The sequence below is a fragment of the Shinella sp. JR1-6 genome (genome assembly GCF_004284735.1).
In the GTDB taxonomy this organism is placed as follows: domain Bacteria; phylum Pseudomonadota; class Alphaproteobacteria; order Rhizobiales; family Rhizobiaceae; genus Shinella.
Genome location: NZ_SHMI01000016.1, coordinates 56,518 through 111,035, shown reverse-complemented (window position 1 = coordinate 111,035; position 54,518 = coordinate 56,518). Strand labels below are relative to the sequence as shown.

Annotated in this window: 57 protein-coding genes, 1 tRNA gene and 1 CRISPR repeat array (1 of these 59 running past the window's edge); of the genes, 31 read left to right on the top strand and 27 right to left on the bottom strand. The window is 65.3% G+C overall.

Features of this window, described 5'->3' with window-relative positions:
• Both EXZ48_RS23720 and EXZ48_RS23715 read left to right on the top strand, forming a co-directional pair.
• Nucleotides 1–1,933, top strand: partial view of a heavy metal translocating P-type ATPase gene (locus EXZ48_RS23720; RefSeq protein ID WP_130518751.1) — the 3' portion only. 356 nt of this gene lie to the left of the window's left edge; 1,933 of the gene's 2,289 nt are visible here — the last part of the coding sequence; the start codon falls outside the window, past its left edge; it ends in the stop codon at nt 1,931–1,933.
• Complete coding sequence (locus EXZ48_RS23715; RefSeq protein WP_130518749.1) at nt 1,930–2,499, top strand: SCO family protein; 570 nt, start codon at nt 1,930–1,932, stop codon at nt 2,497–2,499. Before EXZ48_RS23720 ends, EXZ48_RS23715 begins: the two co-directional genes overlap by 4 nt.
• 6 nt (nt 2,500–2,505) lie before the next feature.
• Here the strand turns inward: EXZ48_RS23715 and EXZ48_RS23710 are convergent, their stop codons facing one another.
• Nucleotides 2,506–2,922, bottom strand: a complete 417-nt coding sequence (locus tag EXZ48_RS23710) for a helix-turn-helix domain-containing protein (RefSeq protein WP_023513969.1) — start codon at nt 2,920–2,922, stop codon at nt 2,506–2,508.
• Nucleotides 2,923–3,291: 369 nt separating this feature from the next.
• Here EXZ48_RS23710 and EXZ48_RS23705 point away from each other — a divergent pair, with 369 nt between their 5' ends.
• From EXZ48_RS23705 to EXZ48_RS23695, 3 genes are all read left to right on the top strand, one after another.
• Nucleotides 3,292–4,335 carry a murein L,D-transpeptidase family protein gene (locus EXZ48_RS23705; RefSeq protein ID WP_130518748.1) on the top strand — a complete coding sequence of 348 codons (1,044 nt, stop codon included), beginning with the start codon at nt 3,292–3,294 and terminating at the stop codon, nt 4,333–4,335.
• Nucleotides 4,336–4,349: 14 nt separating this feature from the next.
• Nucleotides 4,350–5,054, top strand: a complete 705-nt coding sequence (locus EXZ48_RS23700; protein WP_023513967.1) for a L,D-transpeptidase — start codon at nt 4,350–4,352, stop codon at nt 5,052–5,054.
• A gap of 91 nt (nt 5,055–5,145) precedes the next feature.
• Nucleotides 5,146–6,345, top strand: a complete 1,200-nt coding sequence (locus tag EXZ48_RS23695; protein WP_130518746.1) for an amidohydrolase family protein — start codon at nt 5,146–5,148, stop codon at nt 6,343–6,345.
• Between the two features lie 116 nt (nt 6,346–6,461).
• Here the strand turns inward: EXZ48_RS23695 and EXZ48_RS23690 are convergent, their stop codons facing one another.
• From EXZ48_RS23690 to EXZ48_RS23680, 3 genes are all read right to left on the bottom strand, one after another.
• Nucleotides 6,462–9,023 (bottom strand): FAD-dependent oxidoreductase, encoded by a 2,562-nt coding sequence (locus tag EXZ48_RS23690; protein ID WP_130518744.1) that lies wholly within the window; start codon nt 9,021–9,023, stop codon nt 6,462–6,464.
• Nucleotides 9,024–9,209: 186 nt separating this feature from the next.
• On the bottom strand, nt 9,210–9,812 hold the full coding sequence (locus EXZ48_RS23685; RefSeq protein WP_130518742.1) for a glutathione S-transferase N-terminal domain-containing protein: 603 nt from the start codon (nt 9,810–9,812) through the stop codon (nt 9,210–9,212).
• A gap of 96 nt (nt 9,813–9,908) precedes the next feature.
• Nucleotides 9,909–10,913 (bottom strand): GlxA family transcriptional regulator, encoded by a 1,005-nt coding sequence (locus EXZ48_RS23680; RefSeq protein ID WP_023513963.1) that lies wholly within the window; start codon nt 10,911–10,913, stop codon nt 9,909–9,911.
• A gap of 106 nt (nt 10,914–11,019) precedes the next feature.
• Between EXZ48_RS23680 and EXZ48_RS23675 the strand changes: the two genes are divergently transcribed.
• Nucleotides 11,020–11,484, top strand: coding sequence for an SRPBCC domain-containing protein (locus tag EXZ48_RS23675; protein ID WP_130518739.1), 465 nt, complete (start codon nt 11,020–11,022; stop codon nt 11,482–11,484).
• A 2-nt stretch (nt 11,485–11,486) separates the two neighbouring features.
• Here EXZ48_RS23675 and EXZ48_RS23670 read toward each other — a convergent pair whose 3' ends face one another.
• Genes EXZ48_RS23670 through EXZ48_RS23660 form a run of 3 tightly spaced genes read right to left on the bottom strand, consistent with a single transcriptional unit; the run spans nt 11,487 to nt 12,714 of the window.
• Complete coding sequence (locus tag EXZ48_RS23670; RefSeq protein WP_130518737.1) at nt 11,487–11,906, bottom strand: GFA family protein; 420 nt, start codon at nt 11,904–11,906, stop codon at nt 11,487–11,489.
• Complete coding sequence (locus EXZ48_RS23665) at nt 11,903–12,376, bottom strand: SRPBCC domain-containing protein (protein ID WP_130518735.1); 474 nt, start codon at nt 12,374–12,376, stop codon at nt 11,903–11,905. Before EXZ48_RS23665 ends, EXZ48_RS23670 begins: the two co-directional genes overlap by 4 nt.
• A gap of 14 nt (nt 12,377–12,390) precedes the next feature.
• Nucleotides 12,391–12,714 carry a helix-turn-helix transcriptional regulator gene (locus tag EXZ48_RS23660; RefSeq protein WP_130518777.1) on the bottom strand — a complete coding sequence of 108 codons (324 nt, stop codon included), beginning with the start codon at nt 12,712–12,714 and terminating at the stop codon, nt 12,391–12,393.
• 151 nt (nt 12,715–12,865) lie between these two features.
• On the opposite strand from EXZ48_RS23660, the gene chrA reads away from it, so the two are divergent.
• Complete coding sequence (gene chrA / locus EXZ48_RS23655; RefSeq protein WP_130518734.1) at nt 12,866–14,266, top strand: chromate efflux transporter; 1,401 nt, start codon at nt 12,866–12,868, stop codon at nt 14,264–14,266.
• A 3-nt stretch (nt 14,267–14,269) separates the two neighbouring features.
• Here the strand turns inward: chrA and EXZ48_RS23650 are convergent, their stop codons facing one another.
• Nucleotides 14,270–14,839, bottom strand: a complete 570-nt coding sequence (locus tag EXZ48_RS23650; protein WP_130518732.1) for a helix-turn-helix domain-containing protein — start codon at nt 14,837–14,839, stop codon at nt 14,270–14,272.
• Nucleotides 14,840–15,238: 399 nt separating this feature from the next.
• Here EXZ48_RS23650 and EXZ48_RS23645 point away from each other — a divergent pair, with 399 nt between their 5' ends.
• A complete protein-coding gene (locus EXZ48_RS23645) occupies nt 15,239–15,385 on the top strand; it encodes a DUF1127 domain-containing protein (protein ID WP_024270607.1) in 147 nt (48 codons plus the stop codon).
• A gap of 668 nt (nt 15,386–16,053) precedes the next feature.
• Here EXZ48_RS23645 and EXZ48_RS23640 read toward each other — a convergent pair.
• Both EXZ48_RS23640 and EXZ48_RS23635 read right to left on the bottom strand, forming a co-directional pair.
• Entirely contained in the window at nt 16,054–16,242 is a 189-nt protein-coding gene (locus EXZ48_RS23640; protein WP_024270606.1) for a YegP family protein, read from the bottom strand.
• 105 nt (nt 16,243–16,347) lie between these two features.
• Nucleotides 16,348–16,421: transfer RNA gene (locus EXZ48_RS23635), tRNA-Gln, on the bottom strand.
• A 237-nt stretch (nt 16,422–16,658) separates the two neighbouring features.
• On the opposite strand from EXZ48_RS23635, the gene EXZ48_RS23630 reads away from it, so the two are divergent.
• Genes EXZ48_RS23630 through EXZ48_RS23620 form a run of 3 tightly spaced genes read left to right on the top strand, consistent with a single transcriptional unit; the run spans nt 16,659 to nt 19,293 of the window.
• Nucleotides 16,659–18,197, top strand: a complete 1,539-nt coding sequence (locus tag EXZ48_RS23630) for a Ppx/GppA phosphatase family protein (RefSeq protein WP_130518730.1) — start codon at nt 16,659–16,661, stop codon at nt 18,195–18,197.
• Complete coding sequence (locus EXZ48_RS23625) at nt 18,194–18,910, top strand: RlmE family RNA methyltransferase (protein ID WP_130518728.1); 717 nt, start codon at nt 18,194–18,196, stop codon at nt 18,908–18,910. The genes EXZ48_RS23630 and EXZ48_RS23625 overlap by 4 nt, the downstream gene beginning before the upstream one ends.
• Nucleotides 18,910–19,293, top strand: coding sequence for a VOC family protein (locus EXZ48_RS23620; protein ID WP_130518726.1), 384 nt, complete (start codon nt 18,910–18,912; stop codon nt 19,291–19,293). The genes EXZ48_RS23625 and EXZ48_RS23620 overlap by 1 nt, the downstream gene beginning before the upstream one ends.
• A 50-nt stretch (nt 19,294–19,343) precedes the next feature.
• Nucleotides 19,344–19,709: a CRISPR direct-repeat array (repeat unit 32 nt; unit sequence GTTTCAATCCACGCCTCCGCGAGGGAGGCGAC).
• Between the two features lie 200 nt (nt 19,710–19,909).
• On the opposite strand, the gene EXZ48_RS23615 is transcribed toward EXZ48_RS23620, so the two are convergent.
• Nucleotides 19,910–21,319, bottom strand: a complete 1,410-nt coding sequence (locus EXZ48_RS23615) for a DHA2 family efflux MFS transporter permease subunit (RefSeq protein ID WP_130518724.1) — start codon at nt 21,317–21,319, stop codon at nt 19,910–19,912.
• Nucleotides 21,320–21,629: 310 nt separating this feature from the next.
• Between EXZ48_RS23615 and EXZ48_RS23610 the strand changes: the two genes are divergently transcribed.
• Nucleotides 21,630–22,625, top strand: coding sequence for an MBL fold metallo-hydrolase (locus EXZ48_RS23610; RefSeq protein WP_023515291.1), 996 nt, complete (start codon nt 21,630–21,632; stop codon nt 22,623–22,625).
• Between the two features lie 70 nt (nt 22,626–22,695).
• On the opposite strand, the gene EXZ48_RS23605 is transcribed toward EXZ48_RS23610, so the two are convergent.
• Nucleotides 22,696–23,004, bottom strand: coding sequence for an ATPase inhibitor subunit zeta (locus tag EXZ48_RS23605; RefSeq protein ID WP_130518722.1), 309 nt, complete (start codon nt 23,002–23,004; stop codon nt 22,696–22,698).
• Nucleotides 23,005–23,284: 280 nt separating this feature from the next.
• On the opposite strand from EXZ48_RS23605, the gene guaB reads away from it, so the two are divergent.
• The 5 genes from guaB to EXZ48_RS23580 all read left to right on the top strand — a co-directional run bounded on the left by guaB (nt 23,285) and on the right by EXZ48_RS23580 (nt 27,339).
• Nucleotides 23,285–24,781, top strand: a complete 1,497-nt coding sequence (gene guaB / locus EXZ48_RS23600) for an IMP dehydrogenase (RefSeq protein ID WP_023517116.1) — start codon at nt 23,285–23,287, stop codon at nt 24,779–24,781.
• Nucleotides 24,782–24,927: 146 nt separating this feature from the next.
• Nucleotides 24,928–25,287, top strand: a complete 360-nt coding sequence (locus EXZ48_RS23595; protein WP_023517117.1) for a hypothetical protein — start codon at nt 24,928–24,930, stop codon at nt 25,285–25,287.
• 97 nt (nt 25,288–25,384) lie between these two features.
• Nucleotides 25,385–25,804 (top strand): MAPEG family protein, encoded by a 420-nt coding sequence (locus EXZ48_RS23590; protein WP_023517118.1) that lies wholly within the window; start codon nt 25,385–25,387, stop codon nt 25,802–25,804.
• Nucleotides 25,805–25,917: 113 nt separating this feature from the next.
• Entirely contained in the window at nt 25,918–26,793 is an 876-nt protein-coding gene (locus tag EXZ48_RS23585; RefSeq protein ID WP_130518720.1) for a dienelactone hydrolase family protein, read from the top strand.
• 189 nt (nt 26,794–26,982) lie between these two features.
• Nucleotides 26,983–27,339, top strand: coding sequence for a hypothetical protein (locus EXZ48_RS23580; protein ID WP_023516872.1), 357 nt, complete (start codon nt 26,983–26,985; stop codon nt 27,337–27,339).
• Between the two features lie 80 nt (nt 27,340–27,419).
• On the opposite strand, the gene EXZ48_RS23575 is transcribed toward EXZ48_RS23580, so the two are convergent.
• Nucleotides 27,420–27,992: a GNAT family N-acetyltransferase gene (locus tag EXZ48_RS23575; protein WP_207900475.1), complete on the bottom strand. Its 573-nt coding sequence runs from the start codon at nt 27,990–27,992 to the stop codon at nt 27,420–27,422.
• Nucleotides 27,989–28,942, bottom strand: coding sequence for a LysR substrate-binding domain-containing protein (locus EXZ48_RS23570; RefSeq protein ID WP_023516870.1), 954 nt, complete (start codon nt 28,940–28,942; stop codon nt 27,989–27,991). Before EXZ48_RS23570 ends, EXZ48_RS23575 begins: the two co-directional genes overlap by 4 nt.
• A 276-nt stretch (nt 28,943–29,218) precedes the next feature.
• Between EXZ48_RS23570 and EXZ48_RS23565 the strand changes: the two genes are divergently transcribed.
• Together EXZ48_RS23565 and EXZ48_RS23560 are read left to right on the top strand one after the other, a co-directional pair.
• Nucleotides 29,219–29,515, top strand: coding sequence for a DUF1127 domain-containing protein (locus EXZ48_RS23565; protein WP_023512630.1), 297 nt, complete (start codon nt 29,219–29,221; stop codon nt 29,513–29,515).
• A gap of 176 nt (nt 29,516–29,691) precedes the next feature.
• Nucleotides 29,692–30,177 (top strand): GNAT family N-acetyltransferase, encoded by a 486-nt coding sequence (locus EXZ48_RS23560; protein ID WP_050745829.1) that lies wholly within the window; start codon nt 29,692–29,694, stop codon nt 30,175–30,177.
• A gap of 54 nt (nt 30,178–30,231) precedes the next feature.
• On the opposite strand, the gene EXZ48_RS23555 is transcribed toward EXZ48_RS23560, so the two are convergent.
• The 6 genes from EXZ48_RS23555 to EXZ48_RS23530 form a co-directional block, all read right to left on the bottom strand.
• Nucleotides 30,232–31,077 carry a DUF937 domain-containing protein gene (locus EXZ48_RS23555; RefSeq protein ID WP_130518718.1) on the bottom strand — a complete coding sequence of 282 codons (846 nt, stop codon included), beginning with the start codon at nt 31,075–31,077 and terminating at the stop codon, nt 30,232–30,234.
• 83 nt (nt 31,078–31,160) lie between these two features.
• On the bottom strand, nt 31,161–32,534 hold the full coding sequence (locus EXZ48_RS23550) for a glutamate--cysteine ligase (RefSeq protein ID WP_050745831.1): 1,374 nt from the start codon (nt 32,532–32,534) through the stop codon (nt 31,161–31,163).
• Between the two features lie 176 nt (nt 32,535–32,710).
• Complete coding sequence (locus tag EXZ48_RS23545; RefSeq protein WP_023512634.1) at nt 32,711–33,448, bottom strand: 16S rRNA (uracil(1498)-N(3))-methyltransferase; 738 nt, start codon at nt 33,446–33,448, stop codon at nt 32,711–32,713.
• A 10-nt stretch (nt 33,449–33,458) separates the two neighbouring features.
• Nucleotides 33,459–34,964, bottom strand: coding sequence for an inorganic phosphate transporter (locus EXZ48_RS23540; protein WP_130518716.1), 1,506 nt, complete (start codon nt 34,962–34,964; stop codon nt 33,459–33,461).
• Nucleotides 34,965–35,204: 240 nt separating this feature from the next.
• A complete protein-coding gene (locus EXZ48_RS23535; RefSeq protein WP_130518775.1) occupies nt 35,205–35,708 on the bottom strand; it encodes an NUDIX hydrolase in 504 nt (167 codons plus the stop codon).
• Nucleotides 35,709–35,789: 81 nt separating this feature from the next.
• Nucleotides 35,790–36,584: a FadR/GntR family transcriptional regulator gene (locus EXZ48_RS23530; protein ID WP_130518714.1), complete on the bottom strand. Its 795-nt coding sequence runs from the start codon at nt 36,582–36,584 to the stop codon at nt 35,790–35,792.
• Nucleotides 36,585–36,727: 143 nt separating this feature from the next.
• Here EXZ48_RS23530 and EXZ48_RS23525 point away from each other — a divergent pair, with 143 nt between their 5' ends.
• Complete coding sequence (locus EXZ48_RS23525) at nt 36,728–38,005, top strand: DUF3422 family protein (RefSeq protein ID WP_130518712.1); 1,278 nt, start codon at nt 36,728–36,730, stop codon at nt 38,003–38,005.
• 48 nt (nt 38,006–38,053) lie between these two features.
• On the opposite strand, the gene EXZ48_RS23520 is transcribed toward EXZ48_RS23525, so the two are convergent.
• The 4 genes from EXZ48_RS23520 to EXZ48_RS23505 all read right to left on the bottom strand — a co-directional run bounded on the left by EXZ48_RS23520 (nt 38,054) and on the right by EXZ48_RS23505 (nt 41,450).
• The gene (locus EXZ48_RS23520; protein ID WP_050745835.1) at nt 38,054–39,286 is read right to left on the bottom strand and encodes an HlyD family secretion protein; all 1,233 of its coding nucleotides are present in this window, start codon (nt 39,284–39,286) and stop codon (nt 38,054–38,056) included.
• Complete coding sequence (locus tag EXZ48_RS23515; protein WP_130518710.1) at nt 39,279–39,785, bottom strand: hypothetical protein; 507 nt, start codon at nt 39,783–39,785, stop codon at nt 39,279–39,281. The genes EXZ48_RS23520 and EXZ48_RS23515 overlap by 8 nt, the downstream gene beginning before the upstream one ends.
• A 175-nt stretch (nt 39,786–39,960) precedes the next feature.
• Complete coding sequence (locus tag EXZ48_RS23510; RefSeq protein WP_130518708.1) at nt 39,961–40,473, bottom strand: hypothetical protein; 513 nt, start codon at nt 40,471–40,473, stop codon at nt 39,961–39,963.
• 80 nt (nt 40,474–40,553) lie between these two features.
• Complete coding sequence (locus EXZ48_RS23505) at nt 40,554–41,450, bottom strand: LysR family transcriptional regulator (protein WP_023515770.1); 897 nt, start codon at nt 41,448–41,450, stop codon at nt 40,554–40,556.
• A 314-nt stretch (nt 41,451–41,764) separates the two neighbouring features.
• On the opposite strand from EXZ48_RS23505, the gene EXZ48_RS23500 reads away from it, so the two are divergent.
• From EXZ48_RS23500 to EXZ48_RS23480, 5 genes are all read left to right on the top strand, one after another.
• Nucleotides 41,765–43,201 (top strand): FAD-linked oxidase C-terminal domain-containing protein, encoded by a 1,437-nt coding sequence (locus tag EXZ48_RS23500; protein WP_130518707.1) that lies wholly within the window; start codon nt 41,765–41,767, stop codon nt 43,199–43,201.
• Complete coding sequence (locus tag EXZ48_RS23495) at nt 43,198–44,412, top strand: FAD-binding protein (RefSeq protein ID WP_130518704.1); 1,215 nt, start codon at nt 43,198–43,200, stop codon at nt 44,410–44,412. The genes EXZ48_RS23500 and EXZ48_RS23495 overlap by 4 nt, the downstream gene beginning before the upstream one ends.
• A gap of 2 nt (nt 44,413–44,414) precedes the next feature.
• Nucleotides 44,415–44,834, top strand: a complete 420-nt coding sequence (locus EXZ48_RS23490) for a hypothetical protein (RefSeq protein ID WP_023515773.1) — start codon at nt 44,415–44,417, stop codon at nt 44,832–44,834.
• An 11-nt stretch (nt 44,835–44,845) separates the two neighbouring features.
• Nucleotides 44,846–46,144: a glycolate oxidase subunit GlcF gene (gene glcF / locus EXZ48_RS23485; RefSeq protein ID WP_130518703.1), complete on the top strand. Its 1,299-nt coding sequence runs from the start codon at nt 44,846–44,848 to the stop codon at nt 46,142–46,144.
• 75 nt (nt 46,145–46,219) lie between these two features.
• Nucleotides 46,220–46,663 carry a hypothetical protein gene (locus EXZ48_RS23480; RefSeq protein ID WP_023515775.1) on the top strand — a complete coding sequence of 148 codons (444 nt, stop codon included), beginning with the start codon at nt 46,220–46,222 and terminating at the stop codon, nt 46,661–46,663.
• A gap of 54 nt (nt 46,664–46,717) precedes the next feature.
• Here EXZ48_RS23480 and EXZ48_RS23475 read toward each other — a convergent pair whose 3' ends face one another.
• Together EXZ48_RS23475 and EXZ48_RS23470 are read right to left on the bottom strand one after the other, a co-directional pair.
• Nucleotides 46,718–47,425, bottom strand: coding sequence for a L,D-transpeptidase (locus EXZ48_RS23475; protein ID WP_130518701.1), 708 nt, complete (start codon nt 47,423–47,425; stop codon nt 46,718–46,720).
• 131 nt (nt 47,426–47,556) lie between these two features.
• Nucleotides 47,557–48,297 (bottom strand): L,D-transpeptidase, encoded by a 741-nt coding sequence (locus tag EXZ48_RS23470; protein ID WP_023515777.1) that lies wholly within the window; start codon nt 48,295–48,297, stop codon nt 47,557–47,559.
• A 218-nt stretch (nt 48,298–48,515) separates the two neighbouring features.
• On the opposite strand from EXZ48_RS23470, the gene EXZ48_RS23465 reads away from it, so the two are divergent.
• Both EXZ48_RS23465 and EXZ48_RS23460 read left to right on the top strand, forming a co-directional pair.
• Nucleotides 48,516–49,142 carry a DNA-3-methyladenine glycosylase I gene (locus EXZ48_RS23465; protein ID WP_024271043.1) on the top strand — a complete coding sequence of 209 codons (627 nt, stop codon included), beginning with the start codon at nt 48,516–48,518 and terminating at the stop codon, nt 49,140–49,142.
• A gap of 159 nt (nt 49,143–49,301) precedes the next feature.
• A complete protein-coding gene (locus EXZ48_RS23460; RefSeq protein ID WP_130518699.1) occupies nt 49,302–49,520 on the top strand; it encodes a hypothetical protein in 219 nt (72 codons plus the stop codon).
• Between the two features lie 157 nt (nt 49,521–49,677).
• On the opposite strand, the gene EXZ48_RS23455 is transcribed toward EXZ48_RS23460, so the two are convergent.
• Complete coding sequence (locus EXZ48_RS23455; RefSeq protein WP_023517095.1) at nt 49,678–50,109, bottom strand: hypothetical protein; 432 nt, start codon at nt 50,107–50,109, stop codon at nt 49,678–49,680.
• Between the two features lie 248 nt (nt 50,110–50,357).
• Between EXZ48_RS23455 and EXZ48_RS23450 the strand changes: the two genes are divergently transcribed.
• The 4 genes from EXZ48_RS23450 (at nt 50,358) to hisG (ending at nt 54,430) form a co-directional block, all read left to right on the top strand.
• On the top strand, nt 50,358–50,993 hold the full coding sequence (locus tag EXZ48_RS23450; protein WP_165909395.1) for a helix-turn-helix transcriptional regulator: 636 nt from the start codon (nt 50,358–50,360) through the stop codon (nt 50,991–50,993).
• Nucleotides 50,994–51,079: 86 nt separating this feature from the next.
• Nucleotides 51,080–52,603: a histidine--tRNA ligase gene (gene hisS / locus EXZ48_RS23445; protein ID WP_050743397.1), complete on the top strand. Its 1,524-nt coding sequence runs from the start codon at nt 51,080–51,082 to the stop codon at nt 52,601–52,603.
• A 1-nt stretch (nt 52,604) separates the two neighbouring features.
• Entirely contained in the window at nt 52,605–53,738 is a 1,134-nt protein-coding gene (locus EXZ48_RS23440; protein ID WP_023516047.1) for an ATP phosphoribosyltransferase regulatory subunit, read from the top strand.
• Entirely contained in the window at nt 53,735–54,430 is a 696-nt protein-coding gene (hisG, locus tag EXZ48_RS23435) for an ATP phosphoribosyltransferase (protein WP_023516046.1), read from the top strand. Before EXZ48_RS23440 ends, hisG begins: the two co-directional genes overlap by 4 nt.
• Nucleotides 54,431–54,518 lie beyond the last annotated feature (88 nt).

The window sequence follows — 54,518 nt, the reverse complement described above, 5'->3', positions numbered from 1 at the left end:
CGGCCATAATCACAAGCCGAAGGCGGCGGTTGTCGAGGGGCTGCATGGCCACGACCACGGTCCCTCCGAAGGGCCCTGGTGGAAGGGCAAGAAGGGACGGTTGACGATCTTTGCCGGCGCGGCGCTCGTCGTTGCCTACGGCATCGGCCATCTCTTTCCGGCCATCGAGACCTATGCCTTCGTCGTCGCCATGTTCATCGGCCTCGTGCCGATCGCCCGCCGGGCCATCATGGCCGCGCTGGCCGGCACACCGTTTTCCATCGAAATGCTGATGACCATCGCCGCCGTCGGCGCGGTCGTCATCAATGCGACCGAGGAAGCGGCGGCCGTGGTCTTCCTCTTCCTCGTCGGTGAACTGCTGGAGGGGGTTGCAGCCGGCAAGGCGCGCGACAGCATCCGCTCGCTCTCCGCTCTTGTTCCGAAGACCGCGCTTCTCGAGGAAGGTGGCCGGACGACGGAAGTGCCGGCCGAGGCGCTTGCCGTCGGCGCGGTCATTCTCGTGCGTCCCGGCGACCGCATTTCCGCCGACGGCACGATCATCGACGGCGAGAGTTCCATCGACGAGGCACCCGTGACCGGGGAAAGCACGCCGGTGCGCAAGGAGGTCGGCGACACCGTCTTTGCCGGCACGGTGAACGGCGATGCGGCCCTGCGCGTGCGCGTCACCGCGGCAGCGGCGGACAACACCATCGCCCGCGTCGTCAAGCTGGTCGAGGAGGCCCAGGAATCCAAGGCTCCGACCGAGCGCTTCATCGACCGCTTCTCCAAATACTACACGCCCGGGGTCGTCGTCGTCGCCGCGCTCGTCGCGGTCATCCCGCCGCTCTTCTTCGGCGGCGTCTGGAGCGAGTGGGTTTACAAGGGGCTTGCCGTTCTGCTCATCGGTTGCCCCTGCGCACTGGTCATCTCGACGCCGGCGGCCATCGCCGCCGCGCTTTCCGCCGGTGCCCGCCGCGGCCTCCTGATGAAGGGCGGCGCGGTGCTGGAAGGCCTCGGCAAGCTCACCGCCATCGCCTTCGACAAGACCGGCACGCTGACCGAGGGCAAGCCTGTTGTCACCGACATCGTCGCCTTCGCGGCCCCGGCCGACGAGGTGCTGCGCCTTGCCGCCGCACTGGAGGCCGGTTCCAGCCATCCGCTGGCGCTCGCCATTCTCGGCAAGGCGGCCGAGGGCGGCATCGTGCCGCCGGTCGCGAACGGCTCGCGGGCACTCGGCGGCAAGGGTGTCGCCGCCACCGTCGAGGGCAGGGAGGTCTTCCTCGGCTCGCCCAAGGCCGTCGCCGAGACGGTCGCGCTCTCCGACGAGGTGAAGGCCGCCACCGCCGCGCTCAACGACGACGGCAAGACCGTCTCCATGCTGGTGATCGACGGCGTGCTCGCCGGCGCCATCGCCATGCGCGACGAGCCGCGCCCGGATGCGGCTGCCGGCCTCAAGGCGCTGAAGGATGCCGGCATCAAGACGGTCATGCTGACCGGTGACAATGCCCGCACGGCGAGGGCCGTCGGCGCGAAGCTCGGCATCGAGGTCCGCGCCGAGCTGATGCCCGAGGACAAGCAGCGCATCGTCGGCGAGCTGCAGCGCGAAGGGTATGTCGTCGGCAAGATCGGCGACGGCATCAACGACGCCCCGGCACTCGCCGCCGCCAATATCGGCATCGCCATGGGTGGCGGCACCGACGTGGCGCTGGAGACGGCCGATGCCGCCATCCTGCACGGCCGCGTCGGCGACGTTGCTCTGATGACGGACCTGTCGCAGCGCACGATGCGCAACATCGTCCAGAACATCGTCATGTCGCTCGGCCTCAAGGGTGTCTTCCTCGTGACGACCGTCATCGGCATCACGGGCCTCTGGCCGGCGATCCTTGCCGATACCGGCGCCACCGTGCTCGTCACGCTGAATGCGCTGCGCCTCCTGCGGCCGATCAAGGGATGAGGCGCCGGACGCTTCTTGCCCTTGCCGCAGGTCTTGCCGCGATCGTCGCCGTGACGGTCGCGGCAAAGGCGCCTTCCGGCGAGACGGCAAAACGGCGTGCCTTCGAGCTTGAGACCGTCGACGGCAAACCGTTCCGCTCCGCCGCTCTGGCCGGAAAGCCCTATCTCGTCTTCTTCGGGTTCACCCATTGCCCGGATGTCTGCCCGACTGCGCTCTTCGAACTGTCGGGGCTGCTCAAGGACATCGGCCCGGCGGCGGATCGCATCACGCCGCTCTTCATTTCCATCGACCCCGAGCGGGACACGGCGGACCTCTTGAAGCTCTACATGACCTCCTTCGATCCGCGCATCATCGCGCTCCGGGGCGATGATGCGCAGACGAAAGCGGCGGCGGACGCCTTTTCGGCCTTCTACAGGAAGGTGCCGACCGCCTCGGACAGCTACACGATGGACCACACCGCCGGCCTCTTCCTCATCCGTGCGGACGGGCGGCTGCAGGGCATGCTGGATATGCACGAGCCGCGCGAAACGCAGCTCCAGAAGCTGAGGCTTCTTGCGGGCTCCTGAGCACGCTCAATCGTGTTCGTCGTGGCAAAGGTCGTGGTTGGCCAGTGCCCGGATGACGTAGCAGTCGCGGATCTGGTCGGAATGGCAATGGCTGGTGATGCGCTCCAGCTCGGCCTCCAGCTTGCGCAGCCGGGCGATCTTGCGCCGCACGGTGGAAAGCTGCTCGGCGGCGATGCGGTCGGCATCGTGGCAGGGTCGCTCAGGGTGCTGGCTGAGGTCGATCAGCTCGCGGATGGCGTCGATGGTGAGGCCGAGATCGCGGGCGTGGCGGATGAAGGCCAGGCGCTCGCGCTCCTCGCTGGAATAACGCCGCTGGTTGCCCTCCGAGCGTTCGGCATGGGAGAGCAGGCCCATCTGTTCGTAGTAGCGGATGGTCGGAACCTTGACGCCCGTGGCCTTGGAAAGATCGCCGATCGTCAGCATCGTCTCTGCCTCATCAAATATACCTGGGTGAGAGATGTGCCGGAAGCGCCGGCAAATCAAGTCTTCTTTGCCTTTCGCCCCGTCCGGTGCCCCCGGAAAGTATCTGCTAACGATTTGTTGTTCGCCGTGTGATCGCCGGGCGGCGAAATTCGGCAAAACGGGCCTTGATGCTCAAGTTGCTTGAGGTTTTATGCTCGCCGCGGCGGCTGGTGCTTCGGATTCGGGGCGTTTGCCGGGGCATGACGCCGCACTGAGGCCGGTCACGGTCACAAGATTAACGAAGTTCTAAGCAATCGCTTGGAATCTGAACCCCGAGATGCGCCGCTTTCGAGCCGGCGTGCCCGGACCTCTAACAACCGAAAACGAACCATGTTTGCGCTTCGCCACCGTCTCTTCCGTGAAACCGCCCGCCTGCGCCTGCCGCTTCTTGCACGGCTTGCCGCCGCCACTGTCGCCGGCAGCCTGCTTGCCGGCTGCATGGCCATGGATGTCGCCTCGCTGGCCGAGGCGCCGGAGCTTTCCAGCAAGGTGAAAGCCGAGATGTCGAAGAAGAAGATGCGGCCGGAAAGCCCCGTGCTGGTGCGCATCTTCAAGCAGGAAAGCGAACTGGAGGTCTGGAAGGTCGATACGAGCGGCCAGTATGCGCTGTTCAAGACCTATCCGATGTGCCGCTGGTCCGGCAAGCTCGGCCCGAAGACCAAGAGTGGCGACCGCCAGGCGCCTGAGGGCTTCTACCATGTCTCGGCCGGCATGCTGAACCCGAACTCGCAATATTACGTCTCCTTCAACCTCGGTTATCCGAACAGGCTGGAATCGGCGCTCGGCTACACCGGCGAGGCGCTGATGGTGCATGGCGCATGTTCGTCCTCGGGCTGCTACGCAATGACCGACCAGGGTGTCGGCGAGATCTACGCCATCGTGCAGCGGGCGCTGGAGGGCGGGCAGCAGCGCTTCCAGGTGCAGGCCTATCCCTTCCGCATGACGACGCAGAACATGGCCAAACATCGTGGCGACCCGAACATGCCCTTCTGGCGCACGCTGAAGGAAGGCTATGACGCCTTCGCCTTCACGCGCAAGCAGCCGAAGGTCTCCGTCTGCGGCGGCCGTTATGTCTTCAACAAGGAGTTCGCGGACGGCGAACCGAGCGATCCGCTGGCGCAGTGCCCGGCGACGCTGGGCGACGCGACGACCGATCTCGTTGCCAAGCTCGGCGCGGAACAGAAGAAGCTGGATGCGGCGCTTGCCAGCACGACGACGGTGTCGAGCTTTGCCTACATGGACGGTGGCATGCATCCAAGCTTCCGCACGCTCCTGAAGCAAGAAGGTGCGAAGGGCATGGCCGCCCGTATCTCGCGCACGAAATATCCGGTCAGCCGGCCCGATGCCGCGCTGGCCGATCCCTATGACGATTGACGTGAGGACATGTATTGACTGGTGAAAGCGTAAGCCGCCGATCCTTCCTGCTTGGCGGGGCAGGATTGGCAACCACCGTTCTGGCCGGCTGCACGACGCCGGTGCGCGAGCGGGTCGCCATCGAACCCGAACCGGTCGATACCAGCATCTACGCCGCCATGTACGGGCCGAAGCCCGACGAGCAGTTCCCGCTTCCGGCCATTCCCTACCAGAAGATCGACCGGCGCTTCTATCGCCAGATGGTGCCGAACCCGACCGGCGAGCGGCCTGGCGTCATCGTCGTCGATACGTCCAGCCACTTTCTCTACCTCACCTACGAGGACGGCCAGGCCATGCGCTATGGCGTCGGCCTCGGCCGCGCCGGCTTCGAATGGGCGGGCCGCGGCGTCATCCAGTACAAGCGGCAATGGCCGCGCTGGACCCCGCCGGATGAGATGGTCGCCCGCCAGCCGGAACTGCAGCCCTACAGCATCGCGAACGGCGGCATGGAGCCGGGCCTGAAGAACCCGCTCGGTGCCCGCGCGCTCTACATCTTCCAGAACAAGGAAGACACGCTCTACCGCATCCACGGGTCTCCGGAATGGTGGACGATCGGCAAGTCCGTTTCCTCCGGTTGCGTGCGCATGCTGAATCAGGATGTCATCGATCTCTACAACCGCGTGCAGAACGGCACGCCCATCCTGGTGCTCGGCACCGCCGCCGTCGCTGCGGCCTATTGACTGCATACGATTTTCGCGCCTTATTGCGTACAATACTTGATCTGCCCGGAATGGGGCAGGTCGGGTCGTATGCAGATGGAGACGCGAGGCCATGGCCGAGATCGAGACCCTTTTCACCCGTGCGAAACTGGCGGACGGTTCGCTGAACGATATCGGCGTTGCCGGCGGCCGCATCGTCGCCATCGCGCCAACGGGCGCGCTTGCGGACGCGGCCTTGCAGGTGGACATTGCCGGCGCGCTGCTGGTGCCGGCCTTTGTCGAGGGCCACATCCACCTCGATACCAGCTTCTACGGCGACAAATGGATCCCGCACAAACCCTGCACCAACGGTTTTGACGTCCACGAGCGCGTCGCTTTCCAGGCGGAGAACATGGCAAGCGCCGCGCCGATGGGCGAGCGTGCCCGCAAGCAGCTGGAACTCTGCGTTTCGAACGGCTCCCTCCAGATGCGCAGCCATGTCATGGTGGATGGCTCGGTCGGGCTGAAATCGCTGGAGACGATCCTTGGTATCCGCGAGGAGTACTGCGATGTCATCGACATCCAGCTCGTCGCCTTCCCGCAGAGCGGCATCCTGAAAAGCCCTGGCACGGCGGACCTGCTGGACGAGGCGGTCGCGCTCGGCGCAGACCTCGTCGGGGGCCTCGATCCGGCAAGTTTCGACCGCGATATCGACGGCCATCTCGATGTCGTCTTCGGTGTTGCGGAAAAGCGCGGCGTCGGGGTCGATATCCATCTGCACGATTTCGGCTCGCTCGGCGCCTTCACGGTGGAGGAAATCTGCGCGCGCACCGTGGCGCTCGGTTTGCAAGGCAAGGTGGCGATCAGTCATGCCTATGGCCTCGGTGACCTCGATGCCGACACCGCCCGCCGCATCGGGGCGAAAATCGCTGCCGCAGGCGTGTCGATCATGACCAACGCCCCCGGCGATCATGTCTTCCCGCCGGTCGCGCTGCTGCGCGCGGAAGGCGTCACCGTCTTCGCCGGTAACGACAATATCCGCGATTCCTGGTGGCCCTACGGTGACGGGGACATGCTGGCCCGGGCCATGATGATCGGCTACCGCTCCGGCTTCTACACGGACGAGGAACTGACGGCCGCCTTCGACGTGGTGACATCAGCCGGTGCGAAGGCCCTCGGTCTCGAAGGCTACGGCATCGCTATCGGCGCCAGGGCCGATTTCGTGACGCTCGCCGCCGAACATGTACCGGAGGCCGTCGTGGCGGTGCCGAAGGGACGGCGGGTGTTCAAGGCCGGGCGGGTTGTCGCGGAGAATGGGGCGTTGGTGCGGTAGAGCAGCAGGTTTTCGCGCTGGCGGGTGGCGGAGCGAACGTCGGCAAACCGACCAAGCAAAAAGGACGCGCCGCTTTCGCCGGCACGCCCTTTCCTTTTTGACGTCTCCAAAACCGATTACGTGCGCGGCTTCAGGTTTTCAGGGTCGTACAGCGGCTTGTAGCCGATGCCGACCACCTCGACCGGGTAGGTCTCGGCAAAATACTCGATGTTGAGCTTGCGACCTTCCTGGCAATAGGCGTGCGGCAGGTAGGCGAGCGCGATGTTCTTGCCGATGGTCGGGCCGAAGGCGATGGACGTCGTGTAGGAACGGCGGCCGAGGTCGTCGATGAGGACGTCGCCGGTCGCGGGGTCGATGACCGGCAGGTTGCCGAGCGGGTAGCGTTTTACGCCGTTCCTGTCGGTGTTCTCGGTCATGACGAGCGTGCAGAGCATGGCGGGCTGGTGGTCGCGCGCCTTGTATTCCAGATGCTTCGCCTTGCCGCGGAAATCCGCTTCCTTGACCTTCGGGCGGGCAAGGTCGGCCTCGATGAGGTTGTACTGGGTGAGAAGGTCGGCGTTCTGCAGACGCAGGCTCTTTTCCATGCGGCGCGAATTGGCATAGGTCTCGACGCCGAAGGCCATGACGCCGGCGGCGCGCAGGGCATCCCAGACGGCGAGGCCGTCCTCGTACTTCATGTGCAGTTCCCAGCCCTGCTCGCCGACATAGGAGATACGGAAGGCGGTGACGGACTTGCCCGCAATCTCGATCTGCTTGATCGCGGCAAACGGGAAATTCTCGATATCGAGGCCAGCCGGGTCCGCCACCACCTTCTTCAGGTTTTCGCGGGCGTTCGGGCCCCAGATGCCGATGGTGATGAACTTTTCCGACGTGTCCGTGATGGTGACGTCAAGGCCACGATCCTCGGCGACGCGCTTCATGTAGTGGAAGTCGCGCGGGCCGGCGTCGGCGCCGTTGACGAGGCGGCAGCGGTCGGCCATGCGGAAGACGGTGAAGTCGGCGCGCACCATGCCCTCGTCGTCGAGGAAGTGGGTGTAGATGCCCTTGCCGATGTTGCCGTCGCCGCCGATCTTGGCCGCGCAGAGCCATTCGAGCAGCTCGACATGGTCGGGGCCTTCGATATCGACCATGTGGAAATGTGAGAGGTTGACGATGCCGCAATCCTCGCTCATCGCGAGATGCTCGGCATTCGAGACGCGCCAGAAATGGCGGCTGTCCCACTCGTTCTCGCGAACGGGAACGCGGTTGCCGTATTTTTCCAGGAGGTGCTCGTTGGCGGCGTAGCCATGCGCACGCTCCCAGCCGCCGAGTTCCATGAAGTAACCGCCGAGTTCTTTTTCGCGCTCATGGAAGGGTGAGCGCTTGGCGCCGCGACCGGAGGCGTAGGGTTCGCGGTTGTGCACCGCCGGGAAGTAGATCTTTTGCGCGGCCTCGTAGCTGCGGCCTTCGATGAACTCCTCGGTGAGCTGGTGCGGGTAGAAGCGGGAGTAATCGATCGAGTTGTGGTCGATCTCGGTGCGGCCGTCCGTCATCCAGTCGGCGATCAGCTTGCCGTAGCCGGGGCCGTCCTTCACCCAGATGGCGACGCAGTACCAGAGGCCCCGCACCTTCTGGCTTTCGCCGCAGGACGGGCCGCCAGCGGCGGAGACCTGCAACAGGCCGTTGAAGGAATGGCCTTCGTTATAGCCGAGTTCGCCGAGGATCGGTGTCAGTTCCATGGCCTTTTCGAGGGGCTCGAGGATCTGCTCCATGTCGAGGTCGCGCTGCGAGGGCGACAGGCGCGCCTCGTGCTTTTCGAGAATGTCGCGCGGGTGGCAAAGGCGCGGACTGGTTTGCTCGTAATAACCCCACTCGATCTGGCCGCCCTCGGTGGTCTTCGGATCGCCGGTGTCGCGCATATAGGCTGAGTTGCCCTGGTCGCGCAGAAGCGGATAGCCGATTTCCTTGCCGGTGCCTTCGAACTCGTTGTACGGGCCGAAGAAGGTGAGGGGATGGTCGACCGGCATGACGGGCAGATCCTCGCCGACCATTTCGGCGATCAGGCGGCCCCAGATGCCGGCGCAGACGATGACATGGTCGGCCATGATCGTGCCGCGATGGGTGACGACGCCCTTGATGCGACCGCCCTCGACGATCAGCGACTGGGCCGGCGTGTTGCCGTAGACCTGCAGCTTGCCGGATTTTTCGGCGGCATCGACCAGCTTGCCGGCAACCGTCTGCGAGCGCGGGACGACGAGGCCGGCATCGGGATCGAACAGACCGCCCATCACCTGATCCTGCTCGATCAGCGGGAACATGTCCTTGATTTCGGCCGGTGAAACATAATGCGCGCGGGTGCCGAAGGCCCGGGCGGAGGAGAGCTTACGCTTGATCTCTTCCATCCAGGTGTCGTCGCCGGTGCGCGCGACCTCGAGGCCGCCGATGCGCGCGTAGTGGCCCATCTTCTCGTAGAAATCGATCGAATACTGGGTGGTCCAGACCGAAAGATAGTCGTGGCTGGTCGTGTAGCAGAAATCCGAGGCATGCGCCGTCGAACCAATGTCGGTCGGGATGCCCGACTTGTCGATGCCCACGATGTCGTCCCATCCCCGCTCGATGAGATGGTGGGCGATCGATGCGCCCACGATACCACCCAAACCGATGATGACGACCTTCGCCTTTTGCGGAAACTCTGCCATGTGCTGGACCCCGATGAAATATTGCTGCCGATTTTAGGGCCTGCTCGCCTGCCAGTGCAGCCTGTCTGCGACTCGCCAGCGACCAGTTCCGACAGTCGCCGGAACCGGACCTGTTGCAGGCCCCTCACGCCGGCGGCAAGACCCTAGCGGATCACCGGGTGGGCGCAACGCTTTTCCTTCAGGGATTCAGGCGGCCTCGCCGAGGGGAGCGACGCCCTCCTTCACCAGCACGGCCCTCACCGACGGCCGCGCGTCTATCCTGCCCGCCAGCGCCTGCAGGCTCTCCGGCAGGGCGATGCCGCACATCGCGGCCCAGCGCGCCATCACATAGAAGAAGGCATCCGAAGCGGAAAAGCGCGCGCCGAAGAGATAGTCGCCCTCGATGCGCGTGGCGATCCAGCCGAAGCGGCGGCCGAGCGTTTCGGTCAGCCAGGCCTTCTCCTCCTCGTTCTCGGTGAAGAACAGCCGCACGAAGGGTTTTTGCAGCTCGGTCGAGAGGAAGGCGAGCATCTGGAGGTGGCGTGTGCGGCCGAGCGGCCCGTCCGGCACAAGGCCGTCGCCGGCAAGGGCGATCCAGTCGAGCAGCGCGACGTTTTCCGTCAGGAGCAGGCCTTCATCGAGGCGAAGGGCCGGCACATAGCCGTTCGGATTGACCGCCTCGTAGCTGCTGCCGTCCTCAAGCCTGTGCTGGAAGATGTCGACCGTGTGCGACCGGAAGGAAAGGCCGGCTTCATGAAGCAGGATATGGGCGGCCTGGCTGCAGGCGGTGGGGGCGTAGTAGAAGTCCATGTTGCGTCTCCTCGTGTTTCGATGAGACGAGTGTGCCGGCGCCGGGGCCCGAAGGTCAGAGGCAAACGGGCTGGTTTCGGGGCAAATCGGCCATTGTCAGCCGAGACCGCGCTGGCGGTTGCGCTGGCGATACTGTGCCGGCGTGACGCCGACGCGGCGGCGAAAGAGCTTTCGGAAAAAGGTCGGATCGCCATAGCCGACTGCGACGGCAATGTCCTCGATGGCGTCCGGCCCGGTCTCCAGCATCTGCTTGGCCTCCTCGATGCGCATGGCCTGCACATAGTCTACGGGCGCATAGCCGGTGGCGGCCTTGAACTGGCGCTTGAAGGTGCGCTCGGCCAAACCGGAGCGCGCCACCATGGCGGCCACCGGGTTGGGGGCGGCATAGTTGTCGGCAAGCCAGGTCTGCACGTCGGCGATCGCGGCATTGCCGTGCTGGCGGGGTCGGGCCATGGAAGCGAAGGGGAGCTGCCCGTGACCCCGGTCGCCGATGAGGAAGAGCCGGGCGATGCGCGTCGCTTCCTCCGCCCCGCAGAAGCGGCCGATGAGGTAGAGCGCCAGATCCTGCCAGGACGTGGCGCCGCCGGTGGTGATCAGCCGCCCGTCGCTGCCGCTGTCGCAGAGAATGCGCTCCGGCCGGAAGGCGACCTTCGGATAATGGTCGCGGAAAAGATCCGCCATGATCCAGTGCGAGGCGGCTTCCGTGCCGTCGAGCAGCCCGGCCTCGGCCAAAAGCACCGCGCCGCTGCAGGCCGAGCAGACCAGCGCCTGCGCCTCGATATGCCGGCGCACCCAGGCGATTTCCCGCGGCCAGCGCCCAGCCGGCGAAAGGCCCGGGTCGAGATGGATGTCGCAGACGACGACGATATCGGCAAGATGGCCGGAAAGCCCCTGCTGCGGGGTCACGCTGAGGCCACTGCCCGTCTCCTGGGGGCCGCTCTGCGCGGCGACGAGCACCGGCTTGAGAGGGCGCTGCGCCTTCGGGCCGCGACCGGCCTCGCCGAGGATCTCGTGCAGCCCATAGGGCGCCATGGTGCCGCTTTCCGGCAGGGCGAGGATGGCGACGGTGAGGGGAGTGGTCGGCTTCGGGCGTGTCGGCATGGCGCAAGATTGGCACATCTGCCCCGAAAGTGTCGAGAACGTCTCTACTGGTCGTAGCCGGGTGCGCGCATGCTCTTCTCGTTCCACCAACAGGAAGGAAAAGGCCATGTCCATCGAACTCGGCACCGTCGATATCACCAGAACCTTCGCTGCGCCGGCAGCGTCGGTCTTTTCGGCTTGGTCGCAACAGGCGGCGCAGGAAGCCTGGGGCGATCCCGGACCCGACTGGCAGATGCGCTTCGAGCGTTTCGGCTTTGCGGCCGGCGAAAGCGATCTCTGCCGCTTCGGCCCCAGGGGCGGGCCGGTCTATCTCAACGAGAATCGCTACCTGCAGATCCTCCCGGAGGCGCGCATCGTCTATGCCACCCTGCTGCGGGAGGACGGCACGCTCACCTTTTCCGGCACGGTCGTCGTGACCTTCGAGCCGGTTCCCGACGGCACGCGCATGCGGCTTGTCGAACAGGGCATCTATTTCGATGGTCGCGACAGGGCGGAGGACCATCAGGCCGGCTGGCAGGCCATGCTGGGAGCGATGGACCGCTACCTCCAGCAACAGGCCCGCGCGGCGTGAGATCAGAGATGGGCGTGGTGCGGCGGCGGATTTTCGTAGTCGTCCACCATGCCGTTCTCGTAGATGACGGGCGCGGCGCTGAGGTCTTCTTCCGACACGTCGTCCAGCGTGCCGGCATTGACGCAGTAGAAATGCCCCATGAAGGTTTCATGGTAGCCGCGCGAGAACGAGCGGACGCCGCAATTCCTGCAGAAGTAGTGGTCGATATCGCCTTCCGGCCAGTTCGAATCGGCGGCGCGGTAGGTGAGGAGTTGGTCCTCGCCGGACAGCAGCTTGAAGTCCTCGCGCTTCGAGAATGTCTTCAGCATGCGCGTGCGCCGGCAGAAGGAGCAGTTGCAGCGCCTCAGGCCCTCGTCGAGATCGAGCACGCATTCGTAGCGGACGGCGCCGCAATGGCAGCTGCCGTGATAGGTCTTCTTCATCGCTCTTCTCCTCCGGGGTGCTGTTGCAGGGCATAGGCGACCAGCCGGTCGAGGCATTCGCCCCAGCCTTCGGCATGGCTGTCGCGAGACTGGACCGTCTCGAACGGCGTCTGGGTGAAGGTCAACCGGGTTTTGCCGGCAACATCCTCGAAGGTCACGGTCACCAGGGTTTCCGGCTCGTCCTCCGCGGTCCAGCGGAAGGTGAAGACGAGGCGGCGGTTTTCCGCGATCTCCCGGTAGACGCCGCCCATCGGATAATCTTCGCCATCGGGCGAGCGGATCACCGCCGACCAGGCGCCGCCCGGGCGGACGTCCATGCGCACCGCATGGGCGGTGAAATCCTTCGGCCCCAGCCAGCGGGCAAGGTGCTCCGGCGCCGTCCAGAGCTTGAAGACGAGGGCGACGGGCGCGTCGATCAGGCGTTCGATGGCAAGGCCAATAGGCTCGGCGGCTCCAGCGGTCTGTTGCATGATGGTCGTCCTCCTCAGCTTTTCTTGTCCGGCTCGCCGGCCTGCAATTGCCTGATGTAGTCGTCGAGCCGGTCGAAGCTCTCGTCCCAGAAGCGCCGGTAGTGGCCGATCCACCCGTTGGCCTCTTTCAGCGGCCCCGCCTCCAGGTGGCAGGGGCGCCACTGGGCGGTGCGGCTGCGGGTGATGAGCCCTGCCGTTTCCAGTACCTTCAGGTGTTTCGAGACCGCAGGCAGGCTCATCTCGAACGGGGCGGCGATTTCGTTCACTGTCGCATCCCCTTCGGAAAGCCGTGCGAGGATCGCCCGGCGAGTCGGGTCCGCAAGGGCGGCAAACGTCATGCTCAGCGGGTCGCTCACATCATTTATCCATTAGGTTAATTAACTGATGAGTTTAATAATGCCGATACCCACGCCCGTCAAGTCCTCCGCCGCCTTGACAGGGCAGGGGGACGCTGCAATCGATCGCAGCGACACGGGGAAAGGACATCCGATGAACGACGGCGCGGCGACACTGCCCGATCCGGCCACTGCCGAAGGGCACGGCGTCTCCTTCGGCGAGGCGCTCCGCGTCTGGGCGCGCGTGGCGGCGCTCAGCTTCGGCGGCCCCGCCGGGCAGATCGCCGTGATGCACCGCATCGTCGTCGACGAGAAACGCTGGATCGGCGAGAAGCGCTTCCTCCACGCCCTGAACTATTGCATGCTCCTGCCCGGACCCGAGGCCCAGCAACTCGCCGTCTATATCGGCTGGCTGATGCACCGCACGGCGGGCGGCCTTCTTGCCGGCCTTCTCTTCATCCTGCCCGGCTTCCTGTCGATCCTCGCGCTGAGCTATGTCTATGTGCTCTTCGGCGATGCCGGCGTGGTCGAGGGCCTGTTTTTCGGTCTCAAGGCGGCGGTGCTCGCCGTCGTCGTGCAGGCCGTGTTCCGCATCGGCAGCCGCGCGCTCGTCAATCCGGCGATGATCCTTCTTGCCGCCGCCGCCTTCGTCGCCATTTTCGCCTTCAAGGTGCCGTTTCCGCTCATCATCGTCGTTGCGGCGATCGTCGGTTACCTCGGTTCCAGATCCGGCTCCCGTCTTTTCCGCACGGCGGGCGGCCATGCGGGGGCGGGCGCAAATGCCCTGAAGGACGAGGAGTCGCTGCTCGGCGAGGCGACACCCGCCCATGCCCGTCCGCATCTCGTCTGGTCGCTGAAGATCTCCGCGGCGCTGCTCTGTTTGTGGCTCGGGCCTGTTGCAACGATCTGGTTTTTCGCCGGCGGCAACGACGTCTTCACGCAGGTCGGCGCCTTCTTCAGCAAGATGGCGGTCGTCACCTTCGGCGGCGCCTATGCGGCGCTCGCCTATGTCGCGCAGGAGGCCGTGCAGCACTATGGCTGGCTGCGGCCCGGCGAAATGCTCGACGGGCTCGGCATGGCCGAGACGACGCCGGGGCCGTTGATCATGGTGCTGCAGTTCGTCGGCTTCCTTGCCGCCTACCGCGATCCCGGCGGCCTCGATCCGCTCGTGGCGGCAACACTTGCGGCGATCCTCACCACCTGGGTCACCTTCGTGCCCTGCTTCCTCTGGATCTTCCTCGGGGCGCCCTTCATCGAGAAACTGCGCGGCAATGCGGCGCTTTCAGGCGCCCTGTCGGCAATCACTGCCGCCGTCGTCGGGGTCATCCTCAACCTGGCGGTCTGGTTCGCCCTGCACACGCTGTTCGGGAAGGTGACGGTTCTTGCCGCAGGCCCGCTGCGTCTGGAAGTGCCCGTTCCATCGACACTCGTCCTGCCATCGGCCTTGCTCGCCGCGGCGGCGGCCTATGCGCTGTTCCGCCTCAAGGCCTCGGTGCTGTTGACGCTGGCGCTGTCCGCGCTTGCCGGCATGGCCTGGATACTGGCAACGGGCTGAGGATCAGGAGACCACGTTGCGCACGAAACGCACGGCCACGGTGCCGGGATTGGCATAGGCATAGGCCTGGTCGGTGGCGTAGACGGTGAAGCTGCCCGCCGCAAAATCTCTGGCGACGCCCGAAAGCTCGAGCCGCAGCGTGCCTTCGGTCACGAACAGCATTTCGTGCCAACCGGTCGGGTCCGGCTCGGCGGCGTAGCGCTCGCCGGGGCCGAGCGACCAGAACCACATCTGCGCCTCCGCCGTTGCCGGTGCCGTGCCGAGCAGCACGGCCGTGCTGCCCGCATCGGTTCCCCGCCAGGTCACCTCGTTGATTTCCGCTGAAGGCGCGCGGGCCGGATCGCGCACGAGATCGACGAAGCGCACGCCCATGGCGGCGGCCAGCTTGTCGAGGCTCGACAGGCTGATATTGGCATCGCCTCCCTCGACCGCCACGATCATGCGCCGGCTGATGCCGGAGGCCTGCGCCAGCGCGGCCTGGCTGAGCCCGGTCGCCTGGCGAAGGCGACGCAGGTTGCCGGAGACATGGGCGAGCACGTCGCCGCGTTCTTGACCCTGCAGAATGTCGCTCATGTCGTTCCGTCATCGAGAAGGGCGGCGCGGCCGCAGGACGCCTTCTTAGAGCAAGTCCGGCGAAAGTGCGAAGGGCTTTTGCCGTGGATATCGGCAAAACGCTAGGGACGGCGAAGGGCGGCATTCCGGACGCTGCAAAGAGAAAGAGGCGTACTTTCGCGCGATTCTCCCACGGCGTCGGCTAAAAAGTCGTACTTTTTGCCGAAAACAGCCTCCGAATCCGAATTATGCGTGAAATGGAACCTTAACAGAAGATGACCATACCCATGCACCATATGCATGGGTGACGTGCTCGCTTGGCGCTGTTCTGCATTGCAGCATAAGCCTATAAGACGGCCATCGAAAGACGCGGCGCCACGGACCGGTGCCGAACAGAGAGCCTCCGGAAAGGGGATCATCATGAACATGGCACGTTCCTTCAGCAATTGGCGCAAGTACCGTCAGACCGTCAACGAACTCGACCGCATGACCACCCGCGAACTGCGCGATCTCGGCATCGAGCGTTCGGAAATCAAGGCCGTCGCGCGCGCTGCCGTCGGCTTCTGACCGACCCGCCGCCATCTGGCAGAATTCGAAGACACCCGCCTCCGGCGGGTGTTTTTGCATGTGCGAAGAAGTGGCGGTGCGGCGGGGCAGTTCGATGGTATTGAGGCATACGCTCCGCGCATAGCGCATAGCTGCCCTGCAAAACGATGCCTATCAAATAATCAGGAATCGGCTATAGTCATATTTATCGAAGCAACGTACCTCCTCCCACGAAGCTTCGATGATTGCAGAAGGCCCACTCCTCCTCCCAGGGCCGACTGCGGGAATGGCGGCACTCCTCCTCCCAGTCGCCATTCGGTTCTATCGGAAAGCCTGCCGCACCTCCTCCCGCGGCAGGCTTTTCCATTTATGGACCTTGGCTTCCTTCTTCCGAAAACAGCAATCGCGACCGGCTATGCGCGGCATCGGCGCATCGCGGGTTTCAGGTCGCCTGCCGATAGTGCTGCCAGAGTGCCTTCCCGGTTCGGTGATGCGCGCCATCTGTCTCCAGCCCAGCAGGGAAGCCTGCAACTCGCAAGGAGCCCGGGCTTTCATGGCGAGACGTTAAGGCCCGTAGGCTACCGCCGCCGGGGCGTCACCGCGCAGTTTCTCCGGCAATCCTCCGGCGCTGAAACGCAAAAAGGCCCGCCGGCGAAAACCGGCGGGCCTTTTTGGCGAATGTGGATCGATCAGGCCTGCGGCGTCGTGTTGTCTTCGACAGGCGCGCCAGGACCGTTCTTCTTGATCGAATCGATGGCGTTCTGCGCGCTGGCCTTGCTGGAATAGCCTTCCGTGGAGAACATCACTTCGCTGTTGTACTTGAAGCGAACACGAAACTCGCCAGCCTTGTCCTTGTAGATCTCGAACTTGTGCGCCATGGGTTTTCCTCCACGCAGATGGGAATCAGACACAAGCAACGTGCCAGCCGAGAAAACCGCTGGCAAGGGATGAGGTGAAGTCGGTCACTTGTTTTTAAAGGAGTTTGGCTGGGGAACCTGGATTCGAACCAAGATTAACGGAGTCAGAGTCCGTCGTTCTACCGTTGAACTATTCCCCAGCAGGGGCGAAACCGGCTTGGCCGGTGCCTGTGAGGCGGGCTTATAAACAAACGGCGGCGAGATGCAAATGGTTTTTTCGGGAAAATGCATCCGGCGTGTCCGAGGCCCGTGCATCGCGGTTTCGTCATAAAAAGAATTTGGCGAACGGGCCGGGCGCTGGTAATGTCGCGGCAACGAAGATCGAGAGAGCGCCTGCTTGCAGCTTTAAAGCTTTGCGCGGTGCCATAGGCAGTAACGTGAACGACCCCGACAGCGGCTTGAAGCCGCCCGTTTCCGGGGCGCGAGATGCGGGCGATGCGGGGCGACCGAAGCGGTCGCGCCGACGCAAGGGCAAGCAGAAGGGCGCTACAGGTCCCTCTGCCGTTTCCCTGTCCGCAGGCCAGGCGGCCGGTTCGTCCGGATCGGCTGAGCGCCCCAAGGCCACCGAAGGTGGCGATACCGCGCGCAGGAACAAGCGTCGTCGGCGCGGCAAGGGTGCTGGCGGCGAGAACGTGCGCCCGCTTGCCCCCGTCGGCCAGCGGGAAGCCTCCCGCGAGGACCCGCGTCAGGCGGAAGGCCGCAGGAACCGTCGCAAGCATCGCGGCAAGAAGGCCGGCGCGCGCACCGTGCCCGTCGCCGCCGAGGCGACGGTCCTGCATCCCGCGGCCGAACAGGCCCTGGAGGCGCGGTCCACCCCCCATGCTCTGGAGACGCAATCCGCCCCGCGCCCGGCCGAGCGCGAAGGCTATGACGCGCCGCTCTATGCCGCGCTCGACCTTGGCACCAACAATTGCCGTCTTCTCATCGCCCAGCCGACGCGCCCCGGCCAGTTCCGGGTTGTCGATGCCTTTTCGCGCATCGTGCGCCTCGGCGAAGGGCTTGCGGCGAGCGGCCGGCTGTCCGACGAGGCGATGGACCGCTCCGTCGAGGCCCTGAAAGTCTGCGCGGCCAAGCTGAAGAACCGCAGCATCCGCCGCGCCCGGCTGATCGCCACAGAGGCCTGCCGCGCGGCGGTCAACGGCGAGGCGTTCCTGGAGCGGGTTCGGCAGGAGACGGGGCTCGACCTCGAGATCATCAACCGCGAGACCGAAGCGCGGCTTGCCGTGTCCGGCTGCTCCTCGCTGGTCGGGCGCGAGGCGAAATCCGTCGTGCTCTTCGATATCGGCGGCGGCTCCTCGGAAATCGCGGTCATCCGCATCGGCGACAATCGCTCCAGCCGGCTTGCCAACCACATCACGCACTGGACCTCGCTGCCGGTCGGCGTCGTCACGCTGTCCGAACGCCACGGCGGGCGCGACGTGACGCCGGAGAGCTTTGCGGGCATGGTGTCGGAGGTCGAGACCATGCTGGCGGGCTTCGATTGCCCTGGCGATGTCGTGCGCGTGGCGCCGGAGGATTTCCACCTCATCGGCACATCCGGCACGGTGACGACGCTGGCGGGCGTGCATCTCGACCTGCCGCGCTACGACCGGCGCCGGGTGGACGGCGTCTGGCTTTCGGACGACGAGGTGACGGCCATGCAGGCGCGCCTTCTCTCCTGGGATTTTTCCGCCCGCGCGGCCAATCCCTGCATCGGGCCGGACAGGGCGGATCTCGTGCTCGCCGGCTGCGCCATCCTGGAGGCGATCCGCAAGCGCTGGCCATCGCGCCGCATGCGCGTTGCCGACCGGGGCCTGCGCGAAGGCCTGCTCACCGACATGATGGCCGATGACGGCGTCTGGCGCCGCGGCCGCCACCGCCGCAACCAGCGCGGCGGCCCCCGCAACCCGGCAAAGCCCGAAGGACAGGCGTCATGACCAAGCCCCCCATCGGCCGTAAGCTCGGCCAGAAGGTCAAGAAGGGCAAGCTCAAGGCCTCCTCGCGCCGCTGGCTTGAGCGCCATATCAACGATCCCTATGTGCAGCGCGCCAAGCTGGAGGGCTATCGCGCCCGGGCGGCCTTCAAGCTGCTGGAGATCGACGAGAAGCACAATATCCTCGCCGGCGCGAAGCGCATCATCGACCTTGGTGCGGCGCCCGGCAGCTGGTCGCAGATCGCCGCCAAGGTGACCGGCTCGACCGATGCCGATCCGCGCGTCGCGGCCATCGACTTCCTGGAAATGGACCCCTTGCCGGGCGTCAGCATCCTCCAGATGGACTTTCTCGAGCCCGATGCGCCGGAAAAGCTGATCGCGGCGGTCGGCGGCACGCCGAACCTCGTCGTCTCGGACATGGCCGCGCCGACGACGGGCCATCGCCAGACGGACCACCTGCGCACCATGCATCTGTGCGAGGTTGCCGCGCATTTCGCCGTGGAGGTGCTGGCGGAAGGCGGCCACTTCCTGGCAAAGACCTTCCAGGGCGGCACCGAGCGCGAGCTGCTCAACATGCTCAAGCAGAATTTCAAGCAGGTCATCCATGTGAAGCCCGGCGCCTCGCGTGCCGAATCGGTGGAAATGTTCCTGCTCGCCAAGGGCTTCAAGGGGCGCAAGGCGAAGGATGAGGCGGCTGAAGAGGATGCGGACGCCTGATGCTGCTCTACACCACCGTCGGCACGAACGATCTGGACCATGCCGGCCGCTTCTATGACTCGGTCCTGCCGCTGCTCGGCTATGCCAGGCAGAAGCAGGCGCCGGGTGAGATCGGCTATGCGGCGGAGGGCGACGTGCGCTGCCGCTTCTGGGTGGTCGAGCCGTTCAACCGCGAACCCGCCACCTTCGGCAACGGCGTGACCATCGCGCTCGTCGCCCCGACCCGCGCGGCCGTCGATGCCTTCCACGCCGCGGCCCTTGCTGCCGGCGGCAGCGATGAAGGCGCTCCCGGTCTGCGCCCGTTCCACGCCACCTTCTACGCCGCCTTCATCCGCGACCCCGACGGCAACAAACTCGCTGCCGTCTGCGAGCAGGCCGAATAGCCCGCGCCGGGCCGGAAGTCTCCGACCACTCGATATATTCCAGCAACCCGCCGTTTTCCCACGCCTCCGCGAGGGAGGCGACGAGCACGAACTATTCGGGTTCCTGACCACCGACCCGTTTCAATCCACGCCTCCGCGAGGGAGGCGACGGTTGCCGAACTCATCCGTCGCGCGACCAGGGCGGTTTCAATCCACGCCTCCGCGAGGGAGGCGACCGCCGGAAGAGCATGCCTATGCCTTCACGGTCGCGTTTCAATCCACGCCTCCGCGAGGGAGGCGACCTGGTCGCGCTGGACGATGCGCGGCAGCGTCCAGGACGTTTCAATCCACGCCTCCGCGAGGGAGGCGACATGATCGTTGTCTTCTGGACGTCGTATGCGGCTTGTTTCAATCCACGCCTCCGCGAGGGAGGCGACGGGGGTAGGTTTAGTGCATTGTTCGCACGGACAAAAGATGGGGGCTGGTGCGGATGGGCGGGTGCGGCGCGCCTTTTTGCGTCGGGGTGAGAGCGGCTGAAGCAGCGGAACCAAAAACGTCAAGAAGATAGGGCAGGTGCGAACCTGCCGGGGATTTGCGGCACGCTTGAGGTTCGCGCCGGTTTGCGGGTGGGGGCGGGTTACTTCGCCGTTGCCGCTTCCTCGTCCGGCCCCGGCAGACGATGGCCCGAGACGGTGGCGCCGGCATTCTTGGCCATGGTGATGAAGGGCAGGACGGCGGCGAGGGTCAGGGCGGAGATGATCATGAAGGCGATCTGGAAATCGCGCAGTTCCAGCGGGGAGCCTGTCAGCGCGGTCTCGATTTCGAGGATCGCGCCGGCAACGGCGACCCCCAGTGCCAGGCTGATCTGCTGAAGCACGGCGCTCATCGAGGTCGCCTTGCTGGCATCCGCGTCGGGGATATCGGCGAAGGACAGCGCGTTGGCGCTGGTGAAGAAGAAGGAGCGCGCGAAGCCCGCGATCAAGAGCACGCCGGCCATGAACCAGAAGGGTGTCGCGGGCGTGAAAAGGCCGTTCACGAAGGTGAGAATCGCCCCGCAGATGCTGGCGACGATCAGCGTCGTGCGGAAGCCGGCGAAGGTCAGCACGCGCTTGGCGAGGAACTTGGTGGTGATGGCGCCGATCGCACCCGTGAAGGTGACGAGGCCCGACTGGAAGGGCGAGAGGCCGAAGCCGACCTGCAGCATCAGCGGCATCAGGAAGGGCACTGCGCCGACGGAGATGCGAAACAGCGTGCCGCCGATGGCTGCTGCACGGAAGGCGCTGTCGCGGAAAAGCCTGAGATCGAGCAGCGGCGCCGGGTGCCGGCGGGCGTGGCGCACATAAAGCACGCCGCAGAGAAGGCCGATGGCCGTTGCGGCGATGCCGATGACGGGTGGCAGGGCAGGCAGGCTGACGACCGAGAGGCCGAACATCGTGCCGGACGCGGCCACCGCGCTCAGGAAGAAGCCACGCCAGTCGAGCGGCGGCGGCGCGGCGGCGCGGATATCCGGGAGGTAGAGGCCGGACAGCACATAACCGGCAATGCCGACCGGCACGTTGATCAGGAAAATCCAGTGCCAGGAGAAGTAGGTGGTGATGAAGCCGCCCAGCGGCGGACCGGCGAGCGGGCCGACAAGCGCGGGGATCGTCAGCAGCGCCATGGCCGAGACGAGCTCGGCGCGCGAGGTGCTGCGCACCAGGACGAGGCGTGCGACAGGCGTCATCATCGCTCCGCCCATGCCCTGCAGGAAGCGTGCGACGACGAAGGCAAGAAGGCTGCCGGAAACCGCACAGAGGATGGAGCCGATGACGAAGACGAGGATGGCGAGGCGGAAGACGCGTTTGGCGCCGAAGCGGTCGGCCATCCACCCGCTGAGCGGAATGAAGGTCGCGAGCGACACCATGTAGGAGGTGAGCGCCAGTTTCAGCGTGATCGGCCCCACGCCGAGATCGGCCGCGATGGCCGGCAGCGAGGTGGAGATGACGGTGGAGTCCATCTGCTCCATGAAGAGCGCGACGGCAAGGATGAGCGGGACGATACGGTTCATCGGCAAATCAGGGTGCAAGGCCCTCGTGCAGGCCCGCCAGACTTCTGCGCCCCGCGTTGCGATCTGTCAAATCGTAAGGGCCTTCCCGGGCCGCATTGCGGGCAAGGAGGCGCAGCGGTGTTGCTGGCAAGGGACGTGGAAAACGGCGGTAAAAGGCCGTGGGTGCGGGGACGCGTCTCGCGCCTGCGCATCACAAGCCCGTGAAACCGCGTGCCCGGATCGTGACAGCGCCCTAGATGGACGCATGTCATCTTCATGCCGAGCCGGACGCTCGACCGGCAAGGCAGTCCTTCACCAAAGAGGAAGATCCATGGGAGACCATTCGACAATCTCGCGCCGGTCCTTGTTTCTCGCCGCGGGCCTCGGCACATTGGCCGCGCCCCTGGTGCTGAACCGCGCCACCGCCCTTGCCCAATCGGAAAGCGACGCCACCGATATGCGCGTGAGCCCCCTTGAGACCCGCAGCCTGAAGCTCGGCAGTTTCCGCGTGCTGACGGTGCGCGACGGCATGCGCCCCTCCGGCGCGCCGAACGAGACGTTCGGCACCAACCAGCCCGCCGAGGCCGTCGGCGCCCTGCTGGCCGAAAATTTCCTTCCGGCCGACCGTTTCGTCAACAGCTTCACGCCGACGCTGGTCGATACCGGCTCGGAGGTCGTGCTCTTCGATACCGGCATGGGCGAGGGCGGACGCGAGGCGGGTATGGGCCGTCTTCTGGAAGGGTTGAACTATGCGGGCTACACGCCGGATCAGATCTCCGTCGTCGTCATCACCCATATGCATGGCGACCATATCGGCGGCCTGATGGAGGGCGGCAAGCCGGCCTTTGCGAATGCGCGCTACGTCACGGGCCGCACGGAATATGATTTCTGGGTCAATCCGGAGCGCATGGGAACGCCCGCCGAACAGAGCCACCAGAACGTGCTCGCCAAGGTGCAGCCGCTGGCGGAAAAGCTCACCTTCATCGAGGACGAGGGCGAGGTCGTGCCCGGCATTCGCGGGCTCAACGCCTTCGGCCATTCGCCGGGGCACATGATCTTCCGCGTCGAATCGGAGGGCAGGGCGCTGATTCTGACGGCGGACACCGCCAACCACTTCGTGCTCTCGCTCCAGCGGCCCGACTGGGAAGTGCGCTTCGACATGGACAAGGCTCAGGCCGCCGCGACGCGCAAGAAGGTCTTCGACATGATCGCCACCGACAGGCTGGCCTTCGTCGGCTACCACATGCCGTTCCCGGCGGCCGGCTTCGTGGAGAAGGCGGGCGAGGGCTACCGCTTTGTGCCGGTGAGCTACCAGTTCGACGTCTGAACGCCTTCCGTCCCCCGGAATCGAAACGGCCCGCCTCGTCAAGGGCGGGCCGTTTCGTCGAAAGGATTTGTCAGTAGCCGCGCATGTCCCGGGCGACATCCTTCAGCATCATGACCATGCGGTCGCGCAGCTCGTCGTCGGGACAGTTGACGCCCGCCGAGCGAAGGTCGGCGCGGACACGGTTGAAGGCACCGTCCGCAGCGCCGACATCGGCCATGGCGAGTTCGCGGGCATAGGCCTCGCCGTCGGGGCGGTGCATGGTATTGGCAGCCCACAGGCCGAGCAGCGCATTGCGGCGCGCGTTGGCCTTGAACATGAATTCCTGCTGGTAGGCGAATTCGTCTTCGAGCGCACGTGCTCTTTTCTTCAGTGCAGACATCGATTTCCCCGTTCTTCTATTGTTGCTTTGTGTATGGCCCTTTCTGTCCTGGCCACGAAAACGGTTATACACACGAAGATTTAAAAGACCGGCAGCAGACACGGCTAAGAATTCGTCAATCGCGCAATGCGGGGAAGCCGCCGCTTTTGCTATTCCCAAGCCGTCATGAACGTGTTACCAGCCCTCGCCAACTTCCAAGAATTTCTTGCAAGCGACCGAGGCGGACAACTCCCAATGTTCCCCTTGGTGCGTAAGCTTTATCCTAAAAGGAACTTGGCCCATGGCGCGCATCATTGAAACGGCAACCGGTCTCGAAGCCCTGACCTTCGACGACGTCCTCCTGCAACCTGGTCACTCCGAGGTCATGCCGGGCCAGACGAACATCGCCACCCGCATCGCGCACGATTTCGAACTCAACCTGCCGATCCTCTCCTCCGCCATGGACACGGTGACGGAGAGCCGTCTCGCCATCGCCATGGCGCAGGCCGGTGGCCTCGGCGTCATCCACCGCAACCTGACGCCCGCCGAACAGGCCGAGGAAGTCCGCCAGGTGAAGAAATTCGAGAGCGGCATGGTCGTCAATCCCGTGACGATCGGCCCGGATGCGACGCTTGCCGACGCGCTGTCGCTGATGAAGGCGCATGGCATTTCCGGCATCCCGGTCGTCGAGAATGGCGGCAATGGCAAGGCCGGCCGCCTCGTCGGCATCCTGACGAACCGCGACGTGCGCTTCGCCTCCGACCAGAGCCAGAAAATCTATGAACTGATGACCCGTGAGAACCTGATCACGGTGAAGGAAAGTGTCGATCAGCAGGAAGCCAAGCGCCTGCTTCACACGCACCGCATCGAGAAGCTGCTGGTGGTCGATGGCGACGGCCGTTGCGTCGGCCTCATCACGGTGAAGGACATCGAGAAGTCGCAGCTCAACCCGAATGCGTCGAAGGATGTGCAGGGGCGCCTGCGCGCCGCCGCCGCCATCTCCGTCGGCGATGACGGCTTCGAGCGTGCCGAGCGCCTGATCGAGGCGGGCGTCGACCTCATCGTCGTCGATACGGCGCACGGCCATTCGCAGCGCGTGCTGGACGCCGTCGCCCGCGTGAAAAAGCTGTCGAACTCCGTGCGCATCATGGCCGGCAACGTCGCCACGTCCGACGGCACCAAGGCGCTGATCGATGCGGGTGCCGATGCCGTCAAGGTCGGTATCGGCCCGGGCTCGATCTGCACCACCCGCATCGTCGCCGGCGTCGGCGTGCCGCAGCTTGCCGCCATCATGGCCTCGGTCGAGGCGGCGCAGGCTCAGGGTATCCCGGTCATCGCCGACGGCGGCATCAAGTTCTCCGGCGACCTTGCCAAGGCGATCGCCGCCGGCGCCTCGGCCGTCATGGTCGGCTCGCTGCTCGCCGGCACGGATGAAAGCCCGGGCGAGGTGTTCCTATACCAGGGCCGCTCCTTCAAGGCCTATCGCGGCATGGGCTCGGTGGGCGCCATGGCTCGCGGCTCCGCTGACCGCTACTTCCAGGCGGAAGTGCGCGACACGCTGAAGCTGGTGCCCGAAGGCATCGAGGGCCAGGTGCCCTACAAGGGCCCGGTTTCGGGCGTGCTGCACCAGCTCGCCGGCGGCCTCAAGGCGTCCATGGGCTATGTCGGCGGCAAGGACCTCAAGGATTACCAGGAGAAGGCGACCTTCGTGCGCATCTCCGGCGCGGGCCTTCGCGAAAGCCATGCCCATGACGTGACGATCACCCGCGAAAGCCCGAATTATCCGGGCGCGGTCTGATCGATCGCCGATTGCTGATATGCCTTCCAATGCCCGGCTTTGCCGGGCATTTTCGTCTCCGGGGCCTGCGCGAATCCTGTTTTGTTTTTCCACGTATGCGCTAGGATCGGCCACCGGCAATCTCGCCGGTTTCACTGGGGGACAACATGAAGAAGATACTGGCTGGCGCCCTTCTGGGCCTGGGTCTGGTCGTGCCTGCGCATGCGCAGACGGTCAATGCCGGCACCTACAATGTCGAAGGCACGAATCTCGACGGCTCGACCTATGGCGGCACGGCGACGATCGAGCTGACGAGCGAGACGACCTGCTCGATCGAGTGGCATACCGGTTCGACCACGTCGAACGGCATCTGCATGCTCTATGGCGATGCCTTCGCCGCCGGCTACGTGCTTGGCGATGCGGTCGGCCTCATCGTCTATCAGGTCAAGGGCGACGGATCGCTGGAAGGCGCCTGGACGATCAGCGGCAAGGACGGTTCGGGCACCGAAAATCTGACGCCGCAATAATCGCTTCCTCCTTCGGCTTGTCGCAATGGTCCTTTCCGGTTGAGGCTTTCACCGGAAACCCCTAAACCGGTTCAAACCGACAAGCCGAAGGATAACCATGTCTCCCACGGAAGCCACGATCTGGCCGATGATCGCGCATGTCGCGCTCGTCTTCTCTCTCTACCTTCTGCTGTCGATGCGCCGCATGCGGGCCGTCAGGCAAGGGCAGGCCCGGCCGGAACAGTTCCGCGAAAACCGCGAGGAGCCCACCGAAAGCCTCGTCGTCAAGAACGCCATCGCCAACCAGTTCGAGTTGCCGGTGCTGTTCTATGCCGTCAGCATCCTTCTCTATCTCGTCGATGCGGACAATCCGGTGACCGTCGCCGGTGGCTGGCTGTTCGTGGCGCTTCGTTATGCTCATGCCTATGTGCATGTCACCAGCAACCGCCTGCGCTATCGCCGGCCGCTCTTCATTGCCGGCTTTGCGGTGCTCGGCCTCCTCTGGCTCTGGCTCGGCATATGGCTTGCCTTCACCTGATCCGCGACCAGCCGGCATAGCGTCGGCTGACCCTTGCGGTAACGCAGTTGTGTTCGGCAGCTTTTCGCGCGCGGCCTATCTTATCCTGCGGAGAACCAGCCGGAGGATCCGCCATGGACAAGCCGCAGATCACGCAGGCGATGATCAACGCCTATGATGAATACACCCATCTGACGCTCGATCGCCGCCGTTTCATGGAGCGCCTGACGGCGCTCGCCGGGTCGGGTGCGGCGGCTGCCGCCATCGCCCCGCTGCTCGCCGCCAATTCGGCGAGCGCCGAGATCATCGCGTCGGATGACCAGCGCCTTGCCGCCAAGGATGTCGTCTATGGCGGCAGCTCGGGCGAGATGAAGGGCTATCTCGTGCGGCCGAGGGAGGCGACGGCGCCGCTCGGTAGCGTGATCGTCATCCACGAGAACCGCGGCCTCAACCCGCACACCCGCGATGTCGCCCGCCGGATGGCGCTGGATGGCTTCATCGCGCTCGCCCCCGATTTCCTCTCGCCGTCCGGCGGTACGCCGGACAATGAGGATCAGGCTCGCGAAATGATCGGCAAGCTCGATCCGGCGGCGACGGTGGCCAATGCGGAGGCAAGCCTGCAGTTCCTGGCAAAGCTCGACGGGGCGAACGGCAAGGTCGGCGCCGTCGGCTTTTGCTGGGGCGGCGGCCTCGTCAATCGCTTCGCCGCCAGGTCGCCGGACCTGAAGGCGGGTGTCGCCTATTATGGGGCGCAGGCCGCGGCCGAGGACGTGCCTGGCATCAAGGCTGCGCTGATGCTGCACTATGCCGGCCTCGACGAGCGCATCAATGCCGGCATCGACACCTATCGCAAGGCGCTGGAGGCAAACGGCAAGACCTTCGAGATCCACATGTATGACGGCGTCAACCATGCCTTCAACAACGACACGTCGGCTGCACGCTACGACAAGGCCGCGGCTGACCTCGCCTGGCAGCGCACCGTGGATTTCCTGAAAAAGAACCTCGCCTGAGCGGCCTTCGGAAAATTGTGCCAGAATAAAATAAGTGACTGTTCCGTATAAGCAAACGGGGCCGGGTTCCATCAGGGCGCGGCCCCGCTTTCGATAGGGGCAACAGCAACATCGCAAACCTGCGAACCCAGCAAAACATTGCGGGGCGCGAGCGTGCGACATCATCATCAGTCAAACAGGATATTTTCCGTGAAATTCATCGCGACCAAGTCGGTTGCCGCCCTTGCTGCGGCAGCCCTGCTCATTTCTGCGCCCATGACCCTCGCAGCCGGCATGAAGTTCGATATCAAGAACGATTCCGGCTACATCATCGACGGCTTCTACACCGGCGAAAACGGTGACTGGAGCGCCAACTGGATGAACTTCAAGCTCGATGGCGGCGAGACGGCCAATATGGAGTTCAACTACGACGGTCCGTGCGACATCGAGTTCTATGTGAGCTGGGAGGCCGAGGACGGCTCCAGCATCAAGGGCGAGGAGACCTCGATCAACATCTGTGAGGCGAACACGATCTATTTCGACGGCAAGCAGGCCACCTACGACTGATCGGACGTTTGGATAGATCGACGGCCCCGGCATGGAGACATGCCGGGGTCATGGACAGCGCTGCCTGTCTTCGAAGCGCTCTACGCCGCCGGCAGGTCGAGGCGCATGGCGCAGCGCGTGTCGCGCTGCAGCCCGTGTTCGGCCTCAAGGTCGAGCACCGCCTTGAGACGCGGCGACAGCGCGGCCTCGTCCAGCGTGCCGAAGCCGAGCCGCTGGTAGTAGGGGCAGTTCCAGGGGATGGTACGAAAGGTCGTCAGGGTCACCGCGTCGAGGCGGTGCGCCGCGGCCGCGTCGATCGCGTGCCGGATCAGCTTGCGGCCGATGCCGAAGCCCTGGTGCAGGTGATCGACGGAAATCTCGCAGATGTGCAGTTCCCGCTCGGCAATCTCGGCGCTCAGGAAGCCGACCGGCTGGTCGTCCCCGGTTGCCGCCACCCAGTTCGTTCCCTTTTCGATGAGGTAGCAGTGCCGCTCCGCGCTCTGCACGTCGCCAACGGCGAGCCACGAGAAGGCCTCGATCAGGCGGAAGGCCTGTGCGGCCGAGCGCTCGATCTGGCGCAGCGCCTCGACCTCGTCTTCGCGGGCAGGGCGGATTGTAACCATCGACGGCCCGGCCTTGCCTGCGGGAATGCCGTCGAGGGGAAGCTGCGTCACCATCCGGGCAGGATGTTGCCGGGCCTCAGGCGCGACACACGCGGGAAGAGCTTCACCTCCGCCTCAGGCAGGTCGTCGGCGGCTGTCAACGGTGTGATGTTGTCGAGGCAGGCGGTGATATGGCTGGTGATGGCATTGGAAAGCGAGGGCGAGAGACCCGGTCGCCGCATGATGCCGATCTGCACCGGCGCGAGCGGCGGAAAGCCGTCCGCCTGCGTCAACACCTTCATGCCGGGGCGCAGCGCCGATTCCGGCAGGACCGAAACCGCCATGCCCGCCATCACGGCTGCTGCGACGACGGTCGAGGACCAGCTGGTGAACAGCACCTGGTAGTCGCGCCCGACCGAATCGAGCGCCGCACAGGCGATCTGCCGCCACTGACAGTCGCGCCGACCGACGGCGAGCGGCACCGGCGCGTTTTCCGGCAGCGGATGGTTGGCCGACATGACCCAGCAGAGCGGCTCCGTCCGCACGACATCGGACTGGCGCTGGCGCGGATTGTGGGTGACGAGCGCGATGTCGAGCTCGCCCTTGGCCATCTTTTCCGCGAGGTCCACCGAAGGCTCGCAGACGATGAAGAGCTCGACATTCGGGTGCGTCTTGGCGAACCGCATGATGATCTCGGGCATGTAGCGGTCGGCATAATCGTCCGGCGTGCCGATGCGCAGCAGGCCCTCGAGGCGGTTGTCGTCGAAGGCGGCGATGGCCTCGTTGTTGAGGCGCAGCATCCGGCGCGCATAGTTGAGCAGGCGCTCGCCCTCCGCGGTCAACCGATTGCCGCGGCCGTCCTTCATGAAGAGCTGTTTGCCGATGCGCTCCTCAAGGCGCCGCATCTGCATCGAAACGGCCGACTGGGTCTTGAAAACCCGCTCGGCGGCCCGGGTGAAGCTGCCGGTATCGGCGATCGCGACGAAAGTCTGGAGCTGGTCTATGTCTAGCGGAGCGGACATAACGATATCCATAAGATTGTTTGATTGATACTATTAGAAACATTCGTTGGACTGATCAATGGCTTTCTGCGAAAAAGCAAGTGTCGAACGAGTGACCTCTCCGCCAGGCCATCGTTCGACAGGATCTGCCGCCTCCCTCGACCTCCCGGCGACGGCTCTTCTTGAAAACCGACTTTTGAACCGCCGCCCGATCCCTGCGGGCGACGAACGATCACGGGTGCCGCGCGAAACCCCATCGAAGGACGATGGATCGCCGGGCCGGAAAGGAGAAATGCCATGCGCATGATCGACCGCAGACTGGAAATCGATATTCTCGCAACGCGCCGTCCGGCGCCGAGCCTCTTTGCCCGCGTTCGCGGTGTCGCCAACAAATTTGTCCGCGCCTGGCAGAATCGCCGCGTGATCAATCGGTTGAACGAGCTCGACGATCATCAGCTCTACGATATGGGGCTGTGCCGCAGCGACGTGCAGGATGTACGCTCCGCGTCCTTCTTTACCGACGCGGGCCTGCATCTGACGATCGTGGCGCGTGAGCGCGCCCGCCGTCACCTGCGCAGCGGCCGTATGGATTGATTTCCGATCGTGCCGACCTATCTCCCGGGTCGGCAACTGACTTCCCCGCAGGGTGAGAGCCAATAACCCTGCTGCTTGCCCGGCGTGCGACTCCCAAGGTCCGCGTCGGGCTTTTTCAAAGATTTTCCGAAAGTCGATTTCACCCGGAATTGCCCGGAAACAAAAGGGGTAGCGCGATGATCGACGCGATTTTGATCCGTCCGGCGCACCCGCAAGACTTCCCTGCCATGAAGGCGATACTGCGCGATACGTTCGAGCGCACCTGGCGGCCGGAGATCACGGAGGCTGCCGCTCGCCGCTACATCGAGACCGATATCGGCGGCGGTTTCGTCGCGCACAGCGGTGCTGATATGCTCGTGGCCGAGGCCGATGGGCGTGTTGCCGGCCTTGTCCATTGCGTGGACGACTTCATCGATGCCCTGCATGTGCATTCCGATTTCCAGCGCCGGGGCGTTGGGCGTCGTCTGCTCGCCCGGGCGGAGGGGGACATCGCCGAAAAAGGTTTCCCGCGGGTGCGGCTTGAAACGGATACGTTCAACGAGCAGGCCCGGGGTTTCTACAGGGCGCTGGGCTATGTCGAAACGGCGCACTATCCGGACGAGGAATGGCAGAGCGGTCTCACCACGGTCCTGATGGAAAAACCGCTTGGCCTCGTCGAATAGCCGATCTGCTGGCGCTTGACGCCCGGAGAGGCGTGCGTGACCGTCCCTCGATGCTCAGGCCTTCTTCCCGCCGTCCGTCTCCATGCCGTTGCGGATGGTCTCGAAGATCGATTCCACGTTGCGCTGATAGTCCTTCTGCATTTCCAGGCCGGTATCGAACATCGTGTTGACGAAGGTCGTCAGCGAATCGGCAGGGGAGCCTGCCGGCGCGCTCGGCTTCGCGCCTTCTGCCGGCTGGCCGGCCATGCCCGCCATCATGTCCTGGAAGGCCTTGGCGAAGGGATTGTCGGCAAAGGGGTTGGCCGCTGCCTCCTTCTTCGTGCCGAAGAATTCCTGGGCGGCCTGCGTGAACGGATTGTCGGTAAAGGGGTTTGACGGCTGCGGCTTCTTGGCCATGCCGGTCGCCTCCGCCCATTGCTGCATCATGTCGGCAAAGGGATTGGCCGCGGCGGTGCCGCTCTGTGCGCCGGGGAAGAAGGGGGCGAAGGATTGCTTGAAGAGGCCGCCCATCAGCGTGCTCGCCATGACGGGCAGCATCTGCTTGTAGATGTCCTGGCCGATGCCGGTCATCTGCGCCGCCTGCGCGGCGATGGCGCGGGAAACGTCCTTGTTGCCGAAGAGATGGCCGAGAATGCCGTTGCCTTCCGCAAGCCCCTGCGGCGTGAAGGCCCTGCTGATGTCCTCGAAATATTTCGCGTGGTTGCCGGAGGTCAGCGCGGTCATGAAAGCGGCGAGGTCATAGGGATTGGCGGCGTTGCGCTTGAAGCCCTCGGAAAAGGCCGGCATCAGCGCGGCGATGGCCTTGGCCGCCTGTTCCTGCGCGAGCCCGTATTGCCGCGCCATGGTCTCGACGGCATTGCCGTTCTGCGCCTGCATCATCATGTCGTAGAGCGAAAGCATAACGAACCCCTTCCCGTTGGCAGGCATGTGCCTGCACTATAACGGGAATTTTGGCCGCGCAAACCGCTTTTTGGTGTCTTGCCTCAGTACTGGTAGTCGGTGAACACCGGCTCGACGGAGCCGTTCCAGCGGCCGTTGTAGAGCGCCAGCATGTCTTCCGCGAGCGTCGCCTTCTTTGCCAGGACCTCGTCGAGCGGGGCAAGGAAGATGGTTTCGTCGACACCGTCGCCGTTGAGCCGCGCGCGGGCGGCAAGGCCCTGGCGGGAGATCGAGACCACTTCGCGGGCGACGTCGAGCAGCGGCTTGCCGCGGAAATCGGCCTTGAGGCCTTCCGCCGGCACGGCATTGCGCAGCGCCGTCACTTCCTCCACCGTCCAGTCGCGCGTCAGGGCCTCGGCGGCATCGAGGGCGCCGTCGTCATAGAGCAGGCCCACCCAGAATGCCGGCAGCGCACAGATGCGCCGCCACGGGCCGCCGTCGGCGCCGCGCATTTCCAGGAAGCGCTTCAGCCGCACGTCGGGGAACAGCGTGGAAAGGTGGTTCGTCCAGTCGCCGAGATTGGGTTCCCAGTCGGCGATCTCGCCCTTCAGGGCCCCGGCCATGAACTGGCGGAAGGTGATGTGCGTGCAGTCGTGGTACTTGCCGTCGCGCACGACGAAGTACATCGGCACGTCGAGCGCCCATTCGACATAGTCGATGAAGCCGAAATCCGGCTTGAAGGCGAAGGGGATGAGGCCGGCGCGGTTGTTGTCCGTGTCGCGCCAGATGTCGCCGCGCCAGGAGAGAAGACCGTTCGGCTTGCCCTCGGTGAAGGGGGAGGAGGCGAAGAGCGCGGTCGCCATGGACTGCAGCTTCAGCGAGACCTGCATCTTGCGGCGCATGTCGACTTCCGAGGAGAAGTCGAGGTTCACCTGGATCGTGCAGGTGCGGTACATCATGTCGAGACCCTTCGTGCCGACCTTCGGCATATAGCGGGTCATGATGTCGTAGCGGCTTTTCGGCATGCGCGGGGTTTCGGCAAAGGTCCATTTCGGGCTGCCGCCCATGCCGAGGAAGCGGATGCCGAGCGGCTCGGCGATCTCGCGCAGCGTCGCAAGATGCTGGTTGGATTCCTTGCAGGTCTGGTGCAGGTTTTCCAGCGGCGCGCCCGACAGTTCGAACTGGCCGCCGGGCTCCAGCGAGATGGCGCCCATGCCTGACGGTTCGGCAAGGCCGATGATGTTGCCGGCATCCATGATCGGATCCCAGCCGGTCTTTTGCTGCATGCCGTTCAGCAGCGCCGAAATGCTCGCCTCGCCGAAATAGGGCACGGGACTGTTGTCGGCCGTAAAGAAGACGAATTTCTCGTGCTCGGTGCCGATACGGAACTTCTCCTTCGGCTTGTTGCCGGCGGCGAGGTAATCCGCCATGTCCGCGACGGTGCGGATCGGCGTCTGGTCGGTGGTGTCACGGGCCATGGGCGTCTTCTTCTGAACGGATGGCGCCCGGACGGAACGCCGGGCCTTGGGAGGGTGCTTGGACCGGAATTAGATGCGGTGCAAGCGAATTCCTTTCAAGGCGGATTCAAAAAAACCCATTCGACTTTTTTATAAAAGCACTTTCTTGCGTTCCCGCAAATCCGCGCGGGTGCCGTTCAGCGCCAATCGCCGATCGCCGCCTGGATGACGGCCATCGCGGCCACCGCCGCCGTGTCCGCACGCAGGATGCGGGGGCCGAGCGGGATGGGCGTCACGAAGTCGAGACTGCGCAGGAGCGTGCGCTCCTCGTCGGAAAAACCGCCTTCCGGGCCGACGAGCAGGGCGAGCTGCCGCTCCTCGATGGCCCCCAGCGCCGGAAGCGGGTTCTGGCTGCCATGGCCCTCGTCGCAGAAGACGATGCGCCGTTCGCGCGGCCAGGCGGAAAGCAGATCCTCGAGCTTTTTCGGTGCCGTAACCTCCGGGATCGCCAGGATACCGCACTGTTCCGCCGCCTCGACGGCATTGGCCTGCAGCCGTTCGAGGCTGGTGATCTTGCCCTGCACATGCTGGGTCAGCACGGGCTGCAGCACGCCGGCACCCATCTCCACGGCCTTCTGCACGATATAGTCGAGCCGGCCGACCTTCAACGGCGCGAAGAGATAGTGGAGATCTGACGGCGCCGGCTGCGGCCGGGTCTGCTCGACGGGCGTCAGGATGAGCCGCTTGCGGGTCGGGAAGGAGAGGGTGGTATGCCATTCCCCGTCGCGCCCGTTGAAGAGCAGGACGGCGTCGCCCTCCGCCATGCGCAGCACATTGGCGAGATAGTGGAAATGGTCCTTCGACGCCTCGAAGGCGACGCCCTCTGCTAGGGTGTCGCCGACGAAGAGGCGCTGCATCCGGTAATTGGCACGCATGGTCGATATCTCAGGTGAAAAGCGCGTTGAGCGTGAGGAAGATGGCGGCAGACAGGAGCGCCGAGACGGGCAGGGTGACGATCCAGGCGGAAACGATCGTCATGAAATGGGAGCGCCGCACGAGGTAACGCCGACGCGTCTCGTCGACATTCACCGGATCGTCTTCCTCCTCCGGTGCAATACGGTTGCCGCGGCCGCGTATATAGTCGATGCGCCGCCGCGAATTGCGGGTGTACCATTCGCGGAACAGGCCGACGCCGAACACCGCGCCGACGGCGATATGCGTCGAGGAGACGGGAATGGCGAAGGCCGAGGCGGTCAGCACCGCGACGGCGGAGGAGAGCGCCACGCAGAAGGCGCGCATCGGGTTGAGCTTGGTGATCTCGGTGCCGACGATGCGGATGAGGCGCGGGCCGAACAGCAGAAGGCCGAGCGAGATGCCGAAGGCGCCGATGACCATGACCCAGAGCGGGATCATGGTTCCGCCCTCGGCGCCCGAGCGCAGCGCCGAGACCACGCCATAGAGCGGGCCGACGGCATTCGACACATCGTTGGCGCCATGGGCGAAGGAGAGCAGCGCCGCCGAACAGATCAGCGGGATGCGGAACAGCGTGCGCAGCGACTGGTTGCGGTTGTCGAGGCCTTCCGCATGGCGCCGGACGATCGGCCGCGTGACGACATAGGTGGCGAAGCCGAAGCCGAGGCCGATGAGAAGTGCGGTGCGGAAGGGAAGGTCGAGCGTTCCGTTGGTGCCGCCATTGGCGATGAAGGCCGCGAAGGCGCCGGCCATGATCGCGACGAGCACCGGCACCCAGGTCTTTGCCGCGCCGATCTTGTCCTCGCGGTAGATGATGAATTCCTTGATGAAGTAGAGGAACAGCGCGGCGATCACGCCGCCGAGGATCGGCGAGACGGTCCAGCTCACGACGATGACGGCGATCGCGTCCCATTGCACGCTGTGGAAGTCGCTGGCCGCCGCGCCCGCACCGATCACGCCGCCGATGATGGCATGGGTGGTGGAGATCGGCGCATTGGCGATCGTGGCGATGTTGATCCAGAGCGCGGCGGAGATGAGCGCCGCCATCATTGCCCAGGCATAGGCGTCGGGGCTCGGGAAGATCGACCGGTCGACGATGCCGGAGGCGACCGTCGCGGCGACGCCCTGGCCGGCGAGCAAGGCCCCGGCGATCTCGAAGATCGCGGCGATGACGAGAGCGACGCCCATGCTCATGGCACGCGCGCCGACCGCCGCGCCGACATTGTTCGTCACGTCGTTGGCGCCGATGTTCATGGCCATGTAGGCGGCAAGCGCCGCGGTGATGGCGACGACGAGCACGCCGGGCGTGCCGGTGGCGAAACTGCTGGCCACGGCCATGGCGACGAGAAGGAAGACGAGGGCGATGCCGACACCCGTCCAGCGACGCAGCACGAAATGCGTCGCCTGTTCGGTGAAGGTGAATTTTTCCAGGTCCTTGTCCAGCGTCGGCTTGCGTAGCTGAACCTGTGAATTGGCCATTCCTGCTGCTCCGTTTTGGAGCCCCTGGCACGACCGCCGCGGTCGTCTGCCGGTGCTTTCGCCACCCCTTGGTCGCCGGTCGTCATCGATGCCTCGGCATCGGCCGCAGCCGGTTTCTCGCGAGCGGTCGAAAATCCCGCGGCAGACCTCTGCGCGGAGGTCGTGTCGGGAGCTCAGCCGACAGGCACTATCGCCTCAGCGCACCGGCGGCAATATGACGAGGGCCGTTCAGGCGCGTAATCAGGCGTCGGGCGCACCGTTCGCGGCGATTTCGGCGAGCATGGCGCGCTCGAAGGCCAGAATGAGGTCCTTGAGGCCCGGCTCCTGCACGCGGCTGGCGGCTTCCGGGCAGCTCACCCATTCGGCGCGCCGCTCGTCCTTCTCGGGGAAATTCTTGCTGAGGTCATCGACGGCGAGCGGGAAGACGCGCACCCGGCAATCGACCTTCAGCCCGTGCGGCAGGCCCTTCAGATAGTTGTAGCTGCCGATCGGCGTGGTGCGGATGGTTCCCTTCACGCCGGCCTCTTCCCAGGCCTCGCGTGCGGCCGCGGCCGCCGCGCTCTTGCCGTCCATCGGCCAGCCCTTGGGAATGACCCAGCGACCGGTGTCGCGGCTGGTGATGAGCAGGATCTCGACCGCGGGCTGCTTCTTCTTCACCCGATAGCACAGCGCTCCGTATTGTTCCCGGACGGGCCTGCGGAACATGAGTTGGACGTCGCTGGCGATGCGGTTGAGAATGTTCAAGGTCTTTTTCATTCCTCGTATCGGGATGTGCCGTTTGAGTCGGTATAGCCTATCTTGCTTGCGCGAGATTTGCGGCGCAAGTCAGGCTTGCGGGGGCAGGCCGCGCTTTTGCATGCGCAACTGCGAAATCCGCTGCCATTCGCCGCTGCGCTCGGCATCGCGGATGGCGGTGGCGATGTAGTCCATGTGCGCCTGGGCGGCTTTTCGCGCTGTGGTTCCGTCGCCGGCCATGATCGCGGTATAGATCGCCTCGTGCTGCGCAAGCAGATGCCCGCGGGCTTCCTCGGAGGAGAAAACGAGGTGGCGGTGGAAAAAGATCCCCTGGGCGAGCAGCCGGTAGCAGGCGCGCAGCGTATGCAGCAGCACGATATTGTGCGCGGCCTCGCCGATCGCGTTGTGCAGTTCCACGTCGGTTTCCAGTTCCGCATCGAAGGAGCCTCCGGCATGGGCCGCGCGCATGGCCTCCATGATGCGCGTCAGCATCTGCCGGTCGTAATCCGTGGCGCGGCGGGCGGCGAGCTCGGCGGTGATGCCTTCAAGCTCGCGGCGATATTCGACATAGTCTTCCGTCGCGCGCTGGTGGCGGGCGATGAGGTCGACGACGGGCCGGGAGAACACCTGGCCGATAATGTCGGCGACATAGGTGCCGCCGCCGTGCTGGCTGATCAGCAGGCCGCGTGTTTCCAGCTCCTTCAGCGCCTCGCGCAGGATGGGGCGGGAGACGTCGAGCCGCTTGGAGAGCTCGCGCTCGCCGGGCAGCCGGTCGCCGTCGCGCAGCACGCCTTCGAGCAACAGGAGCTCGATCTGCCGCACGACCTCGTCGGCGGTGCGGCTGTGGCTGATACGGGCGAAAAGGTCGAAGGCGGTGTCGGTCACGCCGTGAACACTAGCAACGCGGGCCGAAACTGGTCAACAATCTTGTCCAGTCGGCATCTGTGGACCTGCGTCAATGCGCCCTATCTCCTGCGGCCTGACATTTGTTAAGACTATGCTGTTGCACATGAGGGGACAGTGCAGACATGGCAAAAGGCAGCTTCGCCTTTCCGCAGGCGACCGCGCGTGCGCAGGCGCTGGGGGAAATTCACGCTAGACCATACGCGCTGGTGCCGTCACCGCGCGTCATCTTCCAGCTCGCCTTCCTGACCGAAGGCGGCTCGGCGGTCGATCACGCCGTGATGGGGGAATTGTCGCGCTCGCGCGGCATTTCTCCGCCGGGGCGCGATTCCAGCCACCATGCGCTGAGCTGGGGGCAGGGTACGCTGCGCTGGGAGCGGCACACCGAGTTCTCGACCTATTTCTGGGATGCGCCGGCGCCGGACAAATTCGGCGGCGAGGTTCCCGTCCATCCGTTCGGCGACAGCTTCTCGCCGCCCGGCACGCTGATATCGGGCGTACGCCTTGAAATCCGGCCGGATACGCCGGAGACGCGCGAGGCGATCTCCACCTTCGATCCGACCAGCCTCTGTTACAGCGAGATCAAGAACGGCCAGGGCGCGGTGCTCACCGACTTCCGCCAGAACGGCGACGGGCTGACGCAGATCCTCGTTATCGACCGCGGCATGACGGAGGCCGGGCGCGGCGCGCTCGTCCAGCGTTTGCTCGATATCGAGACCTACCGCACGCTTGCCATGATGGGGCTGCCGCTCGCCCAGTCGCTCTCGCCGGATATCCGCCGTATCGAGGACGGGCTGACCGGCATCACCAATTCCATGAAGCAGCATGCCCGTGACAAGGCCGATACGCTGCTGACGGAAATCACCCGGCTCGCTGCCGAGCTGGAGGCCAATGCAGCCCTCAGCCTCTACCGCTTCGGCGCCAGTCGCGCCTATTACGGCATCGTGCAGGAGCGTATCCGCACGCTCGCCGAAACGGCGGTGTCCGGCTACGAGACGCTCGGCTTCTTCCTGGAACGGCGTCTCGCGCCGGCCATGCGCACCTGTCAGTCGGTGGAAGAGCGTCAGGCGAACCTTTCGCGCAAGCTCGCCCGGGCCACGGCACTCTTGCGAAGCTGGATCGATGTCGAGCTGGAGCAGCTCAACACCGGCCTGCTCAACTCCATGGACCGCCGCGCGAAGCTGCAGCTGCGCCTGCAGCAGACCGTCGAAGGCCTGTCGGTCGCCGCTATCTCCTACTACGTGGTCGGCCTCTTCGGCTATGTCGCCAAGGCGGCGCACGGGCTCGGCCTGCCGATCAAGCCGGAAACGCTGACCGGGATCGCGGTGCCCTTCGTCATTGTCGGCATGTGGCTGCTCGTGCGCGCCATCCGCCAGCGCCACGCGGAAGAAGACAGGCACTGAACGCCCGCGGCCGCATGAGCCGCGGGAACCTCTCTCGTCGATGCCCGCCTAGTGGCCGGACAGGACGAGCGTCTTCACGGGCATGACGACGACCTGCACGCGCAGCAGCATCGCGTGGACGAGGCCGAGCGCATCGACGACGTGCAGGCCGATGCGCCGGGCGGTGGAAGTGCCCTCGGCGGCGATTTCGTCGTGATGGTTCGAATAGAGGTTGGCTATGCAGTTGCTGCCCGGCGTCACCTCGTCGATCCCGCCTTCATAGAGGGGCTCGAGGTGCACGAGCACGCTGCCCTGGCCACCGGCGTTCGTGAAATCGGTCAGCTGTTCCCCGCCGCGGAACTGGCCCGCCGCGATGTAATCCTGCTTGGCAGCCACCACCACGGGTATGACCCGCCATGGCAGCGTGTTGCAGGCGACCTCGCCGATCATGCCGACCTTGATGACCGATGCGGACACCTGGTCGAAACCCGCCTGCAGGGCCTGGCGCCCTGCCTCTTCGGGAATGAGAATCCCGCCGGGGCGCATGATCGGGCTGACGATATCGCCGACGCGCAGGGTGAATTGCTCGACCCGCCCGGCGAAGCCGGCGCGAACCACCGTCTTGCGCAGATCCGTTTCCGCCTGTTCGAGCGCCGCCTGGGCGCTCGCCTTCTGTGACGGCAGGAGGGCATCAAGCCGTGCCTCGGCCGCCTCCCTGGCGGCATTGGCCGCCTTCAGTGCGCCGTTGGTGCGCCCGAGGTCGACCTCCAGCTTCTCGATCTCGCGTGTCGCGACGACATTCGATCCACCGCGGTTGAGCGCGCGCTTCGTGCGCAGGTCGTCCTCGACCTGCTGCAGGGCGGCCTGCGCCTCGGCGATCTTGCCCTCCGCGGTCAGAAGGTCCGTGCGTGCGACGACCATGGCGGCGTCGACTTCGGCGATCTTCCGCTGCGCCACCGCGACCGCCGCTTCCTGGCTCGAACTGTCGAGCCGGAAGATGGGATCGCCCGCGGCCACCTTGTCGCGATGGCCGAGATAGACCTCCGCTACCCGTCCGGTCGCTTCGGAAATGATCGGGACCGTGCGGAAGAACGACATCACGTTGGTCGACGAAGGGTGGAAGAAGAAGACGGTCGCGATGATGGCGACGGTCAGCATCACGCAGGCGGTGATCCCCCAGCGCAGGACATACCACACCGAGAAGATCGTGATTTCCTTGCCGATGCGCATGCCCTGCACGTAGCGGCGATAGAGATAGTCCGGAAAGACGGTGATCAGCGAGCAGGCGATCAGTTCAAGCATTGTCCTGCGCCTCCGAGCCTTCCGAACGTTTTTCCGTTTCCGCGGGCGTGGTATCCGGCGTGCCTTCCGCCTCTGCCGGGGGTGTTGCGACGGGTGTCGTCGTTTCGCTTGCGGCCTTGGCCTCTTCCTCCGGCGCTGCGGCCTCGCTTTCCTGTCTGGTCGCGGTGAAAGCCTCTGCGGCCGAGGCGATGCGGTTGAGCGGCGTGGTGAGATCGGGCAGGTCGACGATGGCGAGAAGCAGCGCGATCACCCAGAACACGTTGTTGTGGGTGAAGAGGGCAAGCAGGCAGAGGACCGCGACCGCCTCGAACTGAAGCTTCTGCCCCTTGTGCGCCATGCGTTCCGGCAGGCTATGCAGCCAGAGGAAGACAAGGCCTGTCGCGAAAACGGCGGCAAGCACGAACAGGCCGACGGCGAAGAGAAGCGTATCGCTTCCGTCCGCGCCGACGATGAAGGCGGGCAGTTGATGGGGCGCCAGCGGGTTGATGGAGGAAGTCATTACGCGATCATATCTACAATAGAGGGACTTAATGTAGATAAGCCTAAAAACTTTTCAGGCTCAAGGAAAATGAAACTCTGGCTTCAAGGTGGTGAATTGCGGCTTTCTACATCTGCGAATTGTGTATGTTGAGGTTTATTTGGAAGAGGAGGGCGCAAAGTCCCTTCCTGACGTCTCAGGTCGACAGGTCGCATTGATAACGCGGCACGCCGTCGGTCACGGCAAAGCCGGTGTCCCAGCCGAAGCCGGTCTCGTCCTGTTGCTCGAGCTTCTTCTTTGCGGCAAGGCCGCGTTCCCGGAAGGCGGCTTCGGCAGCCTTCAGCGCGTCGGTCGGAAAGACGACCGCCTGGTAGCTGAAGCCGCTGGCCAGCTCCGTGATATAGACCTCGATCTCCTTCACCGGCACGCCGCGCCAGGTGCCACCCGTCACGGGCAGGACGATGTGCAGATACTCGTCCTGCGGCCGGACGGAGGGCGGGCCGAAGACGGCTTCGTAACCGGCCGGAATGGCGATCGCGCCCTCCTTGCGGGCAAAGGCATAGCTCGATTGCAGGAGGTCCGCCAGCGCGTCGCTGTAGTCGCAGGCATCGTCGAATCCCTGGAGCAGGTCGTCGAGCGGCCGCGCGCCGGCTGCCGCCGGAAGCGCCAGCCCGATCAGCGCTGCCGCCAATGTCACCCCGCCGATCATCGCTGCCCTCCCGCCGTGAGGTCGGCAGCCTAGCGCAACGCGCGGCTGCCGCCAATCCGGCAAGATACGGTGGACAGTGCTCAACGCTCCCAATAGGGCAGCGGGCCGTAGAGGTCGGCGAGATAGTCGATGAAGAGCCGAACCTTGACGGGCAGGAACTGCCGGCTCGGATAGACCGCCGAGAGCACCACGTTGCGCGAGCCTTCGTATTGCGGCAGCACCTGCACGAGTTCGCCGCTCTTCAGTGCCGGTCCGACATCCCAGGTCGAGCGCAATGCGATACCCAGGCCCGAAAACACGGCCTCCCGGACCACCTCGCTGGAATTGGTGTAAAGCTGCCCCTGCGGGCGGTAGGTGACATTGCCCTCCGGCCCCTCCAGCCTCCAGACATCCTGGGTGTGCGGCGGCAGACAGGCATGAGCGGGAAGCTCTTCGAGCGAGGCCGGCATGCCGTGGCGGGCGACATAGTCCGGCGAGGCGCACAGCACGCGTCGCACGGAGGCGAGCCTGCGGGCGACCAGCGAGGAATCGGAGAGTTCGCCGATGCGGATGGCAATGTCGAAGCCGCCGCCGACGATGTCGGAGAAATCGTCGGTCAGCATCAGGTTGACGACGAGTTCCGGATAGGCGTCCATAAAGCCCTTGAGATTGGGCGCGATATGCATGCGGCCGAAGGAGGTGGGCGCGGAAATCCGGAGCGTGCCGCGCACGGCGCCGGAGCGGCCGGAGACGAAGGCCTCCGCTTCCTCGATGCCGGCGAGAATGCCGACGATCCGGTCGTAGAAGCCCTGGCCGGCCTCGGTCAGCGAGATCTGCCGTGTCGTGCGCTGGAAGAGGCGGGTGCCGAGGCGCTCCTCCAGCCGCTTCACCCGCTTGGAGACGACGGCGGGCGACAGGCCCAGTGCGCGGCCGGCCGCCGACATGCTGCCCATGGCGATGACGCGGGAGAAGATTTCAAGGTCGCCGAGGTTTGTCACATGCTGTCTCCGCTATCGTCCTCTCGAATGGTGGAGTGACGATCACTTTCGCGCCGAACGTGCCGCTCTGCGCGGATATGACAGCCGAACACGACTTGAGCAAGATGCTCCTCCCCATGCGAATGCCCGGGGAGCGGTTCCTGATCGTTCCCGCTTCCCGATCGCGCGACTGTCGCACCAGGGGGTGGGGCGGTCAATGCAATCCCTGCGGGATGCGCGCCGGGCTGCTTCCCGCGTCCGCCTCTGCTAAGGGTTTGCATCGCCAGAAATGAAGTGGTAAAGAAAAAAGACCACTTGATGCGGGAGGCCAAGAGATGGATCAGATCGGGTTCCTGGAGCCGCGGCCGGCGGTGCTCGCCCGTCGTGGGGACATCGTCGCGGACCTGCTCGATCTCCTGCCGGAAGGCTGTCTCGTGCACGAGCCGCGCGCGCTTGTGCCCTTCGAGACGGACGCCTTCGTGTCCTATCGCCGTCTGCCGCTTGCCGTCGCCTTGCCGGAAACCACCGCGCAGGTCGCCGCCGTCCTGAAATACTGCCATCGCTACGGCGTACCCGTCGTGCCGCGCGGGGCGGGCACGTCGCTTTCGGGTGGCGCGATCCCGCAGGAGGATGCCGTCGTCGTCGGCCTCTCCAAGATGGCGCGCATCCTGGAGGTGGATTTCGCCAACCGGACCGCCACGGTGCAGGCCGGCGTCACGAACCTTTCCATTTCCGATGCCGTCTCGGCCGACGGCTATTTCTATGCGCCCGATCCGAGTTCCCAGCTCGCGTGCACGATCGGCGGCAATATCGGCATGAATTCCGGCGGGGCGCACTGCCTGAAATACGGCGTGACCACGAACAACCTCCTGGGCGTCAAGCTCGTGCTCATCGACGGCACCATCGTCGAACTCGGCGGCAAGGCGCTCGATGCCGGCGGCCTCGACCTTCTCGGCGTCATCTGCGGCGGCGAGGGGCAGCTCGGCATCGTGACGGAGGCGACGGTGCGGCTCATCGCCAAGCCCGAGGGCGCGCGCCCGGTGCTCTTCGGCTTCGACAGTTCGGAGGAGGCAGGCGCCTGCGTCGCCGATGTCATCGGGTCGGGCATCATCCCCGTCGCCATCGAGTTCATGGACAAGCCGGCGATCGAAATCTGCGAGGCCTTTGCCGGCGCTGGCTATCCGATGGACGTCGAGGCGTTGCTGATCGTCGAAGTCGAGGGCTCCGAAGCCGAGATGGAGGCGATGCTTGCCAGCATCATCGAGATCGCGCGGCGCCATGGCGTCAAGGTCGTCAAGGAGAGCCAGTCGGCGACCGAGGCGGCGCTGATCTGGAAAGGCCGCAAGTCCGCCTTCGGCGCCACGGGCCGCATCGCCGACTACATCTGCATGGACGGCACGGTACCGCTCGGCCAGCTCTCGCATGTGCTGCGCGGCACGGCGGAGATCGTCGAGAGATACGGCCTGCGCGTCGCCAACGTCTTTCATGCCGGCGATGGCAACATGCATCCGCTGATCCTCTTCAACGCCAACGATCCGGAAGATGCCGCGCGCGCGGAAGCGGCGGGCAATGACATCCTGAAGCTCTGCGTCGATGCCGGCGGCTGCCTGACGGGCGAACATGGCGTCGGCATCGAGAAGCGCGACCTGATGCGCCATCAATATGCCGCGGTCGACCTCGACCAGCAGATGGCCGTGCGTGCCGCCTTCGATGCGCAATGGCTGCTCAATCCGTCGAAGGTCTTCCCGCTCGAAGGACGCCCCGCCGCATGACCCCCATCCATGAACCGCTCTCCGAAGAGGCCGCCGCGCGCCTCGTCCAGGTCGCAGCGCTGTCCCGCACGCCGTTTGCCATCCGCGGCGGTGGCACGCGCAGCCTTGCCGCTGCGCCGGACGGGGCCGAAACGCTCTCGACGCGGGGCCTTGTCGGCATCGTCGCCTACAATCCGGCCGAAATGACCATGACCGTCCGTGCCGGCACGCCGCTCGAGGTCGTGGAGGCGGCGCTTGCCGAAAAGCGCCAGATGCTCTCCTTCGAGCCCTGTGACCTGCGCGGCGCGCTCGGCTCCTCCGGCATTCCCACCATCGGCGGCGTCTTCGCCACCAATGCCTCCGGCCCGCGCCGCTTCGTTGCGGGCGCTGCGCGCGACAGCCTGCTCGGCGTGCGCTTCGTCAACGGCAGGGGCGAGGTGGTGAAGGCCGGCGGCCGGGTGATGAAGAACGTCACCGGCCTCGACCTCGTCAAGCTGCTTGCCGGCTCACACGGTTCACTGGCGCTCTTGACGGAGGTCACCTTCCGCCTTCTTCCGGTTCCGGAAACGGCGGCGACCATCGTCGTCTCCGGCCTCAACGATGCAGAGGCGGCCGCGGCGATGGCGACGGCGATGGCGATGTCCGTCGAGGTTTCCGGTGCCGCGCACCTGCCGGAAAGCGTGCGCGGCCGGTTCGTCGGTGGCCTGCTGCCGGACGGAGCGGCCACGGTGCTGCGCCTCGAGGGCCTTGCCGCCTCGGTGGCCGTGCGCAGCGAGAAGCTCACTGCCAGCATGGCCCGCTTCGGCGTCGTGACGCATCTCGATGCGGAGGTGACGGCCCGTCTCTGGCGGGAAATCCGCGATGCCGCGCCCTATGCAGACGGCACGCCGCGTCCGCTCTGGCGCGTTTCGGTCGCGCCCACAGCGGGCCACCAGCTCGTTGCTGCGCTCCGTCTCGAAACGGGTGTCGATGCCTTCTACGACTGGCAGGGCGGTCTCGTCTGGCTGCGCATGGAGGCCGATCCCGAAGCCGCGCTCTTGCGCCGCTACGTCAAGGCCGTCGGCGGCGGCCATGCCGCGCTGCTGCGGGCCCGGCCGGAGGTGCTGGCGGCGACGGATACGTTCGAGCCGCAGCCGGACGCCGTCGCCGCGCTCTCGGCGCGCGTCAAGGCGAGCTTCGATCCGGCCGGCCTGTACGTCTCTCCCTTGATGGACCGAAAACAGGGAGCATGAAGATGGGACGGCTGGCGGGCGATTCGATTGCGAGGCAGCAGGCACGGACGTGGAAGAAGCGTGTCGATCAGGCGCGCGAGGACAAGGCCCGCTGGGGAACCTTGCCCGCTGCGCCGCTGGCGGTGCTGGGCGCGGCACGCCGACAGATGGCGCTCCTCTGGTGGCTGTGCGGTGACGTCGGCCCGTCGGCGACCGTTGGCGCGCGAGGGCTTCCGCCCCTGACGCCGGATATGCGCGCCCTCATCAAGAAGGGCTATCTCACGCTCGCCCGCCACAGCAGCTACATGCCCCTCAATCCCTCGCGGCGCGACAATGTGCTGACGATCACACCGGCCGGGCAGGAGGCGCTGGCCGCGGCTCATGTCACCCAGGCCGAGAAGGCCTACATCATCGCAGCCCGCATGAACCGCATGCTGCGCTAGGGAGTATCGACGTGCAGACCAATTTCACCGCCGAGCAGCTTGCCGATCCGCATGTCGCGACATCGGAGAAGATCCTGCGCAAATGCGTGCATTGCGGCTTCTGCACCGCCACCTGTCCCACCTATGTGACGCTGGGCAACGAGCTCGACAGCCCGCGCGGCCGCATCTACCTCATCAAGGACATGCTGGAGAACGGCCGGCCGGCGGATGCCGAGGTCGTGACGCATATTGACCGCTGCCTTTCCTGCCTCTCCTGCACGACGACCTGTCCCTCCGGCGTCGACTACATGCATCTCGTCGACCATGCCCGCATGCATATCGAGGCGACCTACAAGCGCCCGTTCTGGAACCGGCTGACGCGCAACATCCTTGCCGCCGTGCTGCCTTATCCGGGCCGGTTCCGCCTGGCGCTGAAGGCGGCGGCGTTCGGCCGGCCCTTTGCCGGCCTCCTCAAGCGCTTCAAGCCGCTCGAACCCTTCGGTGCCATGCTGGACCTTGCACCCCGCACCCTGCCGAAGGCCTCGGCCGGCGCGCGGCCGGGCACGCATCCGGCCGCCGGCCCGCGCCGCGGGCGGGTCGCGATCCTCTCCGGTTGCGCCCAGCCGGTGCTGAAGCCTGAGATCAATGCCGCGACGATCCGCCTCCTCACCCGCCTCGGCGTCGAGGTCGTGGCGCCGGCGGGCGAAGTCTGCTGCGGCTCGCTCGTCCACCACATGGGCCGCGAGGAGCAGGCGCTGGAGGCGGCGCGGCGCAATGTCGATGTCTGGCTCGGCGAGGTCGAGAAGGGCGGGCTCGATGCGATCATCATCACGGCGTCGGGTTGCGGCACGACGATCAAGGACTATGGCTTCATGCTGCGCCTCGATCCGGCCTATGCGGACAAGGCTGCGCGGGTCTCCGCCCTCGCCAAGGACATCACGGAATACCTCGCGACGCTCGACCTGCCCCAGCAGGAGGCGCGGGGGGTGACGGTCGCCTATCACTCCGCCTGTTCCATGCAGCATGGCCAGAAGATCACCATGGCGCCGAAGACACTGCTGAAGAAAGCGGGTTTTGCGGTGCGCGATCCGGCGGAAGGGCACCTGTGCTGCGGCTCTGCCGGCACCTACAACATCCTCCAGCCGGAGATTTCCGGCAAGCTGAAGGCGCGCAAGGTCAAGAACATCGAGGCGACCAAGCCGGACATCATCGCCACCGGCAATATCGGCTGCATCACCCAGATCGCGACCGGCACGGCCATTCCGATCCTGCACACGGTGGAACTCATCGACTGGGCCTATGGCGGAATGAAGCCTGCCGTGCTTTCCTGAGCCTGTCACGCGCGGAACAGCCGCTTCGCCCGCGGATTGCTAGACAGGCGGCATTCCAGCCCATCGGAGATGCCCATGCGCCGCCTCATGCTTTCGCTCGCCGCCCTTGCTGCCCTCTCTACGCCCGCCTTCGCCACAGGCGGGTTCAGCTGTGCGGTAAAGGACAGGAACGTCACGTTCGAAGGGGAGGCGGGCTTCAGCTACAGCCTCGGCGGCATCCTGAATTTCCGCGGCTCGATCGAGCTGCCGAAGGATCTCGCCCAGAAGGGGCTCGACAGGAAGGTCACGCTCGATCAGTCTTTCCTCACGCACCATTGGCTGCATGATGGTGAACTGCGCCTGCTCGTCCACGCCGAATCCGGCGACAACCAGCCCTTTGCAGCGCTCGATTTCGTCATGATGACGAAGGCCGGCGAGGACGAAACCGGTTACGAGGGCACCTATACGCTGAAGATCGAAGGCGCGGACCTCGATGAGCCGATCCGGCGCGCGGGAACGATCGGCTGCTCCCTCGGCTGAACGCAAGACGCCGGCGCAAGGCCGGCGTCCAAACGGTCTGCGGCAAGCGGCGGATCAGCCGCCGAAACCGAAGAGGTTGCCGAAGAAATCGACGCCCTTGTCGTTGTAGCTCACGCTGCCCTGACGGTTGCCGGGGCCGACGACGATGACCTTGGTGCCGATATCGGCGCGGGCGTAGAGATGCTCCACATCCTTGTTCATCATGCGGATGCAGCCCGACGACATGTTCTGGCCGATCGTCCAGGGCTGGTTCGTGCCGTGAATGCGGAAGATCGTGTCGCGGCCGCCCTTGAAGAGGTAGAGCGCACGCGCGCCGAGCGGGTTGTCCTCGCCGCCGGCCTGGGTGACGGGCAGGATGCGACCCTTCTTGGCCTCGCGGCGGCGCATTTCGGCCGGCGGCGTCCAGCTGGGCCATTCGGCCTTGCGGCCGACCTTCACCACGCCCGACCAGCCGAAGCCGTCGCGGCCGACGCCGATGCCGTAGCGCGTTGCCTTGTTGTTGCCCTCGACATAGTAGAGATACTTGTTGTTGGTATCGACGATGACGGTGCCCGGTGCCTGGTCGGTGACGAAGCGCACCTTGGTGCGCTTGTACTTCGACGCGACCTGCTTCTTGCTTGGCTGGGCGACGAGCGTTACATCGGAGGCCGTCTCGATCCGGTCGCCCGTGCGGGCCGCGGGGAAGGCATTCGCCGACGAGACCGGCATGATCGCCGTGGCCGCGACGGTCGCGGCCAGCAAGATCGATGCGTATTTCCGCATGGTATTGTCCCTCTCAATCCTCAATTCTGCGAGGCTAACCGACTCTCGACTGATTTCAAGCCGGCTCCCGGGCAGTAAGACGCTTGTGAGGGCGGATTTCTTCGGGGCCTTGTGGCCCCGATACCACAGAATCAGATCACGATGACCTTGGTGCCCACCTTTACGCGCTCGTAGAGATCGACGACATCTTCGTTGCGCATGCGGATGCAGCCCGAGGAAACGGCATAGCCGATCGTCCAGGGCGCGTTGGTGCCATGGATGCGGTAGAGCGTCGAGCCGAGATACATGGCACGCGAGCCGAGCGGGTTTTCCGGTCCGCCTTCCATGAAGGCCGGCAGGTAGTGGCCCTTGGCGGCTTCGCGGGCGACCATTTCCTTCGGCGGCGTCCAGCTCGGCCACTCGGCCTTGCGGGTGATCTTGTGGGCGCCGGCCCATTCGAAGCCCGGCTTGCCGACGCCGACGCCGTAGCGCCGCGCCTTGCCGCCGTCGAGGACGAGGTAGAGGAACCGGTTGTTGGTATCGATGACGATGGTGCCCGGCTTGTGCTCGCTGCCATAGTCGACGAGCTGCGGCAGATATGTCGGGTCGAATTTCGACTTGATCGGATTGCGCGCCGTGCCGGTCGCCGAGACCTGCTGGACACGGGCCGCCCCTTCGCGGCGCAGGACGCGGCGCTGCTGCACCTTCTGGCGCTGGATGATGCGGCGTGTGTTGACGGCGGGCTGCACGCCCCCGCCGGTAAGCTGCATCAGCCAGGGTGCGGTGAGGTCGGGGCTGACGATGATCGGCGGCTGGCTCATGTAGCGCTCGTTCGCCTGGGCCACCGTGGTCGTGCACAGAAGGGTCGTTGCAAGGAGGATTCGTATCAACATCGGACGTACTCGCTACTGATCGTGCCGGGATGCGCCGCGGGAACTGGAATGCAGCGCCGGTTCGACGGGGATGCTTGCACCCTGCGATGAAGGGAATGGTAAACGGGCGTTCATTCGATATCGACGTCGGCGATAAAGCTTTGAGTAGGGTTATTACCCGCTTTCCAAATGTGGTTGATGAGTGGTAAAGCGGAACAAAAAGGCAACGGAGAGCGCGTATGACAAAGGGACTTCTGGACGGCGATGACGGGCGGGTGCGGTGCGCATGGCCCGGCAATCTGGATGACTACCGCCGTTACCATGATACGGAGTGGGGCTATCCCGTCGTCAGCGACCAGCGCCTCTTCGAGAAGATCTGCCTCGAAGGCTTCCAGTCGGGCCTCTCCTGGCTCACCATCCTGCGCAAGCGCGAGGGGTTCCGCGCCGCCTTTGCCGGCTTCGATTTCGACAAGGTTGCCAATTTCGGCGATGACGACATCGCCCGCTGCCTTGCCGATGCCGGCATCGTGCGCCACCGCGGCAAGATCGTCTCGACGATCAACAATGCCCGCCGGGCGCAGGCGCTGCGCGATGAGTTCGGCACGCTCGCCCGCTATTTCTGGAGCTTCGAGCCGGGCCCGGGCGAACGGCCGGCACGGGTAGACTGGGAGACGATCGTCGCCAATCCGACGACACCCACCTCCGTCCGGCTTTCAAAGGACCTGAAGAAGCGCGGCTGGACCTTCGTCGGCCCCACCACCGTCTATGCCTTCATGCAGGCCATGGGCCTCGTCAACGATCACGTGGAAGGTTGTTTTTGCCGCGCGGAAGTCGAAGAGAAGAGAAATCAGCTGCAACGGCCATAATTCAGGACTTGCCGCCACAAATATATCTTTGATTCTACAGCGAATCATGTAGCTTGAGGTTGAGCGGCAAAATCATACATCGCAAGTTCTGGGGTCGGCGTACGCGTGCGTAGTAGCGACGTGCCGCTTTGTGCTGAATGATTTGGCATGAGGGGACAAATGGCGGCGAGCACACCTGCAATGGACGATTCTCGACTCGAGGGCTGGGCCTGTGACAAGGCGCAGGAGATCATGCTCCGGGAGGGCTTTCGCCTGATCCGGTCGGCAAGAAGCGGCACCAACACCGAAATTCGCGAAACAACGCTGCTGATGGCCCGGGCCATCGCGGCCTCGCTGGTCGAGGCCTCGGCGGCGCATCGCAATCCGGCAGCCGAGTGACGCATCAATCCATGGAACCGTAGAGAGGCCCGCCAGGAAATCGGCGGGCCTCTGCCGTTTTTCGACGTGCTTGCCGGGGGCTTGTCGCCGGCCGGCCGTTGGTGCGAGAACCCGCCTCGTCAGACGCGCGGCGTTGAGACGGGCGCCGAAACCAGGATCAGTTCAGCAGGTTCGGGCGCTCCGCGTTCATCTCGACGCACAGCCGCGCCACCGCGAACGTGCCGTTGATCGTGCCGCCCGCTTCTTCCGACTGGCCGAAGCAGAAAACGGGCCGGTAGAGGCCGGGACCGGGGCGGATCGTCGTGGCGAAGCTGAACGTGACCGGTGGCGTCGCCGCGTCCTCAAGCGCCTGCAGCACCTTCGCCCAGTCGGCGGGATCATAGAGGCGGATGAGATCCATGACGCCGCAGGGCGGGCCGGCTATGCCGTGCAGGAGCGCCGTCTCGGTCCCGAGCCGGAGCAGGCCGGTCGACAGTTCCGCGCTCCACTCCTCGCAGACGAAGGCGGTTTCGATCTCCCGGCAGTCCATGCCGGCAAGCTCCGCCACCTGGGCGAGGCGAGAGGCGGTCAGAGGCGATTTCAAGCTCATGCGGTCCGGTCCGAGAGGGTGTTGCCGCCGGCGGGCACCAGGTGCCGACGGGAAGGCACCGGTGCGGCTCGGTCGTTGCCGGTTGGAAAACATTCATGCGATCGCCGCTGGCCGCTTGCCAAACGGTTGTGATGATCGTTTACCTAGGCTCAAGGGTAATCGACATCGGGCTCATCAGAAAGCAGGCTCGCTGGTCGTTTGCTCGACTGAGGGATGCAGAAATCTATGCTTGCTTCCATGGGTTGAGTATGTCCGATTTCGTCCTCTCCACGGGCCATGACCTTATCGACCAGCTGCGCGCCTATCGCCTCAAGGTTGCGTTGACGCAGGACGACATTGCCTGGAAGCTCGGCTTCTCGCCGACGACCGTCTCGCGCTGGGAGCGCGGCGTCGCGGTGCCGGATCTGTGTGCTACCGGCGCTATCGTCGATTTCCTGCGCCGTGCCGACGCGCAGACCGAGCGTCGCCTGCTGAAGGCGATCCTCAACGCACGCGACAGCCGCAATCTCTGGGAGGGCCGCGACATCCGTTATCTCGGCGGCTCGCAGCAGGAGTATCGCGAAAGCCCGGAGATGCGTGCCGTCGTCGGAACCAGTATCCGCCGCTACATCACCGGCTCCTACCGCGACTGTCTGGAGGACCGGGCATTGGTGGCGGGCCTTTACGCCCGCGAGATCGCCAGCATCGAGATCTACGGCGGCACAGCACTGTCCGTCACCTCCATTCCGGAGGGCCATGTGCAGATGAAGCGGCTTTCCTTTCAGTCGGAAATGCGCGGCATCATTCGCGGCGACACCCATTCCATCCTCATCCCCGCCGCCGAAGCGCCGACGGCTTCTGCCGTCATCGTGCACAGTTGGGACGCGCTGTCGCGCCGACCGTGACGCCCCCGGGCGCTTCCGCCCTTGCCGCTGCCCGCCCAATCCGCTAGGGAAACCGCAACGGAAATACAGGAATTTCGGGTATCCCGATGAGCGAAAAGCAGAAAAAACCGCAGAAGCTGAAAGCCCGCCTGCCGCGCGGCTTCGTCGACCGTGACGCCGCGGACATCCGCGCCCTCACCGAAATGACCGCGAAGATCCGCGCGGTCTACGAGCACTACGGCTTCGATCCGGTCGAAACCCCGCTTTTCGAATATACCGACGCGCTCGGCAAGTTCCTGCCGGACAGCGACCGCCCGAACGAGGGCGTCTTCTCGCTGCAGGACGACGACGACCAGTGGATGAGCTTGCGCTACGACCTGACGGCGCCGCTCGCCCGCCATGTCGCGGAGAACTTCAACGAGATCCAGCTACCCTACCGCACCTATCGCGCCGGCTACGTCTTCCGCAACGAGAAGCCGGGTCCGGGCCGCTTCCGCCAGTTCATGCAGTTCGATGCCGATACGGTCGGCGCTGCCGGCGTGCAGGCGGATGCCGAAATGTGCATGATGTTCGCCGACACGATGGAAGCCCTCGGCATCGCCCGCGGTGACTACGTCATCCGTGTCAACAACCGCAAGGTTCTCGACGGCATGCTGGAGGTCGTGGGCCTTGGCGGCGAGGAAAACACGGCGCGCCGTCTCAATGCCCTGCGCGCGCTCGACAAGTTCGACAAGTTCGGCATTCCCGGCGTCCGCGAGCTTCTCGGCGCGGGGCGCAAGGACGAAAGCGGCGACTTCACCAAGGGCGTCGGCCTTGACCCTGCCGGGATCGAGCTGCTGGTCGGCGTGCTCGACACCGCGTCCTTCGGCGACAACCTCGAGACCGTCGCCTCGCTCGATAGCCGTTTCGGGCAGAACGAGCGCGCCCGCGAGGGCGTGGAGGAACTCGAGCAGATCGCAAAGCTCGTCGCGAGCGCCGGCTACGATGCCGGCCGCATCAAGGTCGATCCCTCCTGCGTGCGCGGCCTCGAATATTACACCGGTCCCGTCTTCGAGGCCGAGCTGCAGTTCGCCGTGACCAACGAGAAGGGCGAGAAGGTCGTCTTCGGCTCCGTCGGCGGCGGTGGCCGGTATGACGGCCTCGTGTCGCGCTTCATGGGGCAGCCGGTGCCGGCCACCGGCTTCTCCATCGGCGTTTCCCGCCTGATGACGGCCTTGAAGAACCTCGGCAAGCTCGGCCAGGACGAGGTCGTCGCCCCCGTGCTCGTCACGGTCATGGACGGCGACATCGAGAGCATGGGCCGCTACCAGCGCTTCACACAGGAACTGCGCGCTGCCGGCATCCGCGCCGAAATGTACCAGGGCAACTGGAAGAAGTTCGGCAATCAGCTGAAATATGCCGACCGCCGCGGCGCCCCCGTTGCGATCATCCAGGGCGGCGACGAACGCGCCGAAGGCCTCGTGCAGATCAAGGACCTGATCGAGGGCAAGCGCCTTTCCGGCGAGATCGAGGACAACATCGCCTGGCGCGAGGCCCGCGTGGCGCAGGTCTCCGTCCCGGAGGCCGAGCTCGTCGCCAGGGTTCGTGAAATCCTCGATGCACAGGCCGAAGACCGGGCGCGGGTCGGCTGATATGCCCCTCGTCAACCTTCCTGCTTTCGCGCCCGATCTCATCGCCGATCTCGAAGGGCTTGGCACGGAGCGTGTGGACACGCCGGTCATCCAGCCGGCGGAGCCCTTTCTCGACATGGCGGGCGAGGACCTCAGGCGGCGCATCTTCCTGACGGAGAGCGAGACAGGCAGGAGTCTGTGCCTCCGGCCCGAATTCACCATCCCGGTCTGCCTTCGCCATATCGAGACGGCGACCGGCACGCCCAAGCGCTATGCCTATCTCGGCGAGGTGTTCCGCCAGCGCCGCGAGGGCTCGAACGAGTTCTACCAGGCCGGCATCGAGGATCTCGGCGAGCCTGACGTCGCGAAGGCCGATGCGCGCGCGGTGCATGACGCCCTGGCCGTTCTCATGAACCGCCTGCCGGGCGTTGCATTCTCCGTGGTGCTCGGCGACCAGGCGGTCTTCGAGGCTGTCGTGGCGGCTTGCGGCCTGCCGGGCGGGTGGCAGAAGCGGCTCGTTCATGCCTTTGGCAACCAGGCACAGCTGCAGCGGCTGATGGCCGACCTTTCCAATCCGGCACGCGACGGCGTCTTCGGCCCGGAGGTCGACCGCCTCGCCATTCTCGGTAAGCTCGACGACGAGGCGACGCTGATCGCCCATATCGACGCGACGATGGAGGCGACCGGCTATTCCACCAATGCCAGCCGCAGCCCCGCCGATATCGCCCGGCGCCTGCGTGAGAAGATGGAACTGGCCAACACACGGCTCGATGCCCGCACGCTGGCGCTTCTCAAGGAGTTCCTGGCGCTGGAACTGAACCTTTCCGAGGCCCCGGGCGCACTCGCCGCCTTCGCGGAAAAGGCCGGCCTTTCGCTCGGCGCGGCACTCGAGCCGTTCGAAAGCCGCGTCGCGGCGCTCCGCGCCACCGGTGTCGATCCCGCGACGATCACCTATCGCGCCGCCTTCGGCCGCCCGCTCGACTATTATACCGGTCTCGTCTTCGAGATCGCGCCGGCCGGAGAAGCCCTGGTGCTTGCCGGCGGTGGTCGCTTCGACCGGCTGCTGACCCTGCTCGGGGCGAAGGAGCGCATTCCGGCCGTCGGCTTCTCGCTCTGGCTCGACCGTATCGCGGGCGTGAAGGGGGCTGCCGCATGACCATTACCATCGGCCTTCCCTCCAAGGGACGCATGAAGGAAGACAGCTCCGCCGTGCTCGCGCGCGCCGGTTTCTCCGTTGTCGCCGTCGGCAACGACCGCTCCTATCGCGGCCGCATCGAGGGACGCGACGATATCGAGATTGCCTTCCTCTCGGCCTCCGAAATCTCCCGCGAGATCGCCAACGGCACCGTCGATTTCGGCGTGACCGGTGAGGATCTGGTGCGCGAGGGGCTGGCGGAGGCGGATGCCCGCGTCGAATTCTGCGCCCGCCTCGGCTTCGGCCATGCGGATGTCGTCGTCGCCGTGCCGGAAATCTGGCTCGACGTCGATACGATGGCCGATCTCGGCGACGTCGCGCAGGATTTTCGTGCCCGCCATGGCCGGCGTCTCACCATCGCAACGAAATACTGGCGCCTCACGCAGCAGTTCTTTTCCGGCAATCACGGCATCCAGCTCTACCGCATCGTCGAGAGCTTGGGGGCGACCGAGGGGGCGCCGGCCTCGGGCTCGGCCGACATCATCGTCGATATCACCTCGACCGGCTCGACGCTGACAGCCAACCATCTGAAGATCCTCTCCGACGGCGTGATCCTCAAGTCGGAAGCCTGCCTCGTGCGCGCCCGCAAGGCAGAGCACGAGGGCGATGCGGTGATCGCCGAAATCATCACGCGGGTGCGCGGCGCACTCTGAAGGCTCGGCATGCGGCGAGAGGCGGCCGGCTGCTGCTGGCCCTCTTTCCTCGACCGGAAAATTCCCGCGCCACCCTGACATCGTTCGG

Coding starts and splice junctions, on each gene's coding strand:
- EXZ48_RS23715 (WP_130518749.1), top strand. CDS start 1,930: ATGAGGCGCCGGACGCTTCTTGCCCTTGCCGCAGGTCTTGCCGCGATC.
- EXZ48_RS23710 (WP_023513969.1), bottom strand. CDS start 2,922: ATGCTGACGATCGGCGATCTTTCCAAGGCCACGGGCGTCAAGGTTCCG.
- EXZ48_RS23705 (WP_130518748.1), top strand. CDS start 3,292: ATGTTTGCGCTTCGCCACCGTCTCTTCCGTGAAACCGCCCGCCTGCGC.
- EXZ48_RS23695 (WP_130518746.1), top strand. CDS start 5,146: ATGGCCGAGATCGAGACCCTTTTCACCCGTGCGAAACTGGCGGACGGT.
- EXZ48_RS23690 (WP_130518744.1), bottom strand. CDS start 9,023: ATGGCAGAGTTTCCGCAAAAGGCGAAGGTCGTCATCATCGGTTTGGGT.
- EXZ48_RS23685 (WP_130518742.1), bottom strand. CDS start 9,812: ATGGACTTCTACTACGCCCCCACCGCCTGCAGCCAGGCCGCCCATATC.
- EXZ48_RS23680 (WP_023513963.1), bottom strand. CDS start 10,913: ATGCCGACACGCCCGAAGCCGACCACTCCCCTCACCGTCGCCATCCTC.
- EXZ48_RS23675 (WP_130518739.1), top strand. CDS start 11,020: ATGTCCATCGAACTCGGCACCGTCGATATCACCAGAACCTTCGCTGCG.
- EXZ48_RS23670 (WP_130518737.1), bottom strand. CDS start 11,906: ATGAAGAAGACCTATCACGGCAGCTGCCATTGCGGCGCCGTCCGCTAC.
- EXZ48_RS23665 (WP_130518735.1), bottom strand. CDS start 12,376: ATGCAACAGACCGCTGGAGCCGCCGAGCCTATTGGCCTTGCCATCGAA.
- EXZ48_RS23660 (WP_130518777.1), bottom strand. CDS start 12,714: ATGACGTTTGCCGCCCTTGCGGACCCGACTCGCCGGGCGATCCTCGCA.
- chrA (WP_130518734.1), top strand. CDS start 12,866: ATGAACGACGGCGCGGCGACACTGCCCGATCCGGCCACTGCCGAAGGG.
- EXZ48_RS23650 (WP_130518732.1), bottom strand. CDS start 14,839: ATGAGCGACATTCTGCAGGGTCAAGAACGCGGCGACGTGCTCGCCCAT.
- EXZ48_RS23645 (WP_024270607.1), top strand. CDS start 15,239: ATGAACATGGCACGTTCCTTCAGCAATTGGCGCAAGTACCGTCAGACC.
- EXZ48_RS23640 (WP_024270606.1), bottom strand. CDS start 16,242: ATGGCGCACAAGTTCGAGATCTACAAGGACAAGGCTGGCGAGTTTCGT.
- EXZ48_RS23625 (WP_130518728.1), top strand. CDS start 18,194: ATGACCAAGCCCCCCATCGGCCGTAAGCTCGGCCAGAAGGTCAAGAAG.
- EXZ48_RS23620 (WP_130518726.1), top strand. CDS start 18,910: ATGCTGCTCTACACCACCGTCGGCACGAACGATCTGGACCATGCCGGC.
- EXZ48_RS23615 (WP_130518724.1), bottom strand. CDS start 21,319: ATGAACCGTATCGTCCCGCTCATCCTTGCCGTCGCGCTCTTCATGGAG.
- EXZ48_RS23610 (WP_023515291.1), top strand. CDS start 21,630: ATGGGAGACCATTCGACAATCTCGCGCCGGTCCTTGTTTCTCGCCGCG.
- EXZ48_RS23605 (WP_130518722.1), bottom strand. CDS start 23,004: ATGTCTGCACTGAAGAAAAGAGCACGTGCGCTCGAAGACGAATTCGCC.
- guaB (WP_023517116.1), top strand. CDS start 23,285: ATGGCGCGCATCATTGAAACGGCAACCGGTCTCGAAGCCCTGACCTTC.
- EXZ48_RS23595 (WP_023517117.1), top strand. CDS start 24,928: ATGAAGAAGATACTGGCTGGCGCCCTTCTGGGCCTGGGTCTGGTCGTG.
- EXZ48_RS23590 (WP_023517118.1), top strand. CDS start 25,385: ATGTCTCCCACGGAAGCCACGATCTGGCCGATGATCGCGCATGTCGCG.
- EXZ48_RS23585 (WP_130518720.1), top strand. CDS start 25,918: ATGGACAAGCCGCAGATCACGCAGGCGATGATCAACGCCTATGATGAA.
- EXZ48_RS23570 (WP_023516870.1), bottom strand. CDS start 28,942: ATGTCCGCTCCGCTAGACATAGACCAGCTCCAGACTTTCGTCGCGATC.
- EXZ48_RS23565 (WP_023512630.1), top strand. CDS start 29,219: ATGCGCATGATCGACCGCAGACTGGAAATCGATATTCTCGCAACGCGC.
- EXZ48_RS23560 (WP_050745829.1), top strand. CDS start 29,692: ATGATCGACGCGATTTTGATCCGTCCGGCGCACCCGCAAGACTTCCCT.
- EXZ48_RS23555 (WP_130518718.1), bottom strand. CDS start 31,077: ATGCTTTCGCTCTACGACATGATGATGCAGGCGCAGAACGGCAATGCC.
- EXZ48_RS23550 (WP_050745831.1), bottom strand. CDS start 32,534: ATGGCCCGTGACACCACCGACCAGACGCCGATCCGCACCGTCGCGGAC.
- EXZ48_RS23545 (WP_023512634.1), bottom strand. CDS start 33,448: ATGCGTGCCAATTACCGGATGCAGCGCCTCTTCGTCGGCGACACCCTA.
- EXZ48_RS23540 (WP_130518716.1), bottom strand. CDS start 34,964: ATGGCCAATTCACAGGTTCAGCTACGCAAGCCGACGCTGGACAAGGAC.
- EXZ48_RS23525 (WP_130518712.1), top strand. CDS start 36,728: ATGGCAAAAGGCAGCTTCGCCTTTCCGCAGGCGACCGCGCGTGCGCAG.
- EXZ48_RS23520 (WP_050745835.1), bottom strand. CDS start 39,286: ATGCTTGAACTGATCGCCTGCTCGCTGATCACCGTCTTTCCGGACTAT.
- EXZ48_RS23515 (WP_130518710.1), bottom strand. CDS start 39,785: ATGACTTCCTCCATCAACCCGCTGGCGCCCCATCAACTGCCCGCCTTC.
- EXZ48_RS23510 (WP_130518708.1), bottom strand. CDS start 40,473: ATGATCGGCGGGGTGACATTGGCGGCAGCGCTGATCGGGCTGGCGCTT.
- EXZ48_RS23500 (WP_130518707.1), top strand. CDS start 41,765: ATGGATCAGATCGGGTTCCTGGAGCCGCGGCCGGCGGTGCTCGCCCGT.
- EXZ48_RS23495 (WP_130518704.1), top strand. CDS start 43,198: ATGACCCCCATCCATGAACCGCTCTCCGAAGAGGCCGCCGCGCGCCTC.
- EXZ48_RS23490 (WP_023515773.1), top strand. CDS start 44,415: ATGGGACGGCTGGCGGGCGATTCGATTGCGAGGCAGCAGGCACGGACG.
- EXZ48_RS23480 (WP_023515775.1), top strand. CDS start 46,220: ATGCGCCGCCTCATGCTTTCGCTCGCCGCCCTTGCTGCCCTCTCTACG.
- EXZ48_RS23475 (WP_130518701.1), bottom strand. CDS start 47,425: ATGCGGAAATACGCATCGATCTTGCTGGCCGCGACCGTCGCGGCCACG.
- EXZ48_RS23470 (WP_023515777.1), bottom strand. CDS start 48,297: ATGTTGATACGAATCCTCCTTGCAACGACCCTTCTGTGCACGACCACG.
- EXZ48_RS23465 (WP_024271043.1), top strand. CDS start 48,516: ATGACAAAGGGACTTCTGGACGGCGATGACGGGCGGGTGCGGTGCGCA.
- EXZ48_RS23460 (WP_130518699.1), top strand. CDS start 49,302: ATGGCGGCGAGCACACCTGCAATGGACGATTCTCGACTCGAGGGCTGG.
- EXZ48_RS23455 (WP_023517095.1), bottom strand. CDS start 50,109: ATGAGCTTGAAATCGCCTCTGACCGCCTCTCGCCTCGCCCAGGTGGCG.
- EXZ48_RS23450 (WP_165909395.1), top strand. CDS start 50,358: ATGTCCGATTTCGTCCTCTCCACGGGCCATGACCTTATCGACCAGCTG.
- hisS (WP_050743397.1), top strand. CDS start 51,080: ATGAGCGAAAAGCAGAAAAAACCGCAGAAGCTGAAAGCCCGCCTGCCG.
- EXZ48_RS23440 (WP_023516047.1), top strand. CDS start 52,605: ATGCCCCTCGTCAACCTTCCTGCTTTCGCGCCCGATCTCATCGCCGAT.
- hisG (WP_023516046.1), top strand. CDS start 53,735: ATGACCATTACCATCGGCCTTCCCTCCAAGGGACGCATGAAGGAAGAC.